This is a genomic window from Halopseudomonas salina (assembly GCF_014637955.1).
In the GTDB taxonomy this organism is placed as follows: domain Bacteria; phylum Pseudomonadota; class Gammaproteobacteria; order Pseudomonadales; family Pseudomonadaceae; genus Halopseudomonas; species Halopseudomonas salina.
Genome location: NZ_BMFF01000005.1, coordinates 57,672 through 114,779, shown reverse-complemented (window position 1 = coordinate 114,779; position 57,108 = coordinate 57,672). Strand labels below are relative to the sequence as shown.

General features: G+C 58.3%; 53 protein-coding genes, 1 other RNA gene and 1 riboswitch (2 of these 55 running past the window's edge). Of the genes, 33 read left to right on the top strand and 21 right to left on the bottom strand.

Annotation, left to right across the window (positions count from 1 at the left end):
- Positions 1-824, top strand: the 3' portion of a protein-coding gene (der, locus tag IEV54_RS12635) for a ribosome biogenesis GTPase Der (RefSeq protein ID WP_150278094.1). The gene continues 631 nt to the left of window position 1, outside the view; only the last 824 of its 1,455 coding nucleotides appear in the window; its start codon lies beyond the left edge, outside the window; the stop codon is at positions 822-824.
- Between the two features lie 74 nt (positions 825-898).
- Here the strand turns inward: der and IEV54_RS12630 are convergent, their stop codons facing one another.
- The 4 genes from IEV54_RS12630 to xseA form a co-directional block, all read right to left on the bottom strand.
- Positions 899-2,014 carry an alkene reductase gene (locus tag IEV54_RS12630; RefSeq protein WP_150278095.1) on the bottom strand — a complete coding sequence of 372 codons (1,116 nt, stop codon included), beginning with the start codon at positions 2,012-2,014 and terminating at the stop codon, positions 899-901.
- A 177-nt stretch (positions 2,015-2,191) separates the two neighbouring features.
- On the bottom strand, positions 2,192-3,862 hold the full coding sequence (gene leuA / locus IEV54_RS12625; protein WP_150278096.1) for a 2-isopropylmalate synthase: 1,671 nt from the start codon (positions 3,860-3,862) through the stop codon (positions 2,192-2,194).
- 528 nt (positions 3,863-4,390) lie between these two features.
- Positions 4,391-5,224 carry a peptidoglycan DD-metalloendopeptidase family protein gene (locus tag IEV54_RS12620; protein WP_150278097.1) on the bottom strand — a complete coding sequence of 278 codons (834 nt, stop codon included), beginning with the start codon at positions 5,222-5,224 and terminating at the stop codon, positions 4,391-4,393.
- 2 nt (positions 5,225-5,226) lie between these two features.
- A complete protein-coding gene (gene xseA / locus IEV54_RS12615; protein ID WP_150278098.1) occupies positions 5,227-6,609 on the bottom strand; it encodes an exodeoxyribonuclease VII large subunit in 1,383 nt (460 codons plus the stop codon).
- A gap of 124 nt (positions 6,610-6,733) precedes the next feature.
- Between xseA and guaB the strand changes: the two genes are divergently transcribed.
- From guaB to IEV54_RS12600, 3 genes are all read left to right on the top strand, one after another.
- The gene (gene guaB, locus IEV54_RS12610; protein ID WP_150278099.1) at positions 6,734-8,203 is read left to right on the top strand and encodes an IMP dehydrogenase; all 1,470 of its coding nucleotides are present in this window, start codon (positions 6,734-6,736) and stop codon (positions 8,201-8,203) included.
- Between the two features lie 130 nt (positions 8,204-8,333).
- On the top strand, positions 8,334-9,914 hold the full coding sequence (guaA, locus tag IEV54_RS12605) for a glutamine-hydrolyzing GMP synthase (protein ID WP_150278100.1): 1,581 nt from the start codon (positions 8,334-8,336) through the stop codon (positions 9,912-9,914).
- A 63-nt stretch (positions 9,915-9,977) separates the two neighbouring features.
- Positions 9,978-10,451 (top strand): DUF4112 domain-containing protein, encoded by a 474-nt coding sequence (locus IEV54_RS12600; RefSeq protein ID WP_150278101.1) that lies wholly within the window; start codon positions 9,978-9,980, stop codon positions 10,449-10,451.
- A gap of 42 nt (positions 10,452-10,493) precedes the next feature.
- Here IEV54_RS12600 and IEV54_RS12595 read toward each other — a convergent pair whose 3' ends face one another.
- Genes IEV54_RS12595 through IEV54_RS12575 form a run of 5 tightly spaced genes read right to left on the bottom strand, consistent with a single transcriptional unit; the run spans position 10,494 to position 14,513 of the window.
- The gene (locus IEV54_RS12595; RefSeq protein ID WP_150278102.1) at positions 10,494-11,129 is read right to left on the bottom strand and encodes an ABC-type transport auxiliary lipoprotein family protein; all 636 of its coding nucleotides are present in this window, start codon (positions 11,127-11,129) and stop codon (positions 10,494-10,496) included.
- Positions 11,126-12,061: an MlaD family protein gene (locus IEV54_RS12590; protein WP_150278103.1), complete on the bottom strand. Its 936-nt coding sequence runs from the start codon at positions 12,059-12,061 to the stop codon at positions 11,126-11,128. The genes IEV54_RS12595 and IEV54_RS12590 overlap by 4 nt, the downstream gene beginning before the upstream one ends.
- Positions 12,061-12,864: an ABC transporter ATP-binding protein gene (locus IEV54_RS12585; protein WP_150278206.1), complete on the bottom strand. Its 804-nt coding sequence runs from the start codon at positions 12,862-12,864 to the stop codon at positions 12,061-12,063. Before IEV54_RS12585 ends, IEV54_RS12590 begins: the two co-directional genes overlap by 1 nt.
- Before the next feature lie 5 nt (positions 12,865-12,869).
- A complete protein-coding gene (locus IEV54_RS12580) occupies positions 12,870-14,009 on the bottom strand; it encodes an MlaE family ABC transporter permease (protein WP_150278104.1) in 1,140 nt (379 codons plus the stop codon).
- 54 nt (positions 14,010-14,063) lie between these two features.
- The gene (locus tag IEV54_RS12575) at positions 14,064-14,513 is read right to left on the bottom strand and encodes a Z-ring associated ZapG family protein (RefSeq protein ID WP_150278105.1); all 450 of its coding nucleotides are present in this window, start codon (positions 14,511-14,513) and stop codon (positions 14,064-14,066) included.
- A gap of 201 nt (positions 14,514-14,714) precedes the next feature.
- On the opposite strand from IEV54_RS12575, the gene IEV54_RS12570 reads away from it, so the two are divergent.
- Both IEV54_RS12570 and zapE read left to right on the top strand, forming a co-directional pair.
- Positions 14,715-15,338, top strand: coding sequence for an alpha/beta hydrolase (locus IEV54_RS12570; protein ID WP_150278106.1), 624 nt, complete (start codon positions 14,715-14,717; stop codon positions 15,336-15,338).
- A gap of 87 nt (positions 15,339-15,425) precedes the next feature.
- Positions 15,426-16,517 (top strand): cell division protein ZapE, encoded by a 1,092-nt coding sequence (gene zapE / locus IEV54_RS12565; protein ID WP_150278107.1) that lies wholly within the window; start codon positions 15,426-15,428, stop codon positions 16,515-16,517.
- A gap of 15 nt (positions 16,518-16,532) precedes the next feature.
- Here zapE and IEV54_RS12560 read toward each other — a convergent pair whose 3' ends face one another.
- The gene (locus IEV54_RS12560) at positions 16,533-17,543 is read right to left on the bottom strand and encodes a GlxA family transcriptional regulator (RefSeq protein ID WP_150278108.1); all 1,011 of its coding nucleotides are present in this window, start codon (positions 17,541-17,543) and stop codon (positions 16,533-16,535) included.
- 176 nt (positions 17,544-17,719) lie between these two features.
- Positions 17,720-18,760 (bottom strand): NADP(H)-dependent aldo-keto reductase, encoded by a 1,041-nt coding sequence (locus tag IEV54_RS12555; RefSeq protein WP_150278109.1) that lies wholly within the window; start codon positions 18,758-18,760, stop codon positions 17,720-17,722.
- A gap of 284 nt (positions 18,761-19,044) precedes the next feature.
- Between IEV54_RS12555 and rplM the strand changes: the two genes are divergently transcribed.
- The 7 genes from rplM to IEV54_RS12520 all read left to right on the top strand — a co-directional run bounded on the left by rplM (position 19,045) and on the right by IEV54_RS12520 (position 24,008).
- Positions 19,045-19,473 (top strand): 50S ribosomal protein L13, encoded by a 429-nt coding sequence (gene rplM / locus IEV54_RS12550; RefSeq protein WP_150278110.1) that lies wholly within the window; start codon positions 19,045-19,047, stop codon positions 19,471-19,473.
- Between the two features lie 12 nt (positions 19,474-19,485).
- Entirely contained in the window at positions 19,486-19,878 is a 393-nt protein-coding gene (rpsI, locus tag IEV54_RS12545; protein ID WP_150278111.1) for a 30S ribosomal protein S9, read from the top strand.
- A 265-nt stretch (positions 19,879-20,143) separates the two neighbouring features.
- Positions 20,144-20,737 carry a ubiquinol-cytochrome c reductase iron-sulfur subunit gene (gene petA, locus IEV54_RS12540; protein WP_150278112.1) on the top strand — a complete coding sequence of 198 codons (594 nt, stop codon included), beginning with the start codon at positions 20,144-20,146 and terminating at the stop codon, positions 20,735-20,737.
- Complete coding sequence (locus tag IEV54_RS12535) at positions 20,737-21,960, top strand: cytochrome b (RefSeq protein ID WP_150278113.1); 1,224 nt, start codon at positions 20,737-20,739, stop codon at positions 21,958-21,960. Before petA ends, IEV54_RS12535 begins: the two co-directional genes overlap by 1 nt.
- Positions 21,960-22,742, top strand: coding sequence for a cytochrome c1 (locus IEV54_RS12530; RefSeq protein WP_150278114.1), 783 nt, complete (start codon positions 21,960-21,962; stop codon positions 22,740-22,742). The genes IEV54_RS12535 and IEV54_RS12530 overlap by 1 nt, the downstream gene beginning before the upstream one ends.
- Before the next feature lie 174 nt (positions 22,743-22,916).
- Entirely contained in the window at positions 22,917-23,546 is a 630-nt protein-coding gene (locus tag IEV54_RS12525) for a glutathione S-transferase N-terminal domain-containing protein (protein ID WP_150278115.1), read from the top strand.
- 48 nt (positions 23,547-23,594) lie between these two features.
- Positions 23,595-24,008, top strand: coding sequence for a ClpXP protease specificity-enhancing factor (locus IEV54_RS12520; RefSeq protein ID WP_150278207.1), 414 nt, complete (start codon positions 23,595-23,597; stop codon positions 24,006-24,008).
- A 74-nt stretch (positions 24,009-24,082) separates the two neighbouring features.
- Here IEV54_RS12520 and IEV54_RS12515 read toward each other — a convergent pair whose 3' ends face one another.
- From IEV54_RS12515 to IEV54_RS12500, 4 genes are read right to left on the bottom strand one after another with little or no spacing between them, the layout of a single operon-like run.
- Positions 24,083-24,649, bottom strand: coding sequence for a BON domain-containing protein (locus tag IEV54_RS12515; protein ID WP_150278116.1), 567 nt, complete (start codon positions 24,647-24,649; stop codon positions 24,083-24,085).
- Entirely contained in the window at positions 24,646-25,239 is a 594-nt protein-coding gene (locus IEV54_RS12510) for a phosphoheptose isomerase (RefSeq protein WP_150278117.1), read from the bottom strand. The genes IEV54_RS12515 and IEV54_RS12510 overlap by 4 nt, the downstream gene beginning before the upstream one ends.
- A gap of 13 nt (positions 25,240-25,252) precedes the next feature.
- Positions 25,253-25,618 carry a YraN family protein gene (locus IEV54_RS12505; RefSeq protein ID WP_150278208.1) on the bottom strand — a complete coding sequence of 122 codons (366 nt, stop codon included), beginning with the start codon at positions 25,616-25,618 and terminating at the stop codon, positions 25,253-25,255.
- A gap of 5 nt (positions 25,619-25,623) precedes the next feature.
- Positions 25,624-27,447 carry a penicillin-binding protein activator gene (locus tag IEV54_RS12500; protein ID WP_150278118.1) on the bottom strand — a complete coding sequence of 608 codons (1,824 nt, stop codon included), beginning with the start codon at positions 27,445-27,447 and terminating at the stop codon, positions 25,624-25,626.
- 151 nt (positions 27,448-27,598) lie between these two features.
- On the opposite strand from IEV54_RS12500, the gene rsmI reads away from it, so the two are divergent.
- On the top strand, positions 27,599-28,450 hold the full coding sequence (rsmI, locus tag IEV54_RS12495) for a 16S rRNA (cytidine(1402)-2'-O)-methyltransferase (RefSeq protein ID WP_150278119.1): 852 nt from the start codon (positions 27,599-27,601) through the stop codon (positions 28,448-28,450).
- Between the two features lie 27 nt (positions 28,451-28,477).
- On the opposite strand, the gene uca is transcribed toward rsmI, so the two are convergent.
- From uca to IEV54_RS12470, 5 genes are all read right to left on the bottom strand, one after another.
- Entirely contained in the window at positions 28,478-32,080 is a 3,603-nt protein-coding gene (uca, locus tag IEV54_RS12490) for an urea carboxylase (protein ID WP_150278120.1), read from the bottom strand.
- Positions 32,081-32,253: 173 nt separating this feature from the next.
- Positions 32,254-32,889 carry an urea amidolyase associated protein UAAP2 gene (locus IEV54_RS12485; protein ID WP_150278121.1) on the bottom strand — a complete coding sequence of 212 codons (636 nt, stop codon included), beginning with the start codon at positions 32,887-32,889 and terminating at the stop codon, positions 32,254-32,256.
- Positions 32,890-32,900: 11 nt separating this feature from the next.
- Entirely contained in the window at positions 32,901-33,629 is a 729-nt protein-coding gene (locus IEV54_RS12480) for an urea amidolyase associated protein UAAP1 (RefSeq protein ID WP_150278122.1), read from the bottom strand.
- Positions 33,626-34,435, bottom strand: a complete 810-nt coding sequence (locus tag IEV54_RS12475; RefSeq protein ID WP_150278123.1) for an ABC transporter ATP-binding protein — start codon at positions 34,433-34,435, stop codon at positions 33,626-33,628. Before IEV54_RS12475 ends, IEV54_RS12480 begins: the two co-directional genes overlap by 4 nt.
- A 1-nt stretch (position 34,436) precedes the next feature.
- A complete protein-coding gene (locus IEV54_RS12470; protein WP_150278124.1) occupies positions 34,437-35,255 on the bottom strand; it encodes an ABC transporter permease in 819 nt (272 codons plus the stop codon).
- Positions 35,256-35,301: 46 nt separating this feature from the next.
- Positions 35,302-35,402, bottom strand: a riboswitch (guanidine-I (ykkC/yxkD leader).
- A 260-nt stretch (positions 35,403-35,662) separates the two neighbouring features.
- On the opposite strand from IEV54_RS12470, the gene rnpB reads away from it, so the two are divergent.
- The 17 genes from rnpB (at position 35,663) to lpxC (ending at position 54,134) form a co-directional block, all read left to right on the top strand.
- An RNA gene (rnpB, locus tag IEV54_RS12465) (RNase P RNA component class A) lies at positions 35,663-36,016 on the top strand.
- 334 nt (positions 36,017-36,350) lie between these two features.
- A complete protein-coding gene (mraZ, locus tag IEV54_RS12460) occupies positions 36,351-36,806 on the top strand; it encodes a division/cell wall cluster transcriptional repressor MraZ (protein WP_150278125.1) in 456 nt (151 codons plus the stop codon).
- The gene (gene rsmH, locus IEV54_RS12455) at positions 36,803-37,744 is read left to right on the top strand and encodes a 16S rRNA (cytosine(1402)-N(4))-methyltransferase RsmH (RefSeq protein WP_150278126.1); all 942 of its coding nucleotides are present in this window, start codon (positions 36,803-36,805) and stop codon (positions 37,742-37,744) included. The genes mraZ and rsmH overlap by 4 nt, the downstream gene beginning before the upstream one ends.
- Positions 37,745-37,764: 20 nt before the next feature.
- Positions 37,765-38,058 (top strand): cell division protein FtsL, encoded by a 294-nt coding sequence (gene ftsL / locus IEV54_RS12450; protein WP_150278209.1) that lies wholly within the window; start codon positions 37,765-37,767, stop codon positions 38,056-38,058.
- On the top strand, positions 38,055-39,788 hold the full coding sequence (locus IEV54_RS12445) for a peptidoglycan D,D-transpeptidase FtsI family protein (protein ID WP_150278127.1): 1,734 nt from the start codon (positions 38,055-38,057) through the stop codon (positions 39,786-39,788). The genes ftsL and IEV54_RS12445 overlap by 4 nt, the downstream gene beginning before the upstream one ends.
- On the top strand, positions 39,785-41,257 hold the full coding sequence (locus IEV54_RS12440; protein ID WP_150278128.1) for a UDP-N-acetylmuramoyl-L-alanyl-D-glutamate--2,6-diaminopimelate ligase: 1,473 nt from the start codon (positions 39,785-39,787) through the stop codon (positions 41,255-41,257). The genes IEV54_RS12445 and IEV54_RS12440 overlap by 4 nt, the downstream gene beginning before the upstream one ends.
- On the top strand, positions 41,250-42,644 hold the full coding sequence (locus tag IEV54_RS12435) for a UDP-N-acetylmuramoyl-tripeptide--D-alanyl-D-alanine ligase (RefSeq protein ID WP_150278129.1): 1,395 nt from the start codon (positions 41,250-41,252) through the stop codon (positions 42,642-42,644). The genes IEV54_RS12440 and IEV54_RS12435 overlap by 8 nt, the downstream gene beginning before the upstream one ends.
- Before the next feature lies 1 nt (position 42,645).
- Positions 42,646-43,728, top strand: a complete 1,083-nt coding sequence (gene mraY / locus IEV54_RS12430) for a phospho-N-acetylmuramoyl-pentapeptide-transferase (RefSeq protein WP_150278130.1) — start codon at positions 42,646-42,648, stop codon at positions 43,726-43,728.
- Between the two features lie 10 nt (positions 43,729-43,738).
- Positions 43,739-45,088 carry a UDP-N-acetylmuramoyl-L-alanine--D-glutamate ligase gene (gene murD, locus IEV54_RS12425; RefSeq protein ID WP_150278131.1) on the top strand — a complete coding sequence of 450 codons (1,350 nt, stop codon included), beginning with the start codon at positions 43,739-43,741 and terminating at the stop codon, positions 45,086-45,088.
- Positions 45,085-46,260 carry a putative lipid II flippase FtsW gene (ftsW, locus tag IEV54_RS12420; RefSeq protein WP_150278132.1) on the top strand — a complete coding sequence of 392 codons (1,176 nt, stop codon included), beginning with the start codon at positions 45,085-45,087 and terminating at the stop codon, positions 46,258-46,260. The genes murD and ftsW overlap by 4 nt, the downstream gene beginning before the upstream one ends.
- Positions 46,253-47,323, top strand: a complete 1,071-nt coding sequence (gene murG, locus IEV54_RS12415; RefSeq protein ID WP_150278133.1) for an undecaprenyldiphospho-muramoylpentapeptide beta-N-acetylglucosaminyltransferase — start codon at positions 46,253-46,255, stop codon at positions 47,321-47,323. Before ftsW ends, murG begins: the two co-directional genes overlap by 8 nt.
- A 34-nt stretch (positions 47,324-47,357) precedes the next feature.
- Positions 47,358-48,773 carry a UDP-N-acetylmuramate--L-alanine ligase gene (gene murC / locus IEV54_RS12410; RefSeq protein ID WP_223825481.1) on the top strand — a complete coding sequence of 472 codons (1,416 nt, stop codon included), beginning with the start codon at positions 47,358-47,360 and terminating at the stop codon, positions 48,771-48,773.
- On the top strand, positions 48,770-49,687 hold the full coding sequence (locus IEV54_RS12405; protein WP_150278135.1) for a D-alanine--D-alanine ligase: 918 nt from the start codon (positions 48,770-48,772) through the stop codon (positions 49,685-49,687). The genes murC and IEV54_RS12405 overlap by 4 nt, the downstream gene beginning before the upstream one ends.
- Positions 49,688-49,696: 9 nt before the next feature.
- Complete coding sequence (locus IEV54_RS12400; RefSeq protein ID WP_150278136.1) at positions 49,697-50,563, top strand: cell division protein FtsQ/DivIB; 867 nt, start codon at positions 49,697-49,699, stop codon at positions 50,561-50,563.
- Between the two features lie 9 nt (positions 50,564-50,572).
- The gene (gene ftsA / locus IEV54_RS12395) at positions 50,573-51,802 is read left to right on the top strand and encodes a cell division protein FtsA (protein ID WP_150278137.1); all 1,230 of its coding nucleotides are present in this window, start codon (positions 50,573-50,575) and stop codon (positions 51,800-51,802) included.
- 93 nt (positions 51,803-51,895) lie between these two features.
- Positions 51,896-53,077: a cell division protein FtsZ gene (ftsZ, locus tag IEV54_RS12390; protein ID WP_150278138.1), complete on the top strand. Its 1,182-nt coding sequence runs from the start codon at positions 51,896-51,898 to the stop codon at positions 53,075-53,077.
- A gap of 145 nt (positions 53,078-53,222) precedes the next feature.
- Entirely contained in the window at positions 53,223-54,134 is a 912-nt protein-coding gene (gene lpxC / locus IEV54_RS12385; RefSeq protein ID WP_150278139.1) for a UDP-3-O-acyl-N-acetylglucosamine deacetylase, read from the top strand.
- Between the two features lie 73 nt (positions 54,135-54,207).
- Here lpxC and IEV54_RS12380 read toward each other — a convergent pair whose 3' ends face one another.
- Positions 54,208-54,660: a DUF721 domain-containing protein gene (locus tag IEV54_RS12380; RefSeq protein WP_150278140.1), complete on the bottom strand. Its 453-nt coding sequence runs from the start codon at positions 54,658-54,660 to the stop codon at positions 54,208-54,210.
- A gap of 76 nt (positions 54,661-54,736) precedes the next feature.
- On the opposite strand from IEV54_RS12380, the gene IEV54_RS12375 reads away from it, so the two are divergent.
- On the top strand, positions 54,737-55,660 hold the full coding sequence (locus IEV54_RS12375) for a M23 family metallopeptidase (protein WP_150278141.1): 924 nt from the start codon (positions 54,737-54,739) through the stop codon (positions 55,658-55,660).
- Positions 55,661-55,926: 266 nt separating this feature from the next.
- Positions 55,927-57,108 carry the beginning of a preprotein translocase subunit SecA gene (secA, locus tag IEV54_RS12370; protein WP_150278142.1) on the top strand. Its footprint extends 1,563 nt past the window's final position, so 1,182 of the gene's 2,745 nt are visible here — the first part of the coding sequence; the start codon lies at positions 55,927-55,929; its stop codon lies off the right edge, out of view.

The following is a 57,108-nucleotide window of genomic DNA, read 5'->3' as shown; positions in this document are numbered from 1 at the left end:
AAGACCGGGTGGTGGTATTCGACCAGGCCGGCACCACTCGCGACACCATCTATATTCCCTATGAGCGCTTTGAAAAGCCCTACACATTGATTGACACTGCGGGGGTGCGCAAGCGCGGCAGGGTATCGGAGGCGGTCGAAAAGTTCTCGGTGATCAAGACCCTGCAGGCGATCGAGGATTCCAACGTGGTCATCTTCGTCATTGATGCCCGCGAAGGCGTTGTGGAGCAGGATTTGCACCTGCTGGGCTTTGTGCTGGATGCCGGGCGCGCGCTGGTGATTGCTGTCAACAAATGGGACGGCATGGATGAGCGCGAGAAAGACTACGTGAAGATCGAGCTGCAACGCCGTCTGATTTTCGCCCAGTTCGCCGACCTGCACTTTATTTCGGCACTGCATGGCAGTGGCGTGGGGCTCCTCTACAAGTCAGTCGACAAGGCCTTTGCCAGCGCCATGACCAAGGTGCCGACCAATCGCATGACGCAGATCCTTGAAGATGCCGTAGCCAACCACCAGCCGCCGGTCGTCAACAGTCGCCGTATCAAGCTGCGCTATGCGCACCTGGGTGGTTCCAATCCGCCGATCATCATCATTCACGGCAATCAGGTGGAGAACGTTCCGCAGTCTTACACCAAGTATCTGGAAAATACCTTTCGCAAGGTGCTGGGCATGGCGGGTACGCCGATTCGGGTTGAGTACAAGGGCGGCGAGAATCCCTTTGCCGATCGCAAGACAGGGTTGACCGATCGCCAGGTGAACAAGAAGCGGCGCCTGATGAGCCATCACAAGAAAGAAGAAAAGAAGCGCAAGGACAAGAAGCGATAAGCCATTGGCTGTGCTGATTGAATCTGTGCAATAAAAAACCCGGCTCTCTGGCCGGGTTTTTTATTGGGCGCGACTCAGGATGCGGTCTGAACCATCGTCGGGTAATCGGTATAACCCACCTCGGCCCCACCATACAGAGTGGCCGGGTTGATCTCGTTCCAGGGCGCACGAGCCTTGATGCGCTGAACGAGGTCAGGATTGGCGATGTAGGGGCGTCCAAAGGCGATCACATCCGCCAGGCCGTCTTCCACTGCCTGTGCGCCGGACTCTGCGGTCATGCCACCAGCCAGAATCAGGCGGCCGTCATACAGCTCACGCAGGGTTTCAAGTAACGCGTCAAAACCTTCGTAGACACCGCCGACCCAATCAGGGCGATTGACATGCAAATAGGCCAGATTGCGTGTATTGAGTTCGCGCAGAAGATAACTGAACGTTTCCCTGGGGTTTGCATCGTCCACGCCGTTGAAGGTACCCATGGGGGAAATGCGAATGCCGACCCGGCCACTGTCCCCCGTGGCCTCAATTACCGCATCGACTACCTCCAGCACCAGACGCACGCGGTTCTCGAGGCTGCCGCCGTAACCGTCGGTCCGCTGATTGCTGTTGGAGCACAGAAACTGATCAAGCAAGTAGCCGTTCGCTGCGTGCACTTCCACACCATCGAAATCTGCATCCAGTGCGTTGCGAGTCGCTTTGGCATAGTCGGCAACTATCCGGGGAAGCTCCTCGGTTTCAAGCGCGCGAGGCATGGCGGTCGGTGCCTTGTGATGACTGCCGTCAGCCTCCTGAACGTAGCACTCGGCTTTGGCCTGAATGGCCGAGGGAGCGACAGGATCAGCGCCGTCGGGCTGCAGTAGCGGGTGGGAGATGCGGCCCACGTGCCACAGCTGCAGGAAAATACGACCATCGGCTTCATGTACGGCCTGGGTAATCTGTTTCCAGCCAGCAACCTGCTCGGCGCTGTGAATGCCTGGCGTCCAGGCGTAGCCCTGGCCTTCAGGGCTGATCTGTACAGCTTCGCTGATGATCAGGCCTGCGTTGGCGCGCTGGGCGTAATAGGTGGCGTTCAACTCATAGGGTATGTTGCCAGGCTGCTTGCTTCGCTGACGAGTTAGGGGTGCCATGATCACGCGGTTTGGCAGATCAAGGCTGCCCAGGCGAATGGGCGTGAGAAGCGGGGATCGAGACATCTGGTACGACTCCTTGTTGCCTGCATCAGTGGGTGCAGAATGTGGAGTGTATTATGGGGGCGACATTTCTTTTGACAAGCGCAGGGGATTTAACTGGATATGTCGGGGCGGCTGCAGCGAGCGAACCCGATATGACGCGCCGAGCTTTTATCCCGGCGCGTTGGTGTTGGGCACCGATCAGGCAGCTTGCGCTTCGGCCTGGCGCAGGGCGCGGTTGAGGGCGCTGAACAGCGCGCGGAAGCTGGCCGTGGTCAGGTTTTCGTCGATTCCAATGCCGTGTAAGGGGCGGCCGCTGTTAAGACGAATTTCCACATAGGCCGCTGCCTTGGCATTGGTGCCGGAGCCAATGGAATGCTCGTGGTAATCCATTATCTCGACCGATACGGGTAACCCTGCAACGAGTGCTTCGAGAGGCCCCTTGCCCAGCCCACGCCAGTGCAAGGTTTCGCCCTGGTTCAGGACCTCGACGTCGACGGCACTGGTGCCGTTTTCTTCCTGCAGTCTGTGTCGGATCAGCGCGTAGGGACTGGTTGCCTGCACGTATTCCCGATCCAGCAGCTCATGGATCTGCGCGCCACTCATCTCCAGGCCGAGCCGGTCAGTTTCGCCTTGCACAACCTGGCTGAATTCGATCTGCATACGGCGTGGCAGGCTGATGCCATAGCCTTGCTCGAGCAGGTAGCTGATACCACCCTTGCCTGACTGACTATTGACTCGAATGACCGCGTCATAGCTGCGGCCGATATCTTCGGGGTCGATCGGCAGGTAGGGCACTTCCCACAGGGAGTCGGGTTTGCGTTGGGCAAAGCCCTTGCGAATGGCGTCCTGGTGCGAACCCGAGAACGCGGTGTGCACCAGATCACCGACATAGGGATGTCTTGGGTGCACGGACAGCTGGTTGCACTCTTCGACTACCTTGCGCACGGCATCGATATCGGAAAAGTCCAGCTGCGGATGAATGCCCTGGGTATAGAAGTTCAGCGCCAGGGTAACCAGGTCGACGTTGCCTGTGCGCTCGCCATTACCGAACAGGCAGCCCTCGACCCTGTCAGCTCCCGCAAGAAGGCCGAGTTCTGTGGCGGCGACGCCGGTGCCGCGGTCGTTATGGGTATGCAAGCTGATCAGCACACTGTCACGGCGGCTGATGTGCCGGCCGAACCATTCGATCTGATCGGCATAATGATTGGGTGTGGCAATTTCGACCGTGGCGGGCAGATTGAGGATGACCTTGTTGTCGGGCGTCGGCTGCCATACGTCGAGTACGGCGTCACAGACCTCTACGGCAAACTCCAGTTCGGTGGAGGTGAAGATCTCCGGCGAGTACTGGAAGGTCCATTGGGTATCGGACTGTTCTGCGGCCAGCTGTTTGATCAGGGTGGCGGCGTTGATGGCGATGTCCACGACGCCTTTCTTGTCCTGGTTGAACACGATGCGGCGAAAGCTCGGCGCGGTGGCGTTGTACACGTGGATGATGGCTTTCTTGGCGCCACGCACGGATTCGAAGGTGCGTCTGATCAGATCTTCGCGCGCTTGGGTGAGCACCTGGATGGTTACGTCATCGGGGATGTGACCATCGTCGATCAGGCTGCGCACAAAGTCGAAGTCGGCCTTGGAGGCTGATGGAAAGGCTACTTCGATCTGCTTGACGCCAACCTTGACCAGGGTCTGGAAGAATTTCAGCTTGCGCGCAGGGTCCATGGGCTCGATCAGTGACTGATTGCCGTCGCGCAGGTCGGAGCTGCACCAGATCGGTACTTCGGTAAGCGTGCGCGATGGCCACTGGCGATCGGGAATATCTACCGGCTCGAATGCGCGATATTTGCTGGATGGGTCTTTGAGCATGCTCATGGTCTGCTTCCTTTTCGGCCCTTTACCTTGTGGGTCGGGCGGGTGCTGAATAGGGTGTTGTTGCAGTAAAAGTTAATAGGTGCTGGTTTTTATTGCAATGCGAGTTTTAAATTTGGCAGCAATCGCCAATAAAGAGCGTTTGGTGAGCTTTTTGGTATCTTTGGTGCGGTGTTTTGGAGGATTTTTGCGCGATCCTTGAATCGGTATGTGGTGTCGCTGCTGGGTGACCACCGCTCCCAGCCTGGCAGGATTCCGAAAGCCGCCGTGAATCCGTCCCTGGAGGCTTGGCGGCAGTCCCGACCGCCAGGGATGGCGGAAGTGTCGATTATGCAGGAGCAATCATCGACCTGTTTCAGACACTTTCTGCACCCCGCCAGGCCGTGCGCTCGCCAGGCAAAGGAGTGAGGTTGAGTTTGCTGTCCAAAAGTCAAAAGCAAAACTCCTAGTGTCTCACCCCACCTTCGTCATTCTCGCGAACGCGGGAATCCATTTTGACCTTCGCACAACCCCAGCGAATCATTGGATTTTTCAGGGCATGAATGCGCCAATAAAGATGGAGGGGTCTACGCGTGTATTGTTGAGGCTGACGTTCCAGTGCAGGTGTGGGCCTGTCGCTCTGCCGGTGGCGCCGACTTTGCCGACGTGTGCCCCGCGGCCGACTTCATCTCCTACCTGCACATCGATCGCCGACAGGTGACAGAACATGCTGATGAGCCCCTGGCCGTGGTCAACGAAGACGGTTTTTCCGTTGAAGAAATAATCACCCGTAAGAATCACCTGGCCGGCTGCGGGCGCTTTGATCGAAGTGCCTGTGGAGGCGGCGAAATCCAGGCCGGAGTGGGGGTTGCGCTCTTCGCCGTTGAAGAAGCGGCGCAGGCCGAAGGCACTGGATAGGCGGCCATCTACCGGACGGTCGAATAGCAGGTTGCTGGGCTGGCGGGCACTGAAAGTCTTGTAGGCGTTGATCTGTTCGTCCAGCTCGCGGTTGATGCGTTTGAGATGCTCGGGGTCGGGCGTTACGTGCTGCTGGTTTTTCAGCTTGATATGCTGCTCGGGATATTTGCGGTCGGAGACCTTGAACGCAATTTTTTGCCCGCCCTCTGTCTCGATATGCTCGGTACCGGGTTTCACCGCCAGCGGGATGCCGGCGATGGCGATCCAGCGTTGACCGTCTTCGCGTATTACCAGCAGTGGCTGGTTCTGATACTGCGCGCGGGGCGCTTCGGATTGCTCTGGGAGGGTAACGACGGCTACGCCGCCAGGGACCGGCTTGTTCAACAGCCGGGTAATAAAGCCTTCCGCCTGGGCTGGAAGCGCCGATACGGCCAGGCAGAACAGAATGATCAGGCGCTTGAGTGGCATGGTTAATCCAGTAAGGGGAGGGTGTGAGGGGCGTCGAGATTGTCCTCCACGCGCAGGGCCAATCGGCCGTCGCTGAGCTGCGCCTCGACGCGCTGGCCTGGTTTGGCGTCGGCCTGGCTGCGTAGCGGTTTGCCCTGTTGGTCGAACAGAATGCTGTAGCCGCGGCCGAGGGTGGCCAGAGGGCTGACCACATTCAGAGTTTGGGCGAGACCGTCCAGACGTTGGCGCCGGTGCTGCAGATTTTGTGTCATGGCGCGGGGCAGACGCTGGTCGAGTTGGTCGAGGCGTTGGCGCAACAGTGCCAGGTGCCTGCCGGGATGCTGAGCCTGCAGGCGCGCTTGCAAACGTTCGCTGCGCTGGCCTACCTGGTTCAGATGCTGGCGCATGCCGCGCTTGAGGCGCAACTCAAGTTCGTCCAGGCGCTGGGCTTGCTGGGCCAGGCGTTCGCCGGGATGACGCAGGCGGCGACGCAGGTTTTCCAGGCGCAGATGTTCCCGGGCCAAACGGTCACGCAGGCATTGGCGTAATTGCCGGTGGGCGCGCTCGACCTGTTGCAGCATGGCCTGTTGATCAGGGCTGAGCAGTTCTGCCGCCGCCGACGGGGTAGGGGCGCGCACGTCGGCGATGAAATCGCAGATTGAGACGTCGGTTTCGTGGCCAACCGCACTGACCGTGGGGGTTTGGCAGGCCGCCAGTGCGCGGGCGACCATCTCTTCATTGAATGGCCATAGATCCTCCAGCGAGCCACCGCCGCGGGCGACGATCAAGGCGTCGAAGCCTGACCGGTCGGCCAGTTGGAGTGCGCGGACAATCTGCGGTGCTGCGTCACGACCCTGGACTGGCGTGGGCACTACCACCAGTTCGATAAAGGGTGCGCGGCGACCAAAAACGCTGATGATATCTCTTACTGCGGCCCCGCTCGGTGAGGTAATAACGCCGATGCGTTTGGGATGCGTGGGGAGGGGGCGTTTGCGTTCAACGGCAAACAGGCCCTCTTCCTGCAATTTGGCCTTGAGTGCATCAAAAGCCATGCGCAGTGCCCCGTCACCGGCCGATTCCATGCTGTCGACTATCAGTTGATAATCGCCGCGGCCTTCATACAGACTGACACGTCCACGCACCCTTACCTGCAGGCCGTCACTCAGCGCCATGCGCACGCGGCTGGCGTGCTGACGGAAGAAGGCGCAGCGGATCTGCGCCTTGCTGTCCTTCAGGCTGAAATACAAGTGACCGGAGGAGGGGCGGGCGAGGTTGGACAGCTCACCCTCGACCCATATCTGCGGGAATACATCCTCGAGCAGGCTGCGCGCGCGGGCATTGAGCTGGCTGACGCTGAGCACGTCGCGTTCTTTGGTCAGGCGTTGGAACAGGGCATCATCATTCATGCGCCCATCTTAGCCTGCTGGCGCGCTGCAGAGAATAATCGAGTTGCAATGCGATACTCATTGAGCGTATTGGGCGTGGCGGGTATAATGCCCTGCTTCCATTTTCCCGCTCGGGAGCCCTGCTATGCTACGTGTAAGCCAAGAAGCCCTAACCTTTGACGATGTTCTGCTTGTGCCCGGTTATTCCGAGGTCATGCCGAAAGACGTCAGCCTCAAGTCCCGGCTCACCCGGCGCATCGAACTCAATATCCCTCTGCTGTCTGCTGCCATGGACACCGTCACCGAAGCCCGTCTGGCTATCGCCATGGCTCAGGAAGGCGGCATGGGTATTATCCACAAGAACATGACTGTTGATCAGCAGGCTGCCGAAGTACGCAAGGTGAAGAAATTCGAATCCGGCGTAGTGAAGGATCCGATCACCATCGATGCAGACGCTACGGTTGGCGAGCTGGTCGAGCTGACTCGCGTAAACAATATTTCCGGCGTTCCCGTGCTGTCCAACGGGGAACTGGTGGGGATTGTCACCGCCCGCGATGTGCGTTTTGAAATTCGCATGGAAGCCCTGGTCCGAGAAGTAATGACCGGCAAAGACAAGCTAGTTACCGTGAAGGAAGGTGTCAGCGCCGGCGCGGTGCGTGAGTTGCTGCACCGTCATCGGATCGAGAAGGTCCTGATAGTTGATGATGAATTCCGCCTCAAGGGCATGATGACCGTCAAGGACATCGAAAAAGCCCGCGCCTACCCCAACGCTACCAAGGACGACCAGGGTCGTTTGCTGGTCGGCGCGGCTGTGGGTACCGGTGCCGATACCCCTGATCGCGTTGCGGCGTTGGCAGCTGCCGGTGTTGACGTGGTGGTAGTTGATACGGCCCATGGACACTCCCGCGGCGTCCTTGATCGCGTACGTTGGGTCAAGGAAAACTACCCGGACATCCAGGTGGTTGGCGGTAACATCGCGACCGCCGAGGCCGCGCTGGCCCTGGTTGAGGCGGGCGCCGATGCGGTCAAGGTAGGCATCGGCCCGGGTTCGATCTGCACAACACGTATTGTCGCCGGTGTCGGCGTTCCCCAGATTTCTGCCATCGCTGATGTCGCCACCGCGCTCAAGGATCACGACGTTCCGGTTATCGCTGACGGCGGTATCCGTTTCTCCGGTGATCTGTCCAAGGCGATCGCCGCTGGTGCGTCGGTCGTCATGATGGGTTCGATGTTTGCTGGTACTGAAGAAGCGCCTGGCGAGGTCGAACTTTTCCAGGGCCGCTCCTACAAGGCTTACCGCGGCATGGGTTCCATGGGTGCAATGTCAGGCAGCCAGGGTTCTTCGGATCGCTATTTCCAGGACTCCAGTGCCGGCGCCGAGAAGCTGGTGCCAGAGGGTATCGAGGGCCGCGTGCCTTACAAGGGTTCGTTGGCTGCGATCATTCACCAGCTGATGGGTGGTTTGCGTGCATCAATGGGTTACACCGGCAGTCGCAATATGCTGGAGATGCGTACCAAGCCCCAGTTTGTACGTATCACCAACGCCGGTATGAGTGAGTCCCACGTTCACGATGTGCAGATCACCAAGGAAGCACCCAACTACCGAGTTAGTTGAGTAATCATTGTCTGTGCTGCTGGTGTGACAGCTGATCGAGCATGTCATGCCAGCCGGTATTTACGCCTCCGGCACTGCACAAGTACTGCTATCCTAATTTTTGCGTAACGTCCTTCAGAGAGCCTGCCCTATGGTCCATCAAGATATTCATGCCCACCGCATCCTGATTCTGGACTTCGGTTCTCAGTACACCCAGTTGATTGCTCGTCGCGTACGGGAGATAGGCGTGTATTGTGAGATTCGCGCCTGGGATATGGACGAGAACGAGATTCGTGATTTTGCCCCCAAGGGCATCATTCTGGCCGGTGGGCCGGAATCTGTTCCGCTGCCAGGTTCACCGCGAGCTCCTGAGATCGTGTTCACGCTCGGCGTGCCGGTGCTCGGCATCTGCTACGGCATGCAGACCATGGCCGAGCAACTGGGTGGCAAGGTTCAGGGTTCGGACAAGCACGAATTCGGTTACGCGCGGGTGGATATCGTCGGCAAGAGTGACTTCCTGGCCGGTATCGAGGATCACGTGGATGGTGATGGCCTGCTCAGTCTGGACGTCTGGATGAGTCATGGTGACAAGGTCATCGAGCTACCGACTGATTTCCATATCCTTGCCAGCACCCCGAGCTGCCCGATTGCCGCGATGGGCGACGAAAAGCGCCATTTCTACGGTCTGCAGTTCCATCCTGAGGTGACACACACCCGTCAGGGTCTGCGCATGCTGTCGCGCTTCATTCTCGAGCTGTGTGCATGTGAAGCCCTCTGGACCCCGTCCAATATCGTCGAAGACGCCATCAGCAACGTGCAGGCCCAGGTGGGCAAGGATAACGTGCTGCTGGGTCTGTCCGGTGGTGTGGACTCGTCTGTGGTTGCGGCCCTGCTGCACCAGGCGATTGGCGATCAATTGACCTGTGTGTTCGTGGATAACGGCCTGCTTCGCCTGCAAGAGGGTGAACAGGTAATGGCGATGTTTGCCGAGAACATGGGTGTGAAGGTGATCCGCGTCAACGCCGAGGAGAAGTTCCTCTCGCGTCTGCTGGGTGTGACCGACCCGGAGGAAAAGCGCAAGATCATCGGCCGCACCTTTATCGAAGTGTTCGATGATGAAGCGACCAAGCTTCAGGGCGTGAAGTACCTGGCCCAGGGCACTATCTATCCTGACGTGATCGAATCAGCCGGCTCGAAGAACGGTAAGGCCCATGTGATCAAGTCCCATCACAACGTCGGCGGGCTGCCCGACGATATGGCATTCGAGCTGGTCGAGCCACTGCGCGAGCTGTTCAAGGACGAGGTGCGCAAGATTGGTCTGGAATTGGGTCTGCCCTTCGACATGGTCTACCGTCATCCCTTCCCGGGCCCGGGCCTGGGAGTGCGGATCCTTGCTGAAGTGCGCAAGGAATACGCTGACATCTTGCGTCGTGCAGACCATATCTTTATCGAGGAGCTGCGTCGGGCCGACCTGTACCACAAGACCAGCCAGGCATTCGCTGTCTTCCTGCCCGTGCGCTCTGTCGGTGTTGTGGGCGATGCCCGCCGCTATGAGTGGGTAATTGCGCTGCGCGCTGTGGAAACCATCGACTTCATGACTGCGCGCTGGGCGCACCTGCCCTACGAGTTTCTGGAGACGGTCTCCAACCGTATCATCAACGAAATTACCGGCGTATCCCGGGTGACCTACGATATCTCCAGCAAGCCGCCTGCAACGATCGAGTGGGAATGATCGCGCTGCGGGACCTTGTGCGGCAAAACCGGGTCTCACCTGAACAATTGAGGGAGACTGGATATGCGTGACCAAGGCAATGAGAAAACCCGGAAGAAGCTCGAGCGCCTGGCGTGGTTTCTCGACAGCTCGATCAAGGTGCCAGGCTTCAATGCGCGATTTGGTCTGGATGGTCTGATTGGCCTGATTCCAGGCGTTGGCGACGTTATCTCGGCCCTGATTTCCAGCGTGGTCATCTCGGAGGCTGCGCGCATGGGTGCGCCCAAGACCCTGTTGCTGAAAATGGCTTTCAACGTGCTGGTTGATACTGTCGTAGGGGCAGTGCCCCTGGTTGGCGATCTGTTCGATTTTGCCTGGAAAGCCAATAATCGGAATGTAAGCCTGCTTAATCGCTATCTGGATAGCCCGCGGGAGACAGAGGTTACCAGTCGGGTTTTTGTCTGGGGCCTGAGTGCTGCGCTTCTGGGGTTGGTGGTTCTGGTTGGCTATCTGTTAGTGCTGTTACTTCAAGCCCTGTTCAATGCAGTGGGTGCCTGAGCCAGAGGGCGGTTCGTCCGGCTCAGGCGACTCGCTGTCCGTTTACTCCCCTGAGCTCATGAGCTGGCTGGAGAGCTTTTGTCCCGTCCATTCGATCAGCTGGACGGCAAGGGCATCCGAAGCTTGTTTGAAAGCATCTACCACCCCGGTAATAGCCTCAGAGGCCAATGGCTGTTGAGCGATGAATGTCCTGCTGGCGAGAATGTTTCTGCTGGAGGGGTCAATCAGTCGGGCGTTCAGCTCGATGACGACAAAAGGTCCGGCGTCTGCGTATATAACCTGGAAGCGGCGTAGGTCACTACTCATGTGAATATCGGCACTGAACGAGTTTTCGTCAGTGCTCACTGCCATGAGCGCGCCGCTTTGCTCGAAGGCCTGGGCCAGATGGTCGCGCAATAGCGCGGGTGCCGGGTCGGACCAGCGGGCGCCCTTGTAGTTCTGCAGTTCGTTACCCCGTGGGTTGACCACTATGCGTGGGCTGCTGAGTACGGAGCCAGCCCGAGGTGTGCCGATGCGAAGCGAAAGCGGTAGAACGGTGTTGGCCGAGGCGCTCATGCCCGGTGCCGGCAACTGGTAGACCTTCAGGGATTCTGCTTCCGGGAAGACGGTGCACGCGGTAAGCCAAAAGGTGCTCGACAAAACGGCGCCGGTAAGTAGTTTGCGGTGGCTCTGTTTCAAGGTTCGAACTCCTCCATGCTGTCGCGACCCAATATGAAGCGCGTGGGATTGTCTTCCAGGCGGCGCGTTATGGTGCGCAGGGAGCCAAGGGTAGCGCGCAGCTCGTTGATGGCCGGTTCCAGCTGAGAAAGCCCCTGCATGCCGGAGGTGAAAGCCTCGCTGTTGTCGTTCAGCAAGCTCTCCAGAGTGCCACTGGTACTGGCGATCGAGGTGAGTGCCTCCTCGGCCTGGTTCAGCGTGCGTGCGCCTTGCTGATTGAGAAGCTTGTCGGCACTTGCGACCAGCTCACTGCTACGTTGCAGCGTTTCATTAACCTGTTCGCTGGCTCTGGTCAGTTCATCGAGCAGTAGTGTGAGGCTCTCGCTCTGGGCTGCAATGCCACCTGTTGCGCGTTCGACGTTTGTCAGGGTGCGGCCAATACTGTCGGCATTCTCATCTGACAGAATGCTTCGGGCATTGGACATCAGTTGGTTGACGTTGGTCATCAGGTCTTCCCCGTCGGCCAGTAATGAAGATATAGGTGAGGGCGCGGCAACGATGACTGGAGGCCCTTTCTTGCTGGTCAGCAGCGGGCTGCCAGGGGTGCCATGGCTCAGCTCGATGACCGAGTTTCCGGTAATGCCGGTGAAGGACAGGCGCGCCCGCGTGTTTTCCTTGATAGGCACGTCCGTGCCTACCCGGATTCGCGCCAGAACGCGGCGCGGGTCTTCGGGGTCGAGTTGCAGCGAGTGGATGTCGCCGACCTTGATGCCGCTGTACTGCACAGCGCTGCCGCGTGACAGACCCGTAACAGCCTCGTTGAAGACGACAATATATTCCTTGTATTCGCGGCTGGTGGCCGCACTGCCAAGCCATAGCGCAAATATTATTGCCGCGCCGGCAGCGAGCAGCGTAAAGAGTCCAATCAGCACGTGGTGAGCGCGGGTTTCCATCAGCGGTCATGCTCCGGCTGGTGTCTGTTACGTTCGGTCGCATCGGCCGCGGCGCGGCCTCTGGGGCCATGGAAGTAATCCTGTATCCACGGATCGTCTACGGCAGCCACTCGTTCGAGGGTGTCGGCTACCAGTACTTTCTTCTGGGATAACACGGCAATCCTGTCGCAGATTGCGTAGAGCGTATCAAGGTCATGCGTCACCAGGAATACACTCAGACCCAGCGCATCGCGCAGAGTTCGAATAAGCTCATCAAACGCCGCTGCGCCAATGGGGTCCAGGCCGGCTGTGGGCTCATCCAGGAATAGTATATCCGGGTCCAGGGCAAGTGCGCGCGCCAGTGCTGCACGCTTGATCATGCCGCCTGATAATTCCGACGGATATTTGCCCGCAGCGGTTGCGGGTAGCCCGGTGAGGGCAATCTTCATTTGCGCCAGGTGTTCGGCATCAGCGCGACTCAGGCCGCCATGCTCAATCAGGGGGAGGGCAATATTCTCAGCCACGGTCATTGAAGAAAACAGCGCGCCTTGCTGAAACAGCACACCGAAGCGCCGCTCATGCTGAGATCGAGCCTCGTCATCAAGGGTCTGCAGGTCCTCGCCGAAGACCTCGACCCGGCCTCCGGTGGGGCGCCTCAGGCCCAGAATCGAGCGCAGTAGTACCGATTTGCCGCTGCCGGAGCCGCCAACAACGCCAAGAATTTCCCCGCGGTAAATGTCGAGGTCGAGATTCTCATGAATGGTCTGCGTGCCAAACTGATTGAGCAATCCGCGCACGCGGATCAGCGGTTCATTCCCAGTAATATCGCTCACCAGCCCATCTCCATGAAGAAGAGCGCGGCCAGGGCGTCTACCAGAATCACCACAAAAATGGATTGCACAACGCTGGACGTGGTGTGTTCGCCCACAGACTGTGCACTGCCCGTAACCTTGAAGCCTTCAAGACATCCGATGAGTGCTATCAAAAAGGCAAAAATCGGAGCCTTCACCATGCCTACATAAAAATGCTGAACATCCATGTTCTGCTGTAGCGTGCCCAGAAACATTGTGGGGGAGATGTCCAGGGAGAGCATGCATACCAGGGCGCCTCCGAGGAGTCCGGAAAACATCGCAACCAGGGTAAGAATGGGTAACGAAATCAGCATCGCCAGTACGCGGGGTAGTACCAACAGATCGATTGGGTTGAGGCCCAGGGCGCGAATGGCGTCAACTTCCTCATTGGCTTTCATCGAACCAATCTGGGCGGTAAAGGCGCTCGCTGTTCTGCCGGCCAGCAGAATTGCCGTGAGCAACACACCAAACTCACGCATAAACGAGAAGGCGACCAGATCCACGGTGTAGATGGTCGCGCCAAAGCTTTCCAGGATTGTGGCGCCCAGGAAAGCAACGACAGCACCGACCATGAAGGTGAGCAGCGCTACAATTGGTAGAGCGTTTAGTCCGGTGACTTCAATTTGCGCGACCAGCGAGGTTATTCGCCAGTTACTCGGACGCAGAATATTGCGGCTGAGGCTGGCCAGCACCAGGCCGGTAAATCCCAGCAAATCAACCAAGTGGTGCCAGAACGTCAGCGTGGCGTCGCCAATGCGGGCCAGCAGATCGACTATCAGGAACCCTTGAGTGGCAGATTGAGGCGGACTGGACTCTATGGTCTGGGCTACCCGTTGCAGCAGCATGCCCTGCTTGGGGTCTATGCCGTCATTGCGCTCGGCCAGGGTGGACAACAGCTCCGGTCCAAGCAGCTCGGCTAGTAGCTGGGCGCCGGCTGTATCGAGCTTGGCAAGATCGCTCAGGTCAGCACTCCGGGCGGTTGTGGTCCGGCCCTGCGACAGTCCGATCTGCTCGCGCAGTTCGGCGTAGTGAGCGAGCACCCAATCGCCCCTGATGATCAGATGCGCCGGATCCTGCTCACTGCGTTGGAAAAAACTTTGAGGGTCAGCGCCCGACATCTTTATCGGTATCCGCAATTGAAGGTGGTGGCCATCAGGTCACCCCGATATGCATCAGGACTTGCGTTCGAACCCGTAGTCTTCCGAGAGGGTGCCGGGACTATCACCCTTGGGTGCGTAGTCGCGCGGTGGTTCAAGGCTGTCGAACAATGGCTCGCCATTGGGTCTGCTGCGCGAGACCGGGGGCTCTTCCAGGGCTGCAAGAAGACGCTGGCGGGTCATCTCGTCGGGGGACAGGTCCATCGCACCCTGGGAAAGATGCTCCTGAATTTCCTGATGGTTGCGATTGAGTTGAGCAACCAGGTTGGCTGTGGTTTTGAAGTGGCTGGAAACTTCCTGCTGATATTCCTCGAATCGCAACTGCAGACTCTCCAGCTGGGATCGGGTGCCGGATGAATATGAGCCGCTGACGCGCCTGGCGATCTGTGTCAGCACGATGCCGATAATCACGCCTGCTGCCAGAGCAATAGTTACTGCAATCCACAGGTTTTCGCTTGCTTCCACTGTGCTTCCCCTATTGAACAATTGAGTGTCAGGCCCGCACGTAAGCGGCTGATCAGCTAATGTACTAACGGTAACGACATTTCTCTGCCAAGGCTAGTACCCTTTAGGCTAGCCTGCTTCCGGCGGTGTCTCCGGCGGTTCCTGCATAGCCTTGGACTGCCGCTGGTCGAGGTGGTTTCGTGGATTTGTTCAGGGGGTACAATGAGTAGCAAACTTGAAGAACGGATGTCCATCGCAGGGCCTGCCGGCTCCCTGGAGTTGCTTGTGACGCGCGCTGAGGATCCGGTGGCCCTGGCCGTCATTTGTCATCCCCATCCTCTGCATGGAGGCACAATGACCAATAAGGTGGTGCACACATTGATGCGCTCGGCTCGGGATGCTGGCGCCAATGTGGTCCGGTTCAACTTCCGCGGGGTGGGACGTAGCGATGGTGAGCATGATGAGGGTAAGGGCGAGATCGACGACTGCCTTGCCGTGATCGAATGGGCTCGGCGAGAGCTGCCGGCTCCCGCGCTCTGGGTGATGGGCTTTTCGTTCGGGGGCTATGTTGCCGCTGCAGCGGCCAATCGTCTGGACAGTCCGCCCCAGAAACTGGTTCTGGTAGCTCCTTCGGTAGAGCGCCTACCGTTTCCGGAGCTTTTGCCTCTGAGCACGCCTGCTACGGTGATGATGGGCGAAGCTGACGACGTGGTGGCATCTGCGTCGGTCTTCGGTCTGCTGGAGGGGCGTGATGATGTGGTCGTGGTACGCTTTGCCGACACCGGACACTTTTTTCACGGCCGCCTGCCGGAATTGAAGGATGCGGTTGAACAGGCGCTAACCTGAGAACGCTTTCCGGTACATCGTATAATTGCCAAACTTGATATCCAGGGGGTACAGTTCCGCCCCCTTTCACCTCCGATGGTCAGCATTATGACGCCTCTTGATCGGTACCAGGCGGACCTCAAGCGTCCGGATTTCGTTTACGACCCAGCGCAGGAAAATGCAGTACGTCACCTGCAGCGTCTGTTTGATGATCTGGTTGCCACTGACCAGTCTCGATCCGGTCTGTTCGACAGGTTTTTGCGGAAAAAGCCTGAATTGGTCAAGGGATTGTACTTCTGGGGCGGAGTGGGGCGGGGTAAGACATATCTGGTTGACACCTTTTTCGATGCCTTGCCGATCGAACGCAAGATGCGCACCCACTTTCACCGATTCATGCAGCGGGTGCACCTTGAGCTAAAGGGGCTCAAGGGCGAAAAGAATCCGCTAACCCTGATCGCCAGTCAGTTTGCCGAAGAGGCTCGGGTTATCTGTTTTGACGAGTTTTTCGTTTCGGATATTACCGACGCGATGATTCTTGGCACTCTTATGGAAGAGTTGTTCAAGAACGGCGTTACCCTGGTTGCAACCTCCAACATCGTACCCGATGGGTTGTACAAGGATGGGCTGCAGCGAGCCAGATTCCTGCCGGCAATAGCGCTGTTGAACAGCCACACTGAAGTGGTCAACGTGGATAATGGCGTGGATTATCGCCTGCGCGCTCTGGAGCAGGCGGAGTTGTACCATTGGCCCCTGGATGAGGGTGCGGATGAGAGTCTGCGCCAGAGTTTCGAGAGCCTGGTACCAGATATCGATGAAGTTGTAGAGGGCGATCTGTTGACCGTCGAGAATCGTCCGGTCCAATCGATTCGTGTCTGCGAGGACGTGGGCTGGTTCGAGTTTCGCGAGCTGTGCGACGGGCCGCGCAGCCAGAACGACTATATCGAATTGGCCAAGATCTTCCACGCGGTGTTGATTGCCAACGTGGAACAGATGAATGCGAGCAAGGACGATATGGCCCGCCGGTTCATCAATCTGGTCGATGAATTCTATGACCGCAACGTCAAGTTGATACTCTCAGCCGAAGTCGAACTCAAAGACCTGTATACCGGTGGGCGTCTGAGTTTCGAGTTCCAGCGCACCCTCAGCCGACTGCTCGAGATGCAGTCTCACGAGTTTCTGGCTCGGGCTCACAAGCCCTGATTCAAAAATCAGGAGCTACTGCAGGTTTTGCTGGAATTGGCGCCGGTACTGATTTGGTGACAGCTCGGTGTGCTGTCTGAACAGGCGGGCAAAAAAGCTCGCGTCGTCATAGCCCACATCGTAGCTGATGGTCTTGATGCTGCGGCGGGTAGTACTCAACAGGTTTTTCGCGGTTTCAATGCGCAAGCGCTGCAGGTAGTGCAGTGGCTTATCCCCGGTAGCGCTCTGGAAACGCCGCATGAAGTTGCGAATGCTCATGCCGTGCTGGCTCGCGACATCTTCAAAACGAAACTTGTCGGCAAAGTGCTCTTCGAGCCACTGCTGGATCTGCAGAATGGCAACATCCTGGTGCAGTTTCTGCCCACCAAAGCCAATGACGCCCGGAGTGTAGCTGCGCTGGACTTCATAGAGTGTGTCCCGTGCTACCGCCTGGGCCACCTGGCTGCCGCACAGTTTCTCGATAAGATGAATTGACAGGTCACAACCCGATGTTACGCCAGCCGCACAATAGATGTTGTCAGCATCGGTGATATGTTTGTCTCGACACAGCACCACCTGCGGGAAGCGCTGACTGAATTCATCGAAGAAGCGCCAGTAGGTGGTGGCTTCTCGTCCATCAAGTAGCCCGGCTGCCGCTACCCAGAACACACCGGTTGCTTCCGCGCTAATGAGCGTCCCGCGGGCATGCTCGTCCTGTAGCCAGGGAATCACGCCGGGATAGCGTTCGAGCATCTGATCGAAATCACCCCAGAATGCAGGCAGCATGATCAATTGTGGTCGAAGCGCGCTGAGGGTCGCATCGGTTGCTATGCGGTCCTGGCTGAAGCTGGTGACGGGCAGGCTGTCGGGAGCCACGATGGAGGTGCGAAATCCCGGGGTAAGCCCGTGGCCGCGCCTGCGGCCATCACGCAGGCTAGCCATGTGGAAGAAGTCCTTGGCCTGCATTAACGTGGAGGCAATTACTCCGTCGGTTGCGAGTATTGCCACCTGACGAAGCGGGGCGCGGGATTGGTCGGGCTGAATCATGGTTGTTATCGCTTTTATAAGTTGAATCGGCCAAGCGTTGACTAAAGCATCTTATACTCTGGCACAACTGCCGTGTTGAGTACGATAAAAAGCGCAAATGTCTGTTGATTGTCAGGGTCGGGGTCAATAAACACCAGGCTGCCATGTGCAGCCTGGTGTTCATATGCGCCGTGCTCTCAGGGCGCGGGGTTTGGCTGGCTTTGATGAATCTCGGCGATCGCTTCCAGTACGCCGTCGGGCAGCCCCATATTGATACTGCTCAGGTTCCGATTGAGTTGATCCATGTTGGTGGCACCAATGATGTTGCTGGTAACAAAGGGTTGCCGGGTAACGAATGCCAGCGCCATCTGAGCGGGATCGAGTCCGTGCTCACGGGCCAGCCTCACATACCTGGCGCAGGCTCTTTCGGCCTGCGGGTTGGTGTATCTGCTGAATCGGCTGAACAGCGTCAGGCGCCCTTTTTCCGGCTGGAGCCCGTTCAGGTATTTACCGGTAAGGGTGCCGAAGGCGAGTGGGGAGTAGGCCAGCAGTCCGGTTTGCTCGCGCATGGATATTTCAGCCATGCCCACCTCGTAGGTGCGGTTGAGCAGGTTGTACGGGTTCTGGATTGATGCGATGCGCGGCCAGCCGCGGCTTTCGGCTAGATGCAAAAACCTGCTTACGCCCCAGGGGGTTTCGTTGGACAGGCCGATGTGCCGGATCTTCCCTGCTTTGACGAAATCCTCAAGCACCTCAAGGGTGTCCTCGACAGGAGTGATGGTTTCATCCGGATTGTGCCGGTACCCCAGATTGCCAAAAAAGTTGGTACTGCGGTCAGGCCAATGTAATTGGTAGAGATCGATGTAATCGGTGCGCAGGCGCTTGAGGCTGGCGTCAAGTGCTGCAGTCAGGTGCTCGCGGTTGAACCGGGTCTTGCCTTCGCGGATGTGTGGAAGCCAGTCGCCCGGTCCGGCGACCTTGCTGGCGATGATCCAGTCCTCACGATTAGCGCGCTCTGCAAGATAATTGCCGAGAATCCGTTCGGTTTCCCCGTACGTGTCGCTCTTTGGTGGGACGGGATACATCTCTGCGGCGTCGATAAAATTGACTCCCGCGTCCTTCGCCCGGTCTATCTGGGCGAATGCATCTTTCTGTGTATTTTGCTCCCCCCAGGTCATGGTGCCGAGGCACAGTGCGCTGACCTTGAGCTTGGTGCGGCCAAGAGGGCGATATTGCATGGGTTGCTCCCTGAATAAGGTTGAGTCCGGTTAAAAGATCGTTAGGCTGAGCTAATATGGCATTGATTGTAAATAAGGGTTGTAATTTTTGGCTCCCTTGACATAATGCCCGCCACTTTCGACAGGATGCCTAGCCTGTCGTTGTTGTTTACAGCGCAGATGCCACCCAGACCCACGCAGCCCCCACTGAGTGTCTGTTCTAGGCTTTGTTGTCTTGTAAAAACACATTTCATTCTGTAAGATTCGCCCTCTTATTATTAGAGCGGCCTCTGAGGCTAGGATTAATGAAAACCTTCAGCGCCAAACCTGAAAGCGTAAAACGCGACTGGTACATAGTAGACGCAACTGGACTGACCCTGGGTCGTCTGGCTACCGAAGTTGCTACCCGTCTGCGCGGCAAGCATAAGCCAGAGTACACTCCGCACGTGGACACTGGCGATTACATCGTCATCGTCAATGCCGAGAAAGTACATGTGACCGGTAAAAAGGCACAGGACAAGATCTACTACAGCCACTCCGGTTTTCCGGGCGGTATCAAGTCGATCAGTTTCGACAAGCTCCTTGTTCGCGCTCCAGAGCGCATTATCGAGTCTGCCGTTAAAGGCATGTTGCCGAAAAACCCCTTGGGGCGTGCAATGTACCGCAAGATGAAAGTGTACAAAGGTGCAGTTCATCCCCATGCGGCCCAACAACCCCAAGAACTCAAGTTCTAACAGGAGCTCACTATGTCGGCGACACAAAACTACGGTACTGGCCGTCGTAAAACTGCCACCGCTCGCGTGTTCCTGCGTCCGGGCAATGGCAACATCCAGATCAACAGCCGCACCATCGAGAATTTCTTTGGTCGTGAAACAGCGCGCATGGTTGTACGCCAGCCGCTGGAGCTGACCGAAAACGTCTCCAAGTTTGACGTGTTTGTTACCGTCAAAGGCGGCGGCACTACAGGTCAGGCAGGCGCTATCCGTCACGGCATTACACGTGCACTGATGGAATATGACGAAACCCTGCGCGGTGTATTGCGCAAGGCGGGCTTTGTTACACGTGACGCCCGTGAAGTTGAGCGTAAGAAAGTGGGTCTGCGTAAAGCGCGTAAGCGTCCTCAGTACTCCAAGCGTTAAGTCGCAAGACTTATCCCGAAAACGCCCGGTATCCTCATGGAGCCGGGCGTTTTTGTTTGTGCGACAAAATGCCGCTAACTTGGTGCATGGTCCGCAACGCCCCGTTTTACGATGGTTTGAGCCGAGCAGGCAATGTTGTTTAGTGATAGTTCACCTTGTCAAAAAAGGGGTTTTTCATTACCATCGGATTCATTTTGTGCAAGCGGATTAAAACTCTTAAAAGGGCTCATAAAAGCCTGAATCAGCTGAGATGGGAGACGACTGGATGAGTAATGACGGCGTAAACAACGGCCGGCGTCGCTTCCTGGTGGCAGCCACAAGTGTTGTGGGTGCAGCCGGAGCCGTGGGGGTAGCAGTACCCTTCGTTGGATCGTGGTTCCCGAGTGCGAGGGCCAAAGCGGCTGGCGCACCGGTCAAGGTGAATGTGGGCAAGCTTGAGGCCGGTCAGCAGATCGTTGCCGAATGGCGCGGTCAGCCTGTGTTCGTCTCCAGGCGTACCGAGGAGGCGCTCAAGACGCTGGAAGAGATGACGGACCGTTTGGCTGACCCTGAGTCGGAGTCGGCGGATCAGCCTGATTACGTCGATGGTGTTGCCCGGTCAATCAAGCCGGAAATCCTGGTCGTAATGGGCATCTGCACCCACCTGGGTTGCTCGCCTCTGTTTCGCCCGGAAGTCGCATCGGCTGACATGGGTGAGGACTGGAAGGGTGGTTATTTCTGCCCTTGCCACAGTTCGCGCTACGACATGTCCGGTCGGGTTTTCCGTGGCCAGCCGGCGCCGCTGAACTTGCCGGTTCCCCCCCATAACTATGAGTCCGACGATGTCATCGTCATCGGCCTGGATCCGGAGACTGTCTGATGGGTAAGCTGAACAGCTGGATTAATGAGCGCATGTCGGTCAACAGGGTGGTTGAAGATCACCTGACCAAGTACTACGCGCCCAAGAACTTCAACTTTTTCTATTTCTTTGGCTCCCTGGCCATGCTGGTTCTGGTCAACCAGATCGTTACCGGTATCTGGCTGACCATGAGCTATGAGCCATCCGCTGAAGGCGCCTTCGCGTCGATCGAATACATCATGCGTGATGTTGAATACGGTTGGTTGTTGCGCTATCTGCACTCCACCGGTGCTTCGGCATTTTTTGCTGTGATCTACCTGCACATGTTGCGCGGGATCATGTACGGCTCCTACCAGAAGCCACGTGAACTGATCTGGCTTTTCGGTATGACTATCTACCTGGTACTGATGGGTGAAGCCTTCATGGGCTACCTGTTGCCCTGGGGCCAGATGTCCTATTGGGGCGCTCAGGTGATCATTTCACTCTTTGGTGCGATTCCCTTCATCGGACCGGACCTGGCTCAGTGGGTGCGTGGTGATTATCTGATTTCCGGCATTACACTGAACCGGTTCTTCGCGCTGCACGTGATCGCGTTGCCGATCGTGTTGTTGGGTCTGATTGTTTTGCACATCATTGCCCTGCACGAAGTTGGCTCTAACAACCCTGACGGTATCGATATCAAGAAGCATAAGGACGAGAACGGCAAGCCGCTCGATGGCATCGCCTTCCACCCTTACTACACAGTCAAGGATATTGTCGGTGTGGTGGTCTTCCTGTTTGTGTTCTGCATCGTGGTGTTCTTCTTCCCAGAGATGGGCGGTTTCTTCCTTGAACACCCCAACTTCGAAGTCGCTAACCAGTTGAAGACGCCGGATCACATTGCGCCTGTCTGGTACTTCACGCCTTTCTACGCCATCTTGCGCGCGGTACCGGCTATCGGCGGCTCTGCGTTCCCCGGTGTGCTCGCCATGGGTGCGGCCATTGCAGTGTTGTTTGTTCTGCCCTGGCTTGACCGTAGTCCGGTTCGCTCTATCCGCTACAAGGGTTGGATGAGCAAGTTGTGGCTGGTGATCTTCTGCGTATCCTTTGTGATTCTGGGTATTCTGGGCGCGATCCCGGGTAACGATACCCGCACACTGATCTCACAGATCTGTACCGTACTGTATTTCGCCTTCTTCCTGCTGATGCCCTTCTACACCCGCATGGAGAAGACCAAACCCGTTCCAGAGAGGGTTACTGGCTAATGAAAAAGCAATTGATTGCACTGGTATTTGCCCTTGTGCCCTCGGTCGTAATGGCGGCTGCCACGGGTGTTCCACTCGAGTCAGCGAACATTGATCTGCGCGACAAGGCGTCACTGCAGGACGGCGCACGGACCTTCGTCAACTACTGTATGGGTTGTCACTCTACCCAGTATCAGCGTTACGAGCGGGTAGCAGACGACCTGGGTATTCCGGACGAGCTGATGATGGAGAATCTGGTTTTCTCCGATTCGGCCGCGATCGGTGAGCACATGAAGATTGGTATGCGTCCGGAGGATTCCAAGCGCTGGTTTGGTGCTGCTCCCCCTGACCTGACCAACGTGACCCGTGTGCGTGGCGAAGATTGGGTTTATACCTATCTCAAGACCTTCTACGAAGATCCCTCGCGTCCGATGGGAGTCAACAACCAGGTATTTGCCAATGTGGGTATGCCTAACGTTCTGGAAGAGTTGCAAGGACGTCAGGTGATCGGTTGCAAGGCCATGCCTGTCGAGAAAGACGGCAAGGTGCAAAAAGATCCACTTACCGGCGATACGTTGATGGATGAGCGTTGTGATGTGCTCAAGGTAGTCGAGGGCACGGGCATCCAGAGCGAGGAGGAGTTTGATACCACGGTACGCAACCTGACTGCGTTCCTGGCTTACTCCGGTGATCCCATAAAGCTCGAGCGCCATCGCATCGGTACCTACGTACTGTTGTATCTGGCATTCTTCTTCATATTTGCCTACCTGCTCAAGCGCGAATACTGGAGAGATGTCCACTGATCAGCTGTTTCATTGATCAAATGCGCGCGCCCTTTGGGGCGCGCACTTGTTTCTGGGGTATAATCCCGATCTCGTAATAGACACAGACTGTTTTGAACCGTCTGTGGTTTTTCATGTTCACGCAATCGCGTGCTTTGTGGTTACCGCAATCCGCTACAGGATGAGGGTTGATTTATGGGCGTTACCGCCAACAAGCGTTCCTCGATGGCTTTTTTCTCCGATCCGAGTGATCACTACTGTCACCGCGTACGAATCGTTCTGGCAGAAAAGGGCGTCACCGTCGACGTGATCAACGTCGAGCCCGATAACCATCCGGAAGAGCTGGCGGAAAATAATCCATACAACAGCGTTCCGACGCTGCTTGACAGGGATCTCGTTCTTTACGAGCCCAACATCATGATGGAATATCTCGACGAGCGCTTTCCTCACCCGCCGTTGCTCCCGGTTTACCCGGTAGCCAGGGCTAATACACGACTGCTGATGTTTCGTGTACAGCGTGACTGGTGCGGGCTGGTTGATGCGATCACCAATCCCAAGACGCCTGCTGCGGCTGTTACCAAAGCGCGTAAGGAGTTGCGTGAGAGCTTGATTGGGGTTGCTCCGGTATTTGCCGAGATGCCGTATTTCATGAGCGAGGAGTTCAGCCTGGTCGATTGCTGTATCGCTCCGATTTTGTGGCGTTTGCCCGTCCTGGGTGTCGAACTACCCAAGCAAGCCAAGCCGCTGCAGGATTATATGGATCGGATTTTCCAGCGTGAGGGTTTCCTGGCCAGCCTGTCGGCTGCCGAAAAGGAAATGCATTAATCTTTTCTTGATCAACAGTGTCCCCCGAAGGAGGCCCGCATGGCTCAAATGAGCTCAAGCCGACCCTATCTGGTACGAGCGCTATACGAATGGATACTGGAAAATGACTGCACTCCTTATGTGCTCGTCAATGCCCAGTATCCCCAGACCAGCGTTCCGGATGCCTTTGTCGAAGCTGGTCAGATAGTACTCAATCTCTCGCCAAATGCGATACGGCATCTTGAGATGGATAACGACAGGATCACCTTTGACGGTCGTTTTGGCGGCGTAGCCCAACAGGTCTGGGTTCCTGCCCAGGCCGTGATGGCTATCTACGCACGCGAGAATGGTCAGGGCATGGTGTTCGAGGTCGAGCCTGCGCCGGTTCCGCCTTCCGATGACCCAGAAGCTGACAAGTCAGCTTCCGTCAGCTCTATCAAGGCGGAAAAGGCCAAGAGGCCATCGTTGAAAGTCGTCAAGTAGATTTGCTCTGCACAAAAAACCCGGGCCACGCTTGTAACGTGGTCCGGGTTTTTTGTGGCCGGTAAAGCGCGATTTCAGTCGATATATTCAAACAATTTAACGATTCGCTGTACCCCACCCACCTGCTGAACGGCCTGTACTGCCAGTTCGGCCTCTGCGCGGCGTACCAGACCCTGCAGGTAGACAATACCTGCCTCGGTAGTCACCTTGATGCGTCGACCGGGGATGGCGCTGTCAGCCAGTAGGCGCGCCTTTGCACTGGTGCTTATAAACCCGTCGCTGTTACGCGCCAGCAAGGGCAGTGGAGGGCCTACAGTGAGCTCGTTGTGCACCACCTTCACCCGTTGTACGCGTTGCGCAACTGAGCCGGCCAGATCCTTCAGATCTTGCCGGGGTACCTGACCGGTCAGCAGAACCACGCCGTTGAAACTGGTCACAGAGAACCGGGCGTCACGTTCAAGCTCGATGTTGGATTTGGCAATATTGACGTTGGCTTTGGTCTCAATCAGTTGATCATCAATCGTACTGCCAAAGGTGCGTGTGCCCTTGTTGCTCTCGATAGGCGTATCGCGCGTTGCGGTCAGCACGGAGCTGCAGCCTGCCAGTGAGGCAACCAGCAGCAGGCACAGGGCTATTTTCATTCTTCACTCCCGAAAAGTTGACGGTCGATCAGGTCGCATAGGCAATGGATGGCCAGCAGGTGTACTTCCTGGATGCGGGCTGTCGAGCGAGCCGGGACGCGGATTTCAGAGTCTTCGGGAAGCAATAGTGAGGCCATGGCACCACCATCACGCCCGGTAAGAGCAACCACTAACATGTCGCGATCATGTGCTGCCTGAATGGCCTGCAGCACGTTACCCGAGTTGCCACTGGTTGAAATGGCCAGCAATACGTCTCCGGGCTGACCCAAAGCGCGAATCTGCTTGGAAAAGATTTCGTCGTAGCTGTAGTCGTTGGCAATCGAGGTAATGGTCGAGCTGTCAGTGGTCAGGGCCAGGGCTGGCAGGCTGGGGCGTTCGCGTTCGAAACGGTTGAGCAGCTCCGAGGAGAAATGCTGTGCGTCGCCGGCAGAGCCGCCATTACCGCAGGTCAGGATCTTGCCTTCATTGAGTAGGCAATTGACCATCAGCTGGCTGGCTTGCTCGATGCTTGGCCCAAGTACTTCCATGGCACGGGTCTTGGTTTCGATGCTGTCGGTGAACAGTTGCCTGATACGGTGCTGCATATCCATAGAAAATGACTCGCTAGCAGGTGAATGCTTCACGGATCCAGTTGTAGGAGCCTGGGTCCGCGGGATTGCCGTGTGCGGTTACTACGTCGAAACGGCAGGGATTGTCAGCCAGGTGGGGATGCGTCAGCAGATAATGCTGTGCTGCGGCGATGACCCGCTTTTGCTTGCGCCAGTCAATACTCTCTACCGCGTCGCCCCAGCGGCTGCTGCGTCGGTAACGCACTTCGACGAATACTACTGTATCGGCGTGACGCATGACCAGATCAAGCTCGCCCATCTTGCAACGATAATTGCGGGCCAGCAGGCGCATGCCGGCGTCCAGGAGTAACTGTTCGGACTGACGCTCGGCCAGGTTGCCGAGCTTTTGCTTCTCCGTCAGTTCGCTCATTGCACCCGAGCGGCCGAGGTTGCGGACAGTTGCCCACGCTCCATCACGCCCCAGCTGAGTTGCCGCTGAATACGGCCATCCGGGGCGAGTGTGAGCTCGCCAGTAGCGCCGTTCACGCGGGTGCTGGCATGTTGCTGCATCTGAGGTAGACGCGAGAAGATTCGTTGGGCATCAATGCCCATCGCATAAAGACGCCCTAAAGGTCCTTGAGCCTGAGGCCAGTTGTCGGTTACCTGGCCGTAGAGTGTGTCATTGCGCGTCAGCAGCCATGGGATCTCTGCCACAACAATGCCATCCATATCGGCATTCTGTTGGCCGTCGAGTCCCACCTGGTAGACATGGGATGTCGCATAGACCGGGAGGTCAGCTGCGTACTGGAATGCCAGGGTAGGTTTGATCTGCCTTGCCTGTTGCGGATTGACAGCGATAAAGAGCGCGTCCAGGTCCTGGCGCGGGGTGGGCTGAACGACCACATTGCCATTCAGCGCTCTGGAAACGCGCTGACTCCGTTGCTCGCTCTGACGTATCTGCAAAAGATCGGCAATCTGGCCCGAGATGGCCGCAGGCTGATCAATCACGACGCGGCCAATCAGCACGCCACCCATTTCTTCCCAGCTGCGCCTAAACGACTGATAAGCACGCTCGCCCCAGTCGGTTGTGGTGTGCAAGGCGGCCATTTGTCGATGCCCCTGCTCCCACGCTTGCATGGCAGCGGAACGGGCTTCGTCCTCCGGTGCCAGTCCGAACTGGAACAGGTCCTGTGGATAGGGGCCTTCCTGCTCGGCGTAGTTCAGGGCCAGGGTAGGTATTGGCAGGGTAGCGCGCGTCGCGAGCCGCCCAACACGTGCGCGATCCAGTGGTCCTATCACCCATTCCACGCCATCAGCGCTGGCCTGAGCATAGAACTGATCCAGATCGGAATAGGCAGTGCTGTCATAAAGACTGACACGCGGCTGGTCGAGACCTTTGCTCTGAGCCTGATACTGGGCAGCGAGAAAGCCATCGCGTAACGCTTCTGCGGCGCTGGCCAGCGGTCCTTCAAAAGGCAGCAGCAAGGCTATGTGTTGGGGCCGGCTGGCATGTAGTTCCAGCAACTGTTGAATCGAATCCGGTAGTGGTTGCGCTGCCGGGTGGGCGCTGTTTTCATCGCGCCACGCCTTGATTGCCTGTACCTGTAGATCGATATTGCGAAATTCACGTTCGATCAGTGCCAGCTCAAGCCAGCTGCGTAATTCACCGTCAGCATTTTCAGTCGCTTGAGTGAGTTCTGGTGTTGGCACTTTCTGGAGGTTTTCCCAGATCGCCAGAAGGTTCGCGTTACGCTCGCCGCCGGACAGCACGCCATGCATGAACACGCGCTCGCGCGCCGCTTTCAATGGCTCTCCCGTAGCGCCCAAAGCCAAAACGCGTAATCGCTGGATGGCAACCTGGTCGGTCAATGGCAGATTGTCGATCTGATTCATGGAGGGGTGGCGAAGGGCGCGCAGAGCCATTTCCGGCTGTTTCAGTTCGAGCGCACTACGCGCCTGGAGCGTACTGAAGCGCACTTGCTGGTCCAGGGGCAACTCGCTTTGCGGTATGCGCTCGAGAATCGACAGGACCTGCTGAGCCTGACCGGCATCGCTGGCAGCCTGGGCCGCATAAAGCCGCAGAAGGTTAGCCTCTGCCCCCGAGTACTTGTCCGCATCGGCAAGGATTTTCTCGGCGGACGCCTGTGGCGTGCGCGGTAGCTCGCTCAGGCTCTGGGGAGGGCTGGCGCAGCCGACAAGCAGTACGGCGAGTGCCAACGACAGTATTGGCAGGCGTTTATTGCAGGGCATGCAGCGGTATCCTTACGCAAGGGACACAAAAGGCGTCCCGTTGGATTTCTTGCAGATGTCATCTGCGGCATTGTAACCAAGGGGCAGAGCGCGCGCCATGCACTGGATCACGTCCTGTACAATACGGCGTACACATCGATCGAGATTTGTCATGCTCACATCCACCGGTACTCTTTTCATTGTTGCCACGCCCATTGGTAACCTGCAGGACATGACTCCGCGGGCGCTGGAGGTGTTAGCCGATGTCGGACTGATAGCTGCAGAGGATACCCGCCACAGCGGTCGCTTGCTGCAACATTTCGGCATTTCAACACCTACCACGGCCTGCCACGATCATAATGAGCGCGACAAAAGCGCCAGACTGGTCGAGCGCATGCTTGCGGGTGAAGACATGGCCTTGATCTCTGACGCGGGTACGCCGTTGATTTCCGATCCCGGATACCACCTGGTACGCGCGGCACGGGAAGCTGGTGTGCGAGTCTGTCCCGTGCCGGGTCCCTGTGCGCTTGTTGCTGCGCTCAGCGCTGCAGGTTTGCCTTCTGACCGCTTTGCGTTCGAAGGGTTCCTGCCGGCCAAGGCCAGTGGTCGTCGTCAGCGGCTGCAGGCCCTGGCCAGTGAACCGCGGACCTGGATGCTCTACGAGGCGCCCCATCGCTTGCTCGAGTGCCTGGAAGACATGCTGGATATTCTTGGCCCTGATCGTCAGGTAGTTTTGGCCAGGGAGCTGACCAAAACCTTTGAAACCATTCGTGGCGCGCCGGTTGCCGAGCTGGTCGAATGGGTGCGCGCCGACAGCGATCAGCAGCGGGGCGAATGCGTACTCGTGGTCGAGGCCATGCCCCCGCGGGATGAGAATGAAGGGCTGGACCCGGAAGCCGAGCGGATACTGGATCTGCTACTTGAAGAGTTGCCGGTAAAACAGGCCGCCGCCCTGGCAGCAAAAATTACCGGCGAGAAGAAGAACCGGCTCTATCAGATTGCCCTAGGCAAGACCGCGAGCTGAGAGCCGCGGCCTGCCTGCGGGGGAGCTCTAATCGGCCTCCAGTACCATGACCCGTTGCCCGGCCTTTACCGGCGAGCCAGGCTGCACGTGCACCGCTGTGATCACGCCGTCGCAGGGCGCCAATAGCGGAATCTCCATTTTCATCGATTCCAGAATCACCAGAACGTCGCCGGCTTTTACCTGTGCTCCCTCGACAACCTGAACCTGCCACAGGTTGCCGGCTATGTGACTTTCGATTCCTTGCTGGCCGGCTTGGAGTGGCGCTTCTACACCCGCTTCCGCCTCCGGCTCTTCACTGGAGAAGTCTGCCTGCCCATTGGCAATCCAGCGATCGCGCTCGGCATTGAAAGCGGTTTTCTGGTGCGTCCGGAATGCCTGAATGCTGTCCGCTTCTTCGTCGAGAAAAGCCTGGTAGGCGTTCAGGTGCAGCTCGGTCTCCTCGATCTCAAGTGAATAGCGACCCAGCGGAAAGTCACGACGAATGCGCGTCAGCTCATCGGCAGCGACCGGGTAGAAGCGGATCTGATCAAAGAATCTCAGCAGCCAGGGCTGCCCCCCAAAGGCTTCGACTTCCCGGTAGCGATTCCACATCTGCAGTGTGCGTCCAACGAACTGATAACCGCCGGGCCCTTCCATCCCGTATACGCACATGTAGGCGCCGCCGATACCCACTGAATTTTCTGCTGTCCAGGTGCGCGCCGGATTGTACTTGGTGGTCACCAGGCGGTGGCGCGGGTCCAGCGGTGTGGCTACGGGCGCGCCAAGATAGACATCGCCCAGACCCATGACCAGATAGCTGGCTTCGAAAACGGTGCGGTAGACCTCGTCCAGGTTGGGTAGATCGTTGATCCGACGGATGAACTCCAGGTTGCTTGGGCACCATGGCGCGTCCTTGCGCACGGTGGTCATGTACTTTTCTATGGCCAGCTGGCAAGCAGGGTCGTCCCAGGACAGGGGCAGGTGCACAATGCGTGAAGGTACTTTCAGGTCACGGGCCTGGCATACGTCTTCCCAGACGTCTTCGATAATGCGTAGCAAGCGATCAATCGACAGGGTCTCCGGTTGGTAGTGCACCTGCAACGAGCGGATGCCGGGCGTCAGGTCATGCACGCCCGCCAGGTCCATTGCCTCCAGCGCCTGCATCAGGGCATGGCCACGGAAGCGCAGCACCAGATTCAGTTCCGGTTGGCCAATCTCCATAAGCAGGTGGGTATCGCCGGAGAGTCGCGCGACCAGCCGCGTGTCCTCTTCGCCGATGTCCAGAACGATGGGCGATTCGGGGGCCACAGCGGTAGTGGTTGCCGGGCAATCTGCAGTTAGTCGGGCGATGTCCCGTTGGCGACAGGTTGCCAGTTCACGCGCGGTCTCAAGACTGACCGGAATAAAGCGAATCCGGTCACCGGCCTTAAGCTGGCCCATCTGCCACAAATCCGCCTCGATAAGGGTTACCGGACAGACGAACCCTCCCAGACTGGGACCGTCGGGCCCGAGGATCACTGGCATGTCACCGGTGAAATCCACAGCCCCGATGGCATAGGGATTGTCATGGATGTTCGAGGGGTGCAGGCCGGCCTCACCGCCGTCTTCGCGCACCCATTCGGGTTTGGGACCAATCAGACGCACACCGGTGCGGCTGGAATTGAAGTGCACTTCCCAATCGGTTTCCAGAAAGCGCTGCATGTAAGCCTCGGTAAAGTACTCCGGGGCGGCATGTGGACCGTAGATGACGCGCACATTGCGCACCGCCGGCAGGTCAGTGTGCAAGGCGGTGGGCAGGGAGGTGCCGCTGCTGGTATCGGTCAGTTCCTGCAGATGTAAGACGTCACCGGCGCGCAGGGCACGACCGGCATGACCGCCAAACTGCCCAAGGGTAAAGGTGCTCTTGCTGCCCAGATAGTCTGGCAACTGGATGCCACCGCGAATGGTCAGATAGCTGCGCGCACCGGAGCCGGCGATGGTGCCGATTGCCAGTTGGCTGCCGGCCTTGATTAGCAGGCTGGTATGCATGGCTTGCGGCTTGCCATCCAGGTTCAGCGGAATCTCGGCGCCAGTCACGGCAACCACGGCGTTGGTGTTGAACGTTAGGGTGGGGCCGCTCATGGTAATTTCCAGACCGGCGGCGTTTTGCGGGTTGCCCAGCAGACGGTTACCCAGTTGCAGCGCCAGATTATCCATCGGCCCTGATGGGGGCACCCCCACCGACCAGTAGCCCAGGCGACCGGGCACATCCTGCACCGTGGTCTGGGTGCCGCCGCTGATGACCTCGAAGGTGCTGGCCTGGTAGGTCAGCTCATCCAGGCAGCGGGTCCAGGGTTCGCCAGAGGAAAAGGGCGCGTAGGTGAGGATCTGCCGCAGGTAATCACGGTTGGTCTCCACGCCATACAGCAGTGTGTCGCCCAGCGCCTGATGCAGTGCCTTGCTGGCTTGCTCGCGGGTTGGCTCCCAGCAGATGATCTTGGCGATCATCGGATCGAAATAGGGTGGGATTTCGCAACCAGCCTCTACCCAGCTGTCGATTCGCAGCGCCTCGCCGCCGGCAGCGGGAAAATTCACAGCGGTCAGCAGGCCCGGGCACGGCTGGAAGTCGCGGCCTGGGTCCTCGGCATAGACCCGCGCCTGGATCGCATGGCCACGGGCATCCAGGCCCACGCCCAGTTGGGCGAGTGGCGGCAGATCACCTGCGGCCAGTTGGATCATCCAGCTAACCAGATCCACGTCCCAGACTTGCTCAGTGACGCCATGCTCGACCTGCAACCGGGTGTTTACCTCGAGAAAATAGAATTTCGCAGCCTCGCTGTCATAGACAAACTCAACGGTGCCGGCGCTCCGGTAGCGCACGGCACTGGCCAGGCGGATGGCTGCTTCGCAGAGTGCTTCGGCCATGCCCTCGGGCAGGTTGGGCGCGGGCGTTTCCTCGATCACTTTCTGGTTGCGTCGTTGTACCGAGCAGTCACGCACGCCCAGTGCCAGCACCTCACCCTGTCCATCACCGAATACCTGTACTTCCAGGTGGCGGGCGCGCTGGATGTATTTCTCGATAAACACGCCAGCGTCGCTGAAGTTGTTCTGGCCCAGGCGTTTGACGGTTTCGAAGGCCTCGCTCAGTTCGGCTGCGCTGTAGCACACGCGCATACCGATACCGCCACCACCGGCAGTGCTCTTGAGCATGACCGGGTAGCCGACCTGCTCGGCTGCGATCAACGCGGATTCAAGACTGTCGAGCAGGTCCGTACCCTCGAGCATGGGTACGCCATGCTCCTTGGCCAGGGACCGGGCAGTATGCTTCAGGCCAAAGACGCGCAGTTGCTCAGGCGTTGGGCCGACGAAGGCAATGCCGGCTGCTTCGCAGGCCTCGGCGAAGGCGGCGTTTTCCGAAAGAAAACCGTAGCCAGGATGGATGGCCTTTGCGCCGCTGTGTTTTGCCGCCGCGAGAATCTTGTCCACATCCAGGTAGGTGCCCGTCGCCCCACCTTCACCCAGGGAGATCGCCTGGTCGGCCTGCTGGATATGCAGACTGGCCGCATCGGCCTCGGAGTAGACAGCAACACCCTTGACCTCAAGATCCTTCAGTGTGCGCAGGATCCGGCAGGCAATGGCACCGCGGTTGGCTATGAGTAATGTATCGAACATCGTGGATATTCCTCGGCCAGGTCGTCCTGGGTTACCTGTTCTGTGCTCCGCGGGTCGTCCCAGCTGAAGCTGCAAGCCGCCAGCGACAAGCTGCAAGCGGCTACATTCAAAATCGCATCAATCGATCGCTGCACGGCCAACTTGAAGCTTGCCGCTTGAAGCTTGTAGCTCACTCAGCCCCAAACCAACACCTCCGCGGGCGTCGGGTTATAGCCGTTGCAGGGGTTGTTGAGCTGCGGGCAGTTGGAGATCAGCACTATGATGTCCATGTGCGCGACCAGCTCGACGTACTTGCCGGCGCCGGAAATGCCGTCTTCGAATGTCAGGCCGCCCTCGGGGGTGACCGGGACGTTCATGAAGAAATTGATGTTGGCGCTGATATCTGCCTTGCCCAGCCGGCCATCGTGCAGACAGGTGCGCAGGAAGTTGTCGCGGCAGCTGTGCATGTAGCGGGTGTTGAGCGCGTAACGCACGGTGTTGCTTTCCTGGGCACAGGCGCCGCCCAGGGTGTCATGCCGGCCGCAGGTGTCGGCGGTGATGGTCAGCATCGGTTTGCCCAGATTGCTGAAAAGGACACTCCCGGTAGTCAGGTAGACGCTGTTCTGCTTGCGCAGGGTACGCTGTACGTCATAGCGCTCGCGGGGATTGCTGGCGCTGTAGAAAAGGGTATCTACCGCCTGGTTGCCTTCCAGGTCGTGCAGACGCAGGGTCTGGCCGGCCTTGATGTCGAGCATGAAGGGTTCGCCTGCGCCCACTGTGGCGCGGTGGCTGGCGGTCTCGGCGGTCTTGTCGCTGTGGGTCAATGTCATGGTGGCGGCCCTCAGAGGTGAATGCGGTCGGTGTTGTGCAGGCCGCGGGTATTTTCTTCGCGGGTCTTGCGGCACAGCACAGTGATGCCGTCGTCGGCGACCTGATGCCAATCCAGCTGTACCGGTTTGGGTGCATAGTCGGGCGCGGGGTCCAGCGGATGCTGCAGGGCGGTCAGTACCACCAGCGTGTCCATTGGTGCGTAGAGCTCTATGTAGTCTCCAGCAACCGAGTTGCCCGGATGGAAAACGAAGCGGTCCTGGGCATCCACGGCGACCTTGCTGAACAGATTCAGGGTCATCAGCAAATCCGCCAAACTCAGGTTCCACTTGCCCATTTCCACCAGCAGATTGTCCATGCCGTTACGGAAGAAACCGTTGCGTAGCTCCTGGTAGCTGCCTGCGCCGTATTTTTCCTTCACCTCTTCGGCGTCGAGTACCCCGCCGAAGCTGTCACTCCAGCCACAGGTGTCGGTGACGATGGCCGCGAGCACCCGACCCATGTCGGAGTAGAGGCAATGGCCGGCGGTGAGCTTAGCGGTGTGCTGGCACTTGAGGCTGTCGGGCAGGTTCAGACGCTCACTCTTTTCATGGGCGTTGAACAGCATCAGGCTGACATTGGCACCGCCCTCGAGGTCGGTGATTCGCAGCAGTTGACCGCGCTTGAGCACGAAAGAGGTATGGCCGCCGCCGGGCAGAATTTCGCTATAAAGGGTAGGGCGCAATGGCGCGGGTACACTCATTGGGTGGCTCCTTGCTGATCGGATGAAAGCGCTTTTGGGGCAACGTGATCGGGCAGCGCATCCAGTGCCTTGCGCGCCGCCAGACGATCGCTGTTGAGGGGAATGTCGTAGGTAATGCGAGCGCCATAGGCGCCGGGAGCCTGCGGGTCGGTGCGCACCTTGTCGAATACCAACAGGCGGGTGCCCAGGGTGAAGCCTTCGGTCAGGTCATGGGTGACCATAAATACCGTAAGGCCGGCCTTGCGCCACAGTGACAGCAACAGTTCATGCATGTCCTTGCGGGTTCCCGGGTCTAGTGCGCCGAAGGGTTCATCCAGCAGTAGGATGCGTGGCGCTTTAACCAGCGCCTGGGCGATGGCCAAGCGCTGCTGCATGCCGCCGGACAGGGCATGAGGGTACTTGTCGATGGCATCACCCAGGCCGACTGCCTCGAGCATTTCGATACTTTTCTTTCGGGCTTCCTGTCTGGCCTTGCCAAATAGCCGGCTGAGCAAAGGCGCTGCCTGCAACTCAAGACCAAGCATGACGTTGCCCAGCACGGTCAGGTGCGGAAAGACCGAATAGCGTTGGAACACCACGCCGCGCTCTGGGCCCGGTTCAGCCACCAGGGGCTGATCGTCCAGCAGTATGCTGCCCTTGCTGGGCGTTTCCTGCCCCAATAGAAGGCGCAGGAAGGTGGACTTCCCACAACCGGAGGCCCCTACCATGGTGATGAATTCACCGCTGGCGACTTCCAGGTTGAGATTTTCGAGCACTACGCTCTCATCATACTGCTGCCATACATGGCGGATAGATATGGCACTCATATCAGCGGCCTCCCTTTGGCTCGAACCAGGGGAACATCACCCTGCCTAGCCCCTTTAGTGAACGGTCCATGATGAACGCGAGCAGGGTGATCCACGCGACGTAGGGGAGTATCACGTCCATGGCCAGGTAACGGCGCACCAGAAAGATGCGATAGCCCAATCCGTCGGTGGAGGCGATCGCCTCGGCGGCTATCAGAAACAGCCAGGCCGGCCCGAGCGCCAGGCACAGGCCCTGGAGTAGACGCGGCAACAGTTGTGGCAGTACCACCCGGATAGTTACCTGCCAGGTGCTGGCGCCGAGCGTTTGAGCCTTGACCAGCAGTTCGGCGGGAATCTCGCTGACCCGTTGCTGCATATCGCGGATCAATACCGGCGTGATGCCGATGACTATCAACATGACCTTGGACAGTTCTCCCAGGCCCATCACGATGAACAGAATAGGCAGAATCGATAGCGGTGGAATCATCGAAATCACCGTTACCAGCGGGGAGAGCGGAGTGCGTACCAGGGGGATAAGCATCATCAGGCCCAGCCCCAGGCTAACTACTGCGGCAATGCCCAGGCCGGTAAACAGGCGCTTGAGGCTGGAGGCCGAATCCACCCACCAGAGGTATTCGCCGCTGCGCCGGTCCGGAGTGAACGCCATCCGATCAACCGCGTCGGCCATCTGCGTGAAGCTGGGTAATAGCTTGTCATTGGGGTTTTCAGCCAGGCGAGCCTGAGAGCTGTACAGATAAAGCAGAAGCAGCAACGCGAAGGGGAGCAATATCAGCCCGAGCTTTGATACTTTGCCAGGGGTGCGGTTCATCAATCGTGACATGGGCAGCTCCATGGGTTACAGGTAACGAGATCTCAGGTGTCTGAGGCTCTCCCGGGCTTTTGTCCCGCCGTGTAACCCCCTGCCGGAGGTCGACAACTCTCGGACCAGTCACCTGTCAAACAGGTCGGAACCCTAGTTGTCCATTGGTAGCAAGTTGTATCAGGCATGTGCCCGGCAACGCATCAGGGATCCTATGGACCCGAGTCTCGTATGCTCAATAGCCTAATGCAGGGCCTGTGCCACTTTGGGTCGTCGTCGATTTTTCGGGGCCTGCACCGCAATGGGGCAAAAATGGCAGATGGAATCGAAGCTATTCATGCGCGATTGTGGTGCAATCAATGCGCCAGTACGGTGCAAGGGCAAGCAACGCTTGCCGCGCTGGCCGAAGACGGATAATCTCCTTCCCAAGAGTTGGCTGGGCAGTCGCCGTATCGCTTGCGGTAGGGAGGAAAGTCCGGGCTCCATAGGGCAGAGTGCCAGGTAATGCCTGGGGGGCGTGAGCCTACGGAAAGTGCAGCAGAGAGTAGACCGCCGATGGCCCTGAAAGGGGATCAGGTAAGGGTGAAAGGGTGCGGTAAGAGCGCACCGCGCGACTGGTAACAGTTCGTGGCATGGTAAACCCCACTCGGAGCAAGACCAAATAGGAACCCATCGGTGTGGCCCGCACTGGGTTCGGGTAGGTTGCTAGAGGCAGTCAGTGATGGCTGTCGTAGAGGAATGACTGTTCACGACAGAACCCGGCTTACAGGCCAACTCTTATTTTTTTCAAGCGTCATATTCGATCGAACGGCGCGCAGTGAAAACCCTTCTTGTTAGACCAAAAAAATCTTACACCTAATGTATTACATTAAGTAATACGGCCATGTTCTTGTGATTGCTCAGCTTCGCCATCAAAAGTTGAAGCAGATTCTCTCTTGTACCCCCATTTTTTGTACTAACTCCCTGCCATATAAAGGATTTTCCGTGAAGTCCTTACTTGACGGTGCGTGCGTGCGGTTCCTATAGTGTGCCGAAGTGGTGTGAAGTGGGTGAAAGTGGATAATTTTGGTAATTCCCTTCCTCTCACAGACCAATTCGAAAAGGGGAAGCAGCAGCGTGTTTCGTGGAGCAAATGCTATCAATCTGGACGCCAAGGGGCGGCTTGCGATGCCGGCGCGTTATCGCGACCGTCTCGTGGAGCTGTGCGCCGGCCAGTTGGTAGCCACTATTGCGCTCGAAGAACGCTGCCTGTGGATCTACCCGATGCCTGCCTGGGAGGCGGTAGAGGCCCAGTTGCGCAAGGCCCCCAACCTCAATCCGGCAGTCAAGCGTCTGAATCGACTGTTGATCGGTAATGCCAACGAAATCGAGCTGGACAGCAATGGTCGCTTTGTTGTGCCACCGCTGCTGCGTGAGCATGCCGGACTGGACAAGAAAGTCATGCTCGTTGGGCAGCTGGACAAGTTCGAGCTGTGGAGCGAAGACGCCTGGGAAGCCACCACCGCTGGTTACCTGGACCAGGAACAGAGTCTGGGCGAGCTGCCGGACGTATTGCAGACCTTGAGCCTATGAACGTGCCAAACATCTTTTCCCACATCAGCGTACTGCTGAATGAGGCCATCGAGGGTCTCGCCATCAAGCCCGAGGGGCTTTATATAGATGGCACCTTCGGTCGCGGGGGACATAGCCGCGCGCTGCTTGCCCGGCTCTCTGCGCAGGGCCGGCTGCTCGGCTTCGACAAGGACCCGGAAGCTGTCCGGGTCGGTGCAGAGCTGGCGGCCGAAGACGGCCGCTTCGTCGTTATACAGAGGTCTTTTGCCGACATGGCCGAAGAGCTACGCCAGCGTGGGCTACATGGTCAGGTCGACGGCGTTCTGCTGGACCTGGGCGTGTCTTCTCCTCAATTGGACGACGCAGAGCGTGGCTTCAGCTTCATGCATGATGGTCCGTTGGACATGCGCATGGATCCGACTAGCGGCCAGAGTGCGGCCCAGTGGATCAACAGCGCCGCCGAAGCGGACATCGCGACCGTGCTCAAGGAGTACGGCGAAGAACGTTATGCCAAGCGCATCGCCCGAGCCATCGTCAACCGCCGCGCCGAGCAGCCCTTTACCCGTACAGCAGACCTCGCCGAAGTGGTGAAAGTGGCCAACCCTGCCTGGGAAAAACACAAGCACCCGGCAACCCGGGCGTTTCAGGGTATCCGCATCTTTATCAACCGCGAGTTGGACGATCTGGCGGATGGCCTCAAAGCCGCGCTCGACGTGCTGGCGCCGGGCGGACGTCTGGTAGTTATCAGTTTTCACTCGCTGGAGGATCGACTGGTAAAGCAGTTCATGCGCCGTGAAGCCAAAGGTGCGCCGCTGCCCCGTGATCTGCCGATTCGCGCTGCGGATATTGATGTCAGCATCAATCTGGTGGGCAAGGCAATCATGCCGTCAGCTGCGGAAACGGCGAATAACCCCCGTGCGCGCAGCGCCGTACTGCGCATCGCCGAGAAACGTCCGTGAGCACTCAGGCCGAGCTTTCACTGGAGACCCGGGAGCAGAAGGGGCTGCCGCGTAGCAGTGGCTGGCTGTTCATTGTCTGGGTGCTGGTGGTAATCAGCGCTCTCGCCGTGTCCTACAGCTCGCACTGGAGCCGCGTGTTACTGAACGAATTGGCCGCCGAGATGGACCAGCGTGAGAATGCCCAGGCCGAATGGGGCCGGTTGATACTCGAGCAAAGTACCTGGACGGCCCACAGCCGTGTCGAAGCACTGGCCACCAACGAGCTGAAAATGCGCGTGCCGGAAGCCAGTGAAGTGATACTGGTGAAACCATGATTGCGCTCAAGCCCAACGGTAGCCTGCATCCGTGGCGCTTTCGCGTGGTGATCGGCGTGCTCGCGGTATGCAGTGCCTTGATCAGTTGGCGGATTGTCGAACTGCAGGTAATGGACGGCGGCTTCCTGAAAAACCAGGGTGACAAGCGCAGCATGCGTCATACAGTCATACCCGCCCACCGTGGCCTGGTGACCGATCGGCATGGCGAGCCCCTGGCAGTCAGCACGCCGGTCCTGACCCTGTGGGCCAACCCGAGCATCCTGATCAACCATGAGTCTCGCTGGGATGAGCTGGCCAAATCACTGGGCACTGATCCCAAGACGTTTGCCGAACGGTTGCGGGCAAACGCCGGAAAGGAGTTCATCTACCTGCGCCGGCACATGACGCCCCAGGACGGTGAAGCGGTGACAGGACTCAAGGTTCCGGGTGTCCACAGTATCGAGGAATACCGCCGCTTCTATCCCACCGGTGAGGTTGCCGCGCATCTGGTCGGTTTTACCAATGTGGATGAAGCCGGTCAGGAAGGTCTCGAGCTCACGTACAACGATTGGTTGCAGGGTGTGCCCGGCAAGCGTCAGGTACTGCAGGATCGCCGTGGCCGTCTGATCAAGGATGTGCAGGTGGTCAGCAATGCCCGGCCGGGCAATGACCTGGCCATGTCCATCGACCTGCGCCTGCAATACATCGCCCACCGCGAGCTGCGTGAAGCCCTGAAGAATTTTGGTGCCAAGGCCGGCTCCGCTGTGCTGGTTGATATTCGTACCGGCGAGGTTCTCGCCATGGCCAACCACCCGAGCTACAACCCGAACAACCGCTCCAACCTGAAGCCGGACATGATGCGCAACCGCGCATTGATTGATGTTTTCGAGCCGGGCTCGCCGATCAAGACCTTTACCGTTGCTGCTGGCCTGATGAGCGGCCGTTATCAGCCAACCACGGTGATGGATACCCGTCCAGGTACCATGCGTGTCTCGACCCTGACTGTCAGGGATTTTCGCAATTACGGCATGCTCGATCTGTCCGGCGTGATCATGAAGTCGAGCAACGTCGGCGTGGTCAAGATCGCCCTGGATATTGGTGCGGAGCAGATTTTCACGCTGCTGCAGGATCTTGGCTTGGGCGAGTACACCGGGCTTGGCTTTCCCGGCGAAAGTACCGGCCATATGCCTAATCATCGCAAATGGCCGCAGATCGAGACGGCCACACTGTCCTACGGCTACGGTCTGTCGGTTACTGCAACGCAGTTGGCTCAGGCCTACGCAACCCTGGCCAATGGCGGCAAGCGTCTACCGCTCTCATTGCTCAAGGTCAATGAGCTGCCCCAGGGTGAACAGGTGATACCCGAGGATGTCAGCAGACAGTTGCTGACCATGCTGCGCGGCACGGTAGATGGTGAGGGCGGCACCGGCTCACGGGCTCGGGTGCCCGGTTATCAGGTAGGTGGCAAGACCGGCACCGTGCACAAGACTGAGAATGGCGGCTACGCCGAAGATCGTTATCGGTCGGTATTTGCCGGTATCGCTCCAATTAGTAATCCACGCTTCGCCGCAGTGGTAGTGATAGATGAGCCAAGCAAGGGCGAATATTACGGTGGCCTGGTGGCGGCGCCCGTGTTTGCTGAAATCATGTCCGGCGCGTTGCGTCTTCTGAATGTGACGCCCGATGACCTGCCGGCACTGCAGCAGGTCGAATTGCCGCCCCTTCAGGTCGAGGAGGGTTCGCGCGGATGATGACTCTCCAGCAGTTACTTCCTGAATGGCAGGGCCATTCCTGCAGCATTGAGCACCTGACCCTGGACAGTCGCCAGGTACGACCCGGGAGCCTCTTTATTGCGGTGCCGGGCTCGCGTCAGGATGGCCGAGACCATATTGCACAGGCTGTGAAGGCTGGCGCGAGCGCGGTTGCCTATGAAAGCGCCGATGGCTTCAAACCTGAACCCGTGCTGAATGATAACGGCCATACGCTGATGGTGCCGGTGAGCGGTCTGGCCGTTGAGATTTCAGCTATTGCCGGGCGCTTTTACCAGGAACCCAGCCGGGATTTGGGTCTGGTCGGTATTACCGGAACCAACGGCAAGACCAGCGTCAGTCAGATGCTGGCCCAGGCGCTGAGCGCGCTGGGCAAGCCCTGCGGCGTAATCGGCACCCTGGGCAGTGGTCTGCTGGACCAGCTCGTCGATCACGGCATGACCACGCCGGATGCCATCAGCGTGCAGCGTCAGCTCGCGCAGATGCGGGATCAGGGTGCCGGCTGGGTATGCATGGAGGTGTCTTCCCATGCGCTGGATCAGGGGCGTGTCGCGGATCTGGAATTTGACTTGGCCGTATTTACCAATCTCAGCCGTGATCATCTGGATTACCACGGCGACATGGCGAGTTACGGCGCAGCCAAGGCCAAACTGTTCGACCGTCCTTTACAGGCTGCGATCATCAACCTCGATGATCCCTTCGGTCTGGAGCTGATCGAGCGCAGCCCCTCGCGTTGCTTTACCTACAGCCTGAAAAACGCTGATGCGGACCTGTATTGCAGCGATATTGAGTACACCAGCGAGGGCATCCGCGCTGCGCTGCACACCACGCGACGCCATTCAACGCTGCAGAGCCCGCTGTTGGGCGAGTTCAATCTGGCGAATCTGCTGGCGGTGATTGCGACACTACTGGCTCTCGAGGTGCGACTTGATCGGGCGACTGCGTTGGCCGCCGAGCTGGCGCCCCCTGCCGGTCGCATGCAGCGCCTGGGCGGCGGTAATCGGCCGCTGATTGTTATTGATTATGCCCATACGCCCGATGCCCTGGAAAAGGCGCTTGCTGCGGTCCGCGCCCACGCCCAGGGAACCTTGACCTGTGTGTTTGGTTGCGGCGGGGATCGAGATAACGGTAAGCGGCCTTTGATGGGCGAGGTGGTCGAACGTCACGCTGATCATCTGATCGTTACCGATGACAACCCTCGCACCGAATCCTCGCATAACATTATCCAGCAGATACTCGCCGGTATGCAGCGCCCTGACTCGGCCATTGTGATTGCTGACCGCAGCGCCGCCATCCGCAACAGCATTCTGCAAGCCCAGGCTGGAGATTTGATTCTCCTGGCCGGCAAGGGCCACGAAACCTATCAGGAGATTGACGGCGTGCGTCACCCTTTCAGCGATATCGAACAGGCTACCAAAGCCCTGCAGGAATGGGAGGCAGCCCGTGCTTGAAGCCATGCGTCTCTCTCAGCTGCTGAAACCCCTTGGCAGCAGCCTGGTCGGCCAGGATGCAACCTTCGACAGTGTCACTATTGACGCGCGTGCCGTAGCCCCTGGTGGTTTGTTTGTTGCGCTGGCTGGTGATCACGTCGATGGCCATGACTTTGTGACCCAGGCCCGTGAGAATGGCGCCGCCGCTGCAATGGTCGCTTATGCGGTAGACGATCCATTGCCCCAACTGCTGGTGCATGACTGTCGGTATGCGCTTGGCCAACTTGCGGCTCTGGCGCGCAACGCCTTTTCTGCACCGGTGATTGCCATCACCGGCTCAAGCGGGAAGACCAGCGTAAAGGAAATGCTCGCTGCCATACTCCGCGAGCGCGGTCCCGTACTGGCTACCCGTGGCAACCTGAATAACGAGCTGGGTGTGCCCCTGACGCTGCTTGCGCTTGAATCAACGCATGAGTTTGCGGTGATCGAGATGGGTGCAGCAGTACAGGGCGATATCGAATACAGCATGAACCTGGCAAAGCCGCAGATCAGCGTTCTGACCAATGCCGGGATGGCCCACGTCGGGCGCTTCGGCAGCCCGGAGAAAATTGCCCTGGCCAAGGGCGAGATACTCACGGGCCTGCCTGCCGACGGCAAGGCTGTCATCAATCTGGACAGCCCCTGGTTCGAAGACTGGTACCAGTCCCTGGGCCGCCGTACGTCGCTGGCCTTCAGTCTCACCAATCCGACCGCACAATTGCGCGCCGAGTCGGTGGAGCTGGACGAGCGTGGCTGCCCCGGTTTCCTGCTGGTCACGCCCAAGGGTTCGATCACCGTCCAGTTGAACTTGCTGGGCGCTCACAATATTGCCAATGCGCTCGCAGCAGCTGGCGCCGCGTTGCATCTGGAAACCGAGCTTGAAGTGATTCGCCGCGGCCTGGGTAGGGTGCTGCCGGTTGCCGGTCGGGCCAATCCGCTTGCCGGACGCAATGGTGCTTTGGTGATTGATGACAGTTACAACGCCAACCCCGCATCGGTCAAAGCCGCAATCGACATCCTTGCCAGCCTCGATGGTCGCCGCATTCTGGTACTAGGTGATATGGGGGAACTGGGCGAATGGGAACAACAGAGTCATCGCGATGTGGGTATCTATGCCCGGGAAAAGGGGCTTGATGCCTTGTTTGCGGTCGGCAGCCTGTCTGCACTTGCAACTGAGGAGTTCGGCGCTGGCGGTCATCTGTTTGGCACCCGGGAAGAGCTGGTGGCGGCACTTGCAGCGCAGCTCGATGCCAATACCCGAGTACTGGTAAAGGGTTCGCGTAGTGCGGCCATGGAAAGCGTGGTTGCAGCCCTGACTACCACTGGTGCGTCCGGCGGTACTGACAACAATAACGACAAGGCCAACTGATATGTTGTTGCTTCTGACTCAATATCTGCAGCAGTTCTACACCGGTTTTGCGGTGTTTCAGTACCTGACCCTGCGCGGTATTCTGGGCGTTCTCACGGCCCTGGGTCTGGCCCTGTTCCTGGGTCCATGGATGATCCGCACGCTGAGTTTTCGTCAGATTGGACAGTCTGTGCGCAACGATGGGCCCCAATCGCATTTATCCAAGGCGGGTACACCGACCATGGGCGGCGCGCTGATTCTGGTCGCGATCGGCATCAGCACGTTGCTCTGGGCTGATTTGAGCAACCTGTACGTGTGGGTTGTGCTGGGAGTGACCTTCTCCTTCGGTGCAGTTGGCTGGGTGGATGATTACCGCAAGGTAGTGGAAAAGAACTCCAAAGGCCTGCCATCGCGCTGGAAGTATTTCTGGCAGTCGGTGTTTGGTCTGACCGCAGCAATCGTACTCTTCATGACCGCGACCAACCCGGTAGAGACCACGTTGATTCTGCCGTTTTTCAAGCAGGTCGAATTTCAGCTCGGGATCTTCTTTGTTGTATTGACCTACTTCGTGATCGTCGGCTCGAGTAACGCCGTCAACCTGACCGACGGTCTGGATGGTTTGGCGATTCTGCCAACGGTCATGGTCGGTGGCGCGCTGGGTATCTTTGCCTATCTTTCCGGCAACGTGCGCTTTGCCGAGTATCTGTTGATTCCCTATGTGCCAGGCGCAGGCGAGCTGATCGTATTCTGCGGCGCATTGGTTGGGGCCGGGCTGGGGTTTCTCTGGTTCAACACCTATCCCGCTCAGGTGTTCATGGGCGATGTGGGTGCGCTGGCGCTGGGCGCTGCGCTTGGAGTCATTGCGGTGATCGTTCGGCAGGAGATCGTGCTGTTCATCATGGGCGGTATCTTTGTCGTGGAAACCCTGTCGGTCATCGTCCAGGTTGCCTCGTTCAAGCTCACCGGTCGCCGCGTATTTCGCATGGCGCCAATTCACCATCATTTTGAATTGAAGGGCTGGCCCGAGCCGCGGGTAATAGTGCGGTTCTGGATCATCACCGTCGTACTGGTGCTGGTCGGTCTGTCCACATTGAAACTGCGTTGAGGAAAGTGTTGTGTCACTGATTACCACGGACAAGCAGCGGATCATCGTCGGCCTCGGGAAGACCGGGCTGTCGGTTGCGCGCTATTTGGCTGGCCGCGGCCTGTCATTTGCTGTGGTGGATACACGCGAGAATGCGCCGGGTCTGGATCAGCTCAAGCGTTTTGCGCCGATGGCTGATCTGTACCTGGGCGAACTGGACCCGGCTATCCTCAATCGTGCCTCGGAGCTGATTGTCAGCCCAGGTATCGCGCTGGCTGAACCGGCCTTGCAGGCGGCCAAAGCTGCTGGAGTCAACCTTGTTGGCGATGTGGAGCTGTTTGCCCGTGAGGCAAAGGCGCCAGTCATTGCCATCACTGGCTCCAACGCCAAGAGCACTGTCACAACGCTGGTGGGCGACATGGCAGCGGCAGCCGGCAAGCGGGTGGCCGTGGGCGGCAATCTGGGAACGCCGGCATTGGACCTGCTGGATGAGAAGGCTGAGCTGTATGTGTTGGAGTTGTCGAGTTTTCAGCTGGAAACAACCGACAACCTGAACGCTGAAGTGGCTACGGTTCTGAACATGAGCGCCGACCACATGGACCGTTACCCCGGCATGGTTGCCTATCATCAGGCCAAACATCGGATCTTTCGTGGTGCGCGTCAGGTGGTGGTGAACCGGGACGACAGTCTGTCTCGGCCGTTGCTCAACGAACAGCTACCCTGCTGGACCTTTGGCTTGTCGCGGCCGGACTTCAAAGGCTTCGGGCTGATCAAGGAAGAGGGCGAGCAGTATCTGGCATTTGAATTCAAGCCGCTGATCGCAATCTCAGAACTCAGAATGCGTGGCGCGCACAATCATGCCAATGCGCTGGCTGCTCTGGCTCTGGGGCATGCTGTTGGGTTGCCCATGGACGCCATGCTGCAGACGCTGCGTGAATTCACCGGTTTGCCACATCGCTGCCAGTGGGTCGCCGAGCTCTCGGGCGTGGATTATTACGACGATTCCAAGGCAACCAACGTGGGCGCCGCCCTGGCAGCGATAAAGGGTTTTGCTGCCGATTGCAGCGGCAAACTGGTACTGATTGCCGGCGGAGACGGCAAGGGTGCTGATTTTGCTCCGCTCAGCAAGGCGGTTCGCGAGCATTGCCGGGCGGTGGTGCTGTTAGGTCGGGATGCGCCCTTACTGGCAGACGCCCTGGACGGTTGCACCCGGCTGGTCCGCGTCAACACCCTGGAAGAGGCTGTACAGGCAGCAGCCGAAGCCGCGCAGATGGGTGATATCGTGTTGCTGTCGCCTGCCTGCGCCAGTCTGGATATGTTTCGCAACTTTGAAGAACGTGGTCGGCTATTTGCCGAGGCTGTAGGGAGGTTGCCGCAATGATCGGTATCGCTACCCTCAAGGAGTCAGCCGCGCCCCTGTTAGGGCCCCGCCGTTTCGATATGGACATGCCGTTGCTGGTGGCCGCCCTCTGCCTTTTGGGGCTTGGACTGGTCATGGTTTCTTCTGCTTCCATGGAAGTGGCTGCGGGTCAGTTGGGTAATCCCCTGTTCTATATGATCAGGCAGCTGATTTACGTGCTTATCGGATTCGCTGCACTGGTCTTTGTGATTTCGGTGCCAATCCGCCTGTGGGAACAGTTCCGGTTTCCCTTGCTGTTCATTGGTATCGCTCTGCTGGTGGCCGTACTGATCCCCGGCATCGGCCGCGAGGTTAACGGCAGCTGGCGCTGGATCGCCGTAGGGCCTATCAATATTCAGCCCTCGGAGCTTGCCAAGCTCTTCGCCGTAGTGTTTCTTGCCGGCTATCTGGTGCACAGGCAGGAAGAGGTGAAGGAAGGCTGGTTCGGTTTTATCAAGCCGTTCATGGTGCTCTTCCCGATGGCTCTGTTGTTGATCGCCGAGCCGGACTTTGGTGCCACAGTCGTTCTGATGGGCGCAGCCGTGGGCATGCTGTTTCTTGGCGGTGTAGGCCTGTTCCGATTCATCCTTCTGTTCGGTTCGATTGCGATTCTTGGTGGGCTGCTGATCGTCATCGAGCCCTACCGGCTGCAGCGCCTGACCGGTTTCCTGAATCCCTGGGAAGATCCCTTTGGTACCGGTTATCAGCTTACCCAGGCGCTGATCGCGTTCGGCCGTGGCGAGTGGCTGGGCATCGGTCTGGGCAACAGCATTCAAAAGCAGTTCTATCTGCCCGAGGCGCATACCGACTTCGTTTTCGCGGTTCTGGCCGAGGAGTTGGGCCTGGTCGGCGCACTTTCGGCATTTGGGCTGCTGGTTTTTCTGGCCGTGCGCAGCCTGTATATCGGTCTCTGGGCCGAGCGCGCCGGCCGGCTGTTTGCGGCCTACCTGGCTTACGGTCTGGCCATCATGTGGATAGGCCAGATATTGATCAACGTGGGTGTGAACGTCGGTCTGCTGCCCACCAAGGGTCTGACCCTGCCGTTCCTCAGTTACGGTGGCAGCTCGCTTGTGGTCTGTTGCATCAGCCTGGGCATATTGCTGCGTATCGACTGGGAGCGCCGCCAGGCGCTGCGGGAGGTGGCCGATGAGTGATCGCGTGCTGATCATGGCCGGCGGTACCGGTGGCCACGTTTTTCCAGCTCTGGCCTGCGCACGCCTGTTTGCCGAGCAGGGCTATGAAGTGCACTGGCTGGGTACCCGTCGGGGCATCGAGGCCGAGTTGATACCCGCGGCTGGTATTCCGATTCACTACATTGATGTCCAGGGCCTGCGTGGCAAGGGCCGTCTGGGCTTGCTCAAGGCGCCGTTCCAGCTAATGCGCGCACTGTTCCAGTCGCTGCGTCTGCTGGCAGTGCTCGACCCGGTGTGCGTGCTGGGTGCTGGCGGCTACGTAACCGGCCCGGGTGGGCTGGCTGGCTGGTGCAAGCGCATCCCGCTGGTGATCCATGAGCAAAATGCCGTGGTGGGTACCTCCAATAGATTGCTCAGCCGCCTGGCCAAACGCCATTGTGAAGGCTTCCCTGGCAGCTTTGCCGATACGCCCAAGCGGCTGACAACCGGTAACCCGGTGCGTGAAGAGATATTTCAGGTGGCTCCCATGAACTGGCAGGCCGATCGCCAGCCGCGGCTGCTGATTCTCGGTGGCAGCCTGGGTGCATTGCCGCTGAACAAACTACTGCCACCGGCGGTGGCACTGCTGGGTGAAGCTGCCAGACCGGACGTGTGGCACCAGTGCGGACGCCAGCACGTGGAACTGACCACGCAAGGGTATGCACAGGCGGGTGTGAATGCGCGCGTAGAGCCCTTCATCGCTGACATGGCCGCAGCTTACGCCTGGGCCGATCTGGTGGTTTGCCGGGCTGGCGCCTTGACCATCAGCGAGCTGGCTGCAGCTGGCCGCCCCGCATTGCTGATTCCGTTGCCCCATGCCATTGACGACCACCAGAGTGCCAACGCGCATTTTCTGGCAAGCCAGCAGGCAGCGCTGCTGTTGCCGCAACACAGCCTCAGCAGTGAATCACTGGCTGAGCAGCTCAATTCCCTTTTTACCCAGCCGGAGACTTTGCAAGCGATGGCCGATAATGCCCGCCGCCAGGCCACACCCAACGCGACTGCGGATGTTGTCCGCGCCTGTCAGGAGGTGATCCATGGCTGAACCACGCCAGAAGGCCACATTCTTTCTGCCGGAGATGCGCAGGATCCGTCGTATCCATTTTGTCGGGATCGGCGGCGCCGGTATGTGCGGTATTGCCGAAGTACTGCTGAACCTGGGTTATGAAGTGTCCGGCTCGGACCTCAAGCGCTCTGCCGTCACCGACCGCCTGGAGAGCTTTGGTGCCCGGGTGGATATTGGTCATCGCCCGGAAAATGTGCAAAAAGCTGATGTGCTGGTGGTATCCAGCGCCATCAATACCAGCAACCCGGAAGTTGCTGCGGCGATGGAGAGACGGATTCCTGTCGTGCCCCGCGCCGAAATGCTGGCCGAACTGATGCGCTACCGCCACGGCATAGCCGTTGCCGGTACCCACGGCAAGACCACCACCACTAGCCTGATTGCATCGGTCCTGGCGGCGGCAGGTCTGAGTCCGACATTTGTCATTGGTGGCCGTCTGACCAGCGCTGGTACCAACGCGCAGCTGGGTGAAAGTCGTTACCTGGTAGCTGAAGCCGACGAAAGCGATGCGTCTTTCCTGCACCTGCAGCCGATGACGTCGATTGTCACCAACATCGATTCCGACCATATGGATACCTATGGCGGGGATTTCAACAAGCTCAAGCGGACCTTCGTCGAGTTTCTCCACAACCTGCCTTTCTACGGTCTGGCAGTGGTATGTATTGATGATCCGGTGGTGCGCGAGATCATGCCGCAGATCAACCGCCAGGTAGTCACCTACGGGCAGTCCGAAGACGCCGACATCCGCGCCATAGATATTCATCAGCATGGGATGCAGACCCATTTCACCGTGGTGCGTCACGGCCATGAGAATCTGGATGTGTCGGTCAATATGCCCGGCGTGCACAACGTACTGAACTCACTGGCGACCATTGCGGTAGCCACTGATGAGGGTATTGACGATGCGGCGATCATCCAGGGCCTCAGGGGTTTCGAGGGCGTTGGCCGGCGCTTCCAGGTGTATGGCGAATACCCCTTTGCCGACGGCGAGGTCATGGTGGTTGACGACTACGGCCATCACCCTCGTGAGGTCGCGGCAGTCATCAAGGCTGTTCGCGCCGGCTGGCCGGAACGCCGTCTGGTTATGATCTATCAACCGCACCGCTTTACCCGTACCCGGGATCTGTACGAAGACTTTGTGCAGGTGCTGGGCGAAAACAATGCACTGCTGCTGATGGAGGTCTATCCCGCCGGTGAAGAGGCCATTCCCGGTGCGGATAGCCGCAATCTGTGCCGCAGCATCCGTCAGCGCGGGCAGCTGGATCCCATCTATGTCGAGCGCGATGCAGATGTCTTCCCGCTTGTTGAAGCCGTACTCAAGCCCGGCGATATCCTGCTGACTCAGGGCGCAGGTGATATCGGTGGGTTGGCGTCTCAACTGGTAGATGGCCTGCAGAAATTGGCCGTCCGTGATGTGGAGGGCCAGGCATGAGCAACGTCACAGATTTTGGGCGAGTGGCAGTGCTCTATGGCGGTCGTTCTGCTGAACGCGCCGTATCGCTTAAATCCGGCGCCGCCGTGCTCGCCGCGCTTCAGTCGGCGGGTGTGGATGCCTATGGCATTGATGCGGGGCAGGATCTGGCCAACCAATTGATCGCAGATCGCCCGGATCGTGTGTTTATTGCCCTGCATGGTCGTGGTGGCGAAGACGGCAGCCTGCAGGGTCTGCTTGAGAGTTTGCAGCTGCCATATACCGGAAGCGGCGTAATGGCGTCCGCGCTGGGTATGGATAAGCTGCGTACCAAGTTGATCTGGCAGAGCCTGGGACTCACCACCCCTGCCTATGCGGTCCTGCGCGATCAGGCTGACTGTGGCGAAATAGTCTCGACCCTGGGTACGCCGCTGATCGTCAAGCCGATCCATGAAGGTTCCAGTATTGGCATGGCCAAGGTCCAGGATGTGGACGGGCTGGAGCTCGCCTGGCAGTCAGCACGCCAGTATGACGACGTGGCGTTGGTGGAAAAGTGGATTACCGGCGCCGAGTTCACCGTAGCCATTCTTGACGGTCGCGCGCTGCCGGCAATACGCCTGCGCACGCCGCACACCTTCTACGACTACGAAGCCAAATATCTGACCAATGACACACAGTATATATGCCCATGCGGGCTGTCACCGGAGCGCGAAGCCGAGCTGGGCGAGCTGTGTCTAGAGGCATTCAACGCCGTAGGTTGCCGGGGTTGGGGCCGAGTGGATGTGATGCAGGATGAAGCAGGTCAGTTCTACCTGCTGGAAGTCAACACTGTGCCCGGCATGACCGATCACAGTCTGGTGCCCATGGCTGCAGCTGCAGCGGGCATGTCATTTACCGAGCTGGTGCTGGCGATTCTCGCCAGTGCCCGCTACTGAGGGAACGGTATGTTGCGGCAGATGGTCAGAGACCCGCGGGCAGGCAAAACCCGGAGTCGGCGTGTAGCGCCGGGCCAGGGCGCCGTGCGTGTGGCTCCGGTCGCTGCGCGCAGCTGGCCGAAGCTGTCACTGAGCCGGCCATCGTTTGACGGCGCTTTGACGCGGATCAAGCAGGTGATCTGGCCGCTGTTACTGATCGGTCTGGGAGTGGGGCTGTACGAGCTTGGCAGCCGCATTCTGCCGCTGGCGGACCAGCCGATTGAATTGATCAGCGTGCAGGGCGAATTGCAGTACATCGATCCGGTAGCGGTGCAGGCCGTTATTCAGCCGTACCTGAACGAGAGTTTTCTGGGCATTGATCTGAATGCAATGCGCGGTGATCTGGCGGAGATGCCCTGGGTCGCCAGTGCTGCGGTAACGCGGGTATGGCCCAGTCAGCTGATCATCCATCTGGATGAGCAGTTGCCAGTCGCTCGCTGGGGTGATGCCGCTCTGCTGAACAACGCGGGCAAGGCTTTCACCCCGCAAGATATCAGCCAGTTTGCGGAGCTGCCGCAGCTGGATGGCCCACAGCGGGCCAAGCAGCGCGTCATGCAGTACTACCAGCAGTTCAATCGGCTGCTACGGCCTTATGGCCAGGGTGTTGCGAAGCTCGAACTGCGTGAGCGGGGCAGCTGGTTTCTGACCACCCAGGATGGCATCCAGGTGCTTCTGGGTCGTGATGCTCTGGTGGACAAGGTGCAACGTTTTTTGACCATCGATCAGCTCATGCTGGCCGAATACAGACCACAGATAGCGCGGGTTGACCTGCGCTACAACAATGCGATGGCAGTGGCCTGGCGCGAGCCGGTCGCGCAGCAATTAATCAAAGAGTGACAGGATCTTATGGCGAGCAAGCAGGGTAGCAGAATGATTGTCGGGCTTGATATCGGGACCTCCAAGGTGGTCGCGCTGGTCGGTGAGATCGGTGTGGACGGCACTCTGGAGATCGTGGGTATCGGCTCGCACCCCTCGCGCGGCCTGAAGAAAGGGGTGGTGGTCAATATCGAATCCACTGTGCAATCAATTCAGCGGGCAATCGAGGAAGCGGAGTTGATGGCCGGCTGCGAAATTCACTCGGTATTTGCCGGGATTGCCGGTAATCACATTCGTAGTCTCAATTCCCACGGCATTGTGGCAATTCGTGATCGTGAAGTGGCACAGGCAGACATTGAGCGGGTGCTCGACGCAGGCCAGGCGGTGGCCATTCCCGCTGACCAGAAGGTGTTGCACATCCTGCCCCAGGAATATGTGATCGATAACCAGGAAGGTGTGCGCGAGCCGCTGGGCATGTCCGGCGTGCGCTTGGAAGCCAAGGTGCATCTGGTGACCTGCGCACTGAATGCCGTGCAGAACATTGAAAAATGCATCCGCCGCTGTGGGCTGGAAGTCGAAGATGTGATTCTCGAGCAACTGGCCTCCAGCTACGCAGTGCTGACCGATGATGAGAAGGAACTGGGCGTGTGCATGGTTGATATCGGTGGCGGCACCACGGATATCGCGATCTTCACCGAAGGCGCGATTCGCCACACGGCCGTAATTCCGATTGCCGGAGATCAGGTTACCAACGACATCGCCATGGCGTTGCGTACCCCGACCCAGTACGCAGAGGAAATCAAGATCCGCTACGCCTGTGCGCTGGCCAAACTGGCCGGCCCGGAAGAAACCATCAAGGTGCCCAGCGTGGGCGAGCGTCCCCCGCGCGATCTGTCCCGTCAGGCCCTGGCCGAAGTGGTCGAGCCGCGGTATGACGAGCTGTTCACGCTGATTCAGGCCGAGCTGCGACGCTCCGGCTTCGAAGACATGATTCCGGCCGGCATCGTGCTGACCGGTGGTACATCGAAGATGGAAGGTGCTGTGGAGCTGGCCGAAGAGATTTTCCACATGCCGGTACGCCTGGGCGTACCACAGGAATTCAAGGGGCTGACGGATGTGGTGCGCAACCCCATCTATGCCACCAGTGTAGGGCTGTTGCACTACGGCAACCGGCATAACGCCGCGGCTGCAAGCAGTTCGGAAACGAGCAAGGAATCAGCGCTGGTACGTGTCAAGCGATGGTTCAAGGGCAATTTTTAAGAGCCGCACAAAAGCGGTCTGGCGCTCGCGCAAGCGAGCAATGCAGTAAACGAAACGAAAACGAAACGAGTTAGTACTCGAGGAGATGGAACCATGTTTGAATTAATTGATAACGTTCCGCAAAACGCAGTAATCAAGGTTGTTGGTGTCGGTGGCGGCGGTGGTAACGCCCTGCAGCACATGGTTGTCAACAACGTCGAGGGCGTCGAGTTCATCTGTGCCAACACCGATGCACAGGCACTGAAGAACGTCAGCGCCCGCACCATCCTGCAGTTGGGCCCGAATGTGACCAAGGGTCTTGGGGCTGGCGCCAATCCGCTGATCGGCCGTGAAGCGGCGATGGAAGACCGCGAACGCATCGCTGAAGTGCTGCGTGGCGCAGACATGGTGTTTATCACCGCCGGCATGGGTGGTGGTACAGGTACAGGTGCGGCGCCAATCGTTGCCGAAGTGGCTCGTGAAATGGGTATCCTCACAGTCGCAGTCGTCACCAAGCCGTTCCCGTTCGAAGGCCGCAAGCGCATGCAGATCGCCGAAGAGGGCATCCGTGAACTGAGCGAGCATGTGGATTCGCTGATCACCATTCCCAACGAGAAACTACTGACCGTGCTGGGCAAAGACGCCAGCCTGCTTGCCGCGTTCAGCAAGGCCAACGACGTGCTGCTTGGCGCCGTTCAGGGCATTGCTGACCTCATCATGCGTCCGGGTATGATCAACGTCGACTTTGCCGACGTGAAAACCGTAATGAGCGAAATGGGCATGGCGATGATGGGTACTGGCCACGCCAGTGGTCCGAATCGTGCACGTGAAGCAGCAGAGGCGGCAATTCGCAGTCCGTTGCTGGAAGACGTGAACCTGATGGGCGCAAGGGGTATTCTGGTGAATATCACAGCTGGACCAGATCTGTCCCTGGGTGAATTTTCCGAAGTCGGTAGCACCGTTGAAGAGTTTGCCTCCGAGACTGCTACAGTGGTGGTGGGTACCGTTATCGATCCAGAGCTGCGTGACGAGCTGCGCGTGACTGTTGTCGCCACAGGCCTGGGCGCGCGGATGGACAAGCCCGTGAAAGTTGTCGATAACACGAGCGCCCCGGCACCTGCGGCTCGTCAGCCACAGGAAAGTACCGCGCCTAACTACCGTGATCTGGATCGTCCGACGGTTATGCGTAACACGGGTGGACAGGGCAGCAACGCGGCAGCCGCACGTTTGAGTCAGGCACCAGAAGATCTGGACTACCTGGACATTCCGGCATTTCTGCGGCGCCAGGCAGATTGATCAGACTTGATAGGTCTAGTCAATCACGCGAATAGGGCTGATTGGTGTTCAATAAAGGTGGACTTTGCTATGATACGCGCCACTTTACCGAAAATCGTTGGCCATTTTCGCGACTTTTTCGCCACTACAGCGGAAGTATAAAAGCATGATCAGACAGCGCACACTGAAGAACATCATCCGGGCCACTGGTGTTGGTCTGCATTCGGGTGAGAAGGTTTATCTCACGCTGAAACCAGCGCCAGTGGGGACTGGAATAGTGTTCGTCAGGACGGATCTGGACCCTGCGGTCGAGATACCGGCCCGGGCAGAATTTGTGGGCGAGACGACGATGTCAACGACGCTGGTCAATAACGGCGCCAAGGTAGACACCGTCGAGCACCTGTTGTCAGCGATGGCTGGCCTGGGCATTGATAATGCTTATGTCGAGCTCAGCGCCTCTGAGGTGCCGATCATGGACGGCAGCGCCGGTCCTTTTGTGTTCCTGATCCAGTCCGCTGGTATCGAAGAGCAGGACGCCGCCAAGCAGTTTATCCGTATCAAGCGTGAAATTACCGTAGAAGAAGATGGCAAGACTGCCAGCTTTTTGCCTTTCGAAGGGTTCAAGGTCTCTTTCGGGATCGACTTTGACCACCCGGTGTTTCGCGGTCGCAGCCAGTTTGCCAGTGTGGATTTCTCCAGCACTTCTTTCGTCAAGGAAGTCAGTCGTGCCAGAACCTTTGGGTTTATGCGCGACATAGAACATCTTCGCTCGCAGAATCTGGCGTTGGGCGGCAGTGTGGATAACGCCATTGTGGTTGATGAGTACCGTGTATTGAACGAAGACGGCTTGCGCTACGAGGACGAATTCGTCAAACACAAGATACTTGACGCAATCGGCGATCTTTATCTGCTTGGCAAGAGTCTGGTGGGTGAGTTCCGCGGACATAAATCAGGCCACGGCCTGAACAACATGTTGCTACGCGCCCTTCTTGCCAATAAGGAAGCGTGGGAGATAGTGACATTCGAAGATGCAGGTACTGCGCCTATTTCCTTCATGCGCCCGGCTGCGGCAGTCTGAAGTTTCGTTTCGTGTAATCTCGTTTCGTTTCGTATGGCCACTTCGGTGGCCATTTTTTTTGCTCGAATTTTGTTCAGGCATCCTTGTGATGGTAAGCCAGTCTCTCCAGTGCAGCCTTCAAACTCGGATCATTGACTTGATCTGCCGTATCTTTCAGTGCCCGCGCTGCCACCGCTGAGCGGCGCATCGGATTCAGTGCTGGTGGTTTTTTGACCACTACAGGCTGTACCTTGCAGTGAATTTTCGTTAGAGTTGCGAACTCATTGAAGGCCTGAAGCTGTCGAATCAGGCGTTTTTGCTGGTAACGCATCCGGGTAGCCCAGTGGCTGTCAGATACGGTCAGGCGAAGAACGCCCTCACGCAGCGAGGCTACGCGACAATGTTCCCTTGCAGCAGGCTCCAGCAACGTATCCAGCAGAACTTGCAGCCGCTCTATATTTCTGGCTCTGGCGTATAGACCCTTGAGGGTTGAATTAGTTCGAATCAAATCGCCGGGCCGGCGGGCATCGAGGGGATGAAAAGACATGGCATTTGCCGATTGGAGTTATTGAGCAGCGGTCATCGTATCAGAACCGCATAACTCGTAGTTTGGGGATTTTTAATTGAACATCATTATTCTGACTGACCGGCAAGGCGCGGCCAGGGCGATCAGCCTCAGCTTGCCAGTCCTTCTGGCTGCACTAGTCGCATTGATCGCGATGCCGGTTAGCGCCGTAGTGCTGACCTGGTCCCTGTTGAGCGACCCGGCTGCTGAAATCCAGCCCTCGCAGGTAGATGCCGACGCTGTCTGGGAGCAGACATTGGCTGATCTGGCCAGCAGTGAAGCTGATGAAGAGGGCTCGCACGCGCAATTGACGCACATGACCCAGCAATTGGCCCGCTTGCAGACCCGGCTAAGTCGCCTTGATGCGCTTGGCGAACGCTTGACCGAATTGGCCGAGCTGTCCGACGGCGAATTTGATTTCAATTCCGAACCGGGTGTGGGTGGTCCTGAGCTACACAAAAACAGTGTCAGTCAGGAATCCGATGTGCAGTCAGTCATCGATCGCCTCGCCGATCGAATCGATAACCGGACTCAGCAGATGAAACTGCTCGAGCAGTTGATCATGAACCGGTCGGCTGACAGCAACGCCATGCTCGATTTCATGCCGGTGCAGGATGGGTATGTTTCCTCCTCCTTCGGGCGGCGCAGTGACCCCATGACTGGCCGAATCGCCATGCATACAGGCACCGACTTTTCGGCACCCCGTGGCACTGCCATTTTTGCCGTGGGTGCCGGCGTGGTGACTTTCTCGGGCCGTAATGGCGCTTATGGCAACATGGTCGAGATCTCACATGGTGATGGCTACAAGACCCGCTATGCCCATGCCCACGAATTGAAGGTGGAGAAGGGTGATCTGGTCAGCAAGGGCCAGGAGATCGCGACTGTCGGTTCCACTGGCAGGTCAACCGGGCCGCATCTGCACTTCGAAGTTTACCGCAACGGCATGGCTGTCAACCCGGCCCGCTACATCGCCTTGAAGTGATTCTGCCCTGAAGTGATCTCACCTGGAACAATCCGAAAACGTCCACAGACCTGTGGACGTTTTCGTTTCTGCCTTACACTCCAAGGTTCTGCTCTGTTTACAGCCAGCAATACTGGCGTAATGCCGTCTCTCAGTCGTAGCGCTCATTGCCCCCGACTTGTGCAGGTTTATTGTGCAGCGCGATTCAGAGTAGAATGCTTGTTTACGGTTTGGCCCGGTATGTATCGGCCGCGCCGCCCACCCTCAAACGGATATCAAAGTCGACTATGTTTGCGCCTTTATTGAAGAAACTGTTTGGAAGCAAAAACGAGCGTGAGTTAAAGCGCATGGGCCGGGTCGTCAACGCGATCAACGCCCAGGAAGAGAAGCTGAACGCCCTGAGCGATGAGCAGTTGAAGGCCAAGACAGCCGAGTACAAGGAAAGGGTAGGCAAGGGCGAAAGCCTCGACGCGATAATGCCCGAAGCCTTCGCCCTGGTGCGTGAAGCGAGCAAGCGGGTAATGGGCATGCGGCATTTTGATGCCCAGATGATTGGCGGCATGACTCTTCACGAAGGCCACATTGCCGAGATGAAGACCGGTGAGGGTAAAACCCTGGTAGCCACATTGCCGGCTTACCTGAACGCGCTGTCCGGCAAGGGCGTACACGCGGTTACGGTCAACGATTACCTGGCCCGCCGTGACGCCAACTGGATGCGTCCGCTTTACGAATTTCTGGGTCTGACCGTGGGTGTCGTTGTTCCTTTTCAGGATCCCGAGGACAAGAAAGCCGCCTACCGCTGTGACATTACCTACGGCACCAACAACGAGTTCGGTTTCGATTACCTGCGCGACAACATGGCATTCCGGCTGGAAGACAAATTCCAGCGCGAGCTGAATTTCGCCATTGTCGACGAGGTCGATTCGATCCTGATTGACGAAGCCCGTACCCCGCTGATTATTTCCGGCCCTGCCGAAGACAGCTCGCGCATGTACGCCGCGATCAATAAGCTGATCCCCACACTCAAGCGCGGCTACCTTGCCGAAGAGGGCGTGGAAGAAGTCGAAGGTCATTACTACATCGACGAAAAAACCCGTCAGGTAGAGCTCAACGAGTCGGGCCACCAGTTCGTTGAAAGCCTGCTGGTCAAGGAGGGGTTGCTCCCGGAAGGCGACAGCCTTTACGCCGCGCAGAATCTCAACCTGCTGCACCACGTGCATTCAGGCTTGCGTGCGCACACGCTGTTCCATCGCAACGTCGAGTACATCGTACAGAACGAACAGGTGGTGCTGGTGGATGAGCACACCGGTCGTACCATGCCGGGTCGCCGTCTCTCCGAGGGCCTGCACCAGGCCATCGAAGCGAAGGAAGGTTTGAAGATTCAGGCCGAGAGCCAGACCCTGGCCTCGACGACCTTCCAGAATTACTTCCGTCTGTATAACAAGCTGTCCGGTATGACCGGTACAGCT

Coding starts and splice junctions, on each gene's coding strand:
- IEV54_RS12630 (WP_150278095.1), bottom strand. CDS start 2,014: ATGTCTCGATCCCCGCTTCTCACGCCCATTCGCCTGGGCAGCCTTGAT.
- leuA (WP_150278096.1), bottom strand. CDS start 3,862: ATGAGCATGCTCAAAGACCCATCCAGCAAATATCGCGCATTCGAGCCG.
- IEV54_RS12620 (WP_150278097.1), bottom strand. CDS start 5,224: ATGCCACTCAAGCGCCTGATCATTCTGTTCTGCCTGGCCGTATCGGCG.
- xseA (WP_150278098.1), bottom strand. CDS start 6,609: ATGAATGATGATGCCCTGTTCCAACGCCTGACCAAAGAACGCGACGTG.
- guaB (WP_150278099.1), top strand. CDS start 6,734: ATGCTACGTGTAAGCCAAGAAGCCCTAACCTTTGACGATGTTCTGCTT.
- guaA (WP_150278100.1), top strand. CDS start 8,334: ATGGTCCATCAAGATATTCATGCCCACCGCATCCTGATTCTGGACTTC.
- IEV54_RS12600 (WP_150278101.1), top strand. CDS start 9,978: ATGCGTGACCAAGGCAATGAGAAAACCCGGAAGAAGCTCGAGCGCCTG.
- IEV54_RS12590 (WP_150278103.1), bottom strand. CDS start 12,061: ATGGAAACCCGCGCTCACCACGTGCTGATTGGACTCTTTACGCTGCTC.
- IEV54_RS12580 (WP_150278104.1), bottom strand. CDS start 14,009: ATGTCGGGCGCTGACCCTCAAAGTTTTTTCCAACGCAGTGAGCAGGAT.
- IEV54_RS12570 (WP_150278106.1), top strand. CDS start 14,715: ATGAGTAGCAAACTTGAAGAACGGATGTCCATCGCAGGGCCTGCCGGC.
- zapE (WP_150278107.1), top strand. CDS start 15,426: ATGACGCCTCTTGATCGGTACCAGGCGGACCTCAAGCGTCCGGATTTC.
- IEV54_RS12560 (WP_150278108.1), bottom strand. CDS start 17,543: ATGATTCAGCCCGACCAATCCCGCGCCCCGCTTCGTCAGGTGGCAATA.
- IEV54_RS12555 (WP_150278109.1), bottom strand. CDS start 18,760: ATGCAATATCGCCCTCTTGGCCGCACCAAGCTCAAGGTCAGCGCACTG.
- rplM (WP_150278110.1), top strand. CDS start 19,045: ATGAAAACCTTCAGCGCCAAACCTGAAAGCGTAAAACGCGACTGGTAC.
- rpsI (WP_150278111.1), top strand. CDS start 19,486: ATGTCGGCGACACAAAACTACGGTACTGGCCGTCGTAAAACTGCCACC.
- petA (WP_150278112.1), top strand. CDS start 20,144: ATGAGTAATGACGGCGTAAACAACGGCCGGCGTCGCTTCCTGGTGGCA.
- IEV54_RS12535 (WP_150278113.1), top strand. CDS start 20,737: ATGGGTAAGCTGAACAGCTGGATTAATGAGCGCATGTCGGTCAACAGG.
- IEV54_RS12530 (WP_150278114.1), top strand. CDS start 21,960: ATGAAAAAGCAATTGATTGCACTGGTATTTGCCCTTGTGCCCTCGGTC.
- IEV54_RS12525 (WP_150278115.1), top strand. CDS start 22,917: ATGGGCGTTACCGCCAACAAGCGTTCCTCGATGGCTTTTTTCTCCGAT.
- IEV54_RS12520 (WP_150278207.1), top strand. CDS start 23,595: ATGAGCTCAAGCCGACCCTATCTGGTACGAGCGCTATACGAATGGATA.
- IEV54_RS12515 (WP_150278116.1), bottom strand. CDS start 24,649: ATGAAAATAGCCCTGTGCCTGCTGCTGGTTGCCTCACTGGCAGGCTGC.
- IEV54_RS12510 (WP_150278117.1), bottom strand. CDS start 25,239: ATGGATATGCAGCACCGTATCAGGCAACTGTTCACCGACAGCATCGAA.
- IEV54_RS12500 (WP_150278118.1), bottom strand. CDS start 27,447: ATGCCCTGCAATAAACGCCTGCCAATACTGTCGTTGGCACTCGCCGTA.
- rsmI (WP_150278119.1), top strand. CDS start 27,599: ATGCTCACATCCACCGGTACTCTTTTCATTGTTGCCACGCCCATTGGT.
- uca (WP_150278120.1), bottom strand. CDS start 32,080: ATGTTCGATACATTACTCATAGCCAACCGCGGTGCCATTGCCTGCCGG.
- IEV54_RS12485 (WP_150278121.1), bottom strand. CDS start 32,889: ATGACATTGACCCACAGCGACAAGACCGCCGAGACCGCCAGCCACCGC.
- IEV54_RS12480 (WP_150278122.1), bottom strand. CDS start 33,629: ATGAGTGTACCCGCGCCATTGCGCCCTACCCTTTATAGCGAAATTCTG.
- IEV54_RS12475 (WP_150278123.1), bottom strand. CDS start 34,435: ATGAGTGCCATATCTATCCGCCATGTATGGCAGCAGTATGATGAGAGC.
- IEV54_RS12470 (WP_150278124.1), bottom strand. CDS start 35,255: ATGTCACGATTGATGAACCGCACCCCTGGCAAAGTATCAAAGCTCGGG.
- rsmH (WP_150278126.1), top strand. CDS start 36,803: ATGAACGTGCCAAACATCTTTTCCCACATCAGCGTACTGCTGAATGAG.
- IEV54_RS12445 (WP_150278127.1), top strand. CDS start 38,055: ATGATTGCGCTCAAGCCCAACGGTAGCCTGCATCCGTGGCGCTTTCGC.
- IEV54_RS12440 (WP_150278128.1), top strand. CDS start 39,785: ATGATGACTCTCCAGCAGTTACTTCCTGAATGGCAGGGCCATTCCTGC.
- mraY (WP_150278130.1), top strand. CDS start 42,646: ATGTTGTTGCTTCTGACTCAATATCTGCAGCAGTTCTACACCGGTTTT.
- ftsW (WP_150278132.1), top strand. CDS start 45,085: ATGATCGGTATCGCTACCCTCAAGGAGTCAGCCGCGCCCCTGTTAGGG.
- murG (WP_150278133.1), top strand. CDS start 46,253: ATGAGTGATCGCGTGCTGATCATGGCCGGCGGTACCGGTGGCCACGTT.
- murC (WP_223825481.1), top strand. CDS start 47,358: ATGCGCAGGATCCGTCGTATCCATTTTGTCGGGATCGGCGGCGCCGGT.
- IEV54_RS12405 (WP_150278135.1), top strand. CDS start 48,770: ATGAGCAACGTCACAGATTTTGGGCGAGTGGCAGTGCTCTATGGCGGT.
- IEV54_RS12400 (WP_150278136.1), top strand. CDS start 49,697: ATGTTGCGGCAGATGGTCAGAGACCCGCGGGCAGGCAAAACCCGGAGT.
- ftsA (WP_150278137.1), top strand. CDS start 50,573: ATGGCGAGCAAGCAGGGTAGCAGAATGATTGTCGGGCTTGATATCGGG.
- ftsZ (WP_150278138.1), top strand. CDS start 51,896: ATGTTTGAATTAATTGATAACGTTCCGCAAAACGCAGTAATCAAGGTT.
- lpxC (WP_150278139.1), top strand. CDS start 53,223: ATGATCAGACAGCGCACACTGAAGAACATCATCCGGGCCACTGGTGTT.
- IEV54_RS12380 (WP_150278140.1), bottom strand. CDS start 54,660: ATGTCTTTTCATCCCCTCGATGCCCGCCGGCCCGGCGATTTGATTCGA.